Origin of the sequence: Coleofasciculus sp. H7-2, from assembly GCF_042747725.1 — a bacterium.
Lineage (GTDB): Bacteria > Cyanobacteriota > Cyanobacteriia > Cyanobacteriales > FACHB-T130 > FACHB-T130.
On sequence record NZ_JBHZGO010000110.1, the window covers coordinates 112,815 to 170,252 of the forward strand.

A 57,438-nucleotide genomic window follows, 5' to 3' on the forward strand; every position below is an offset into this window, starting at 1 on the left:
TCGAGGAACTTAAGCCAAAATTCCGTAGGCTGGGTTGAGGAACGAAACCCAGCAAACCCTATACGGCGTTAGGTAACACTCTCGTTCAACCCAACAACCGACAGTTTAAGACAAATCAAAGGTTTTGAAACCCGCGCAGGCAGGTAAAGTCTCGTGTAGACGCGGTTTCAACCGCCCAGTTAAGAATGCTATAGCTTTGCTTTAGCCTTCGACCAAAAGCCGTGTTCGTCTTGTTCAAATTGCTCAGAAACGACATCCCAGGCATGATGTTCGGCTTTTGATTCATCGCCAGATTCTTCTAGCGCTTTGTTGTAATTGGCGATAAATGTCCTTTGAGCATCCTCTGAGAGGTGAGAACGAACTTCCGGGGACAAATCGCCAGGAGTTTCCAGTTTCCCAGCGCGTTTGCGGGGTAATGTGGTTTCGCTGGTATGGACTTCTTCGCCACCAGCACTTTCTAGCAGCAGCTGAATTTCACCGGATTGATTGGCTGGGACTTCCACAACTACCAGAAAATCTCCAGCTTCGATGCGAGTTTGATAAACGGCGGCTTTGTCTTCTGGCATTCCCAAAGCGACCAAAGCGGAGACTAAACCAGCGCCCGCTGCACCCGCTAAAGCGCCACTTGCTGCACCCAGCAACGCCGCACCAATCGGTCCAGCCGCCACGACTGACCCCACAAAAGGAATGAACAGCACTCCCACGCCAGTCAGCAAACCAAGGGCTGAACCAAATAAGGAACCAAAGATGCCTCCGCTTCTCAGCCCGCCTAAAATCACATCTTTTTTGGTGATGAATCCAGCGATGCGGGTTTCAGAATGAAAGTTTTTGCCGATTACTGAAATATCGTCGCGGGGAATACCGCGATCGAGCAAGCGGTGAATCACGTTCTCAATTTGTTCGCGATCTTTGAAAACGGCTGATATACTGCGTTCTACGGTGGAAACACTAGGCTGTGTAGTTGGGTTTGTCGCGGTCATGCACTGCTCCTGAAATTTGTTTTTAAATTTTTGTTAATTCCTTTTGGAGAATACCGAACATGACAATTCCAGCGAATCGCCCCCAGGGTTGAGATTAAATGTATTTAAAGATACTTAACGACTAAACAAAGTTTGAAAGACAAAGCAATTATCGTCGAGTGCGCTGAACGCCGTAAGCAATCCCAGTGGCAATTGAAAGCAAAATTAATATCCAGATAACGCCGCCAGGGATGAAAGTGAGAATTCCAAATCCTCTCAACAGATACACTGCAATTGTCAGCCCTACAACACTGGCAAAAATAGAAGAAATCAGGGTTTCGGGGTTAGGAGTTTGGCTCACAGACTCGACCAAATAAATAGTTAAAACAGAATATTGCGATCGCCTCGGCTACGTCCGCCCAAGCTGGAAATTGCCGCCGAGGATACCAGCACCCAAGGTCAAGAAAACTCATACCATTTCACCTGGTCATTATTGTTACATACTGAGTCGCCCAAACAGCGATGGAGGATCAAATTAGGAGATTAGCCAACCATCTTTCGTTTCAAGTCCGAGCAACCTGTGTTAGCTTGACATCGAATTACTATTGATCGAGGAGTAGCTGAGTTAGCATGAGTATACTTTTTCCGTCGGACTCGATGGATGCCGCCTCAGACTTGTCGCTGAGAAAGAGATACTCAACGGCGCTTTTGCAAGGTGAGATTTTGATAGAAACGCAGATGCGCTCAACTTGGGGGGGTGCTGTTACTGCCCAAATGTACTTGCCAATCGAGCGATCGCGCGTTTGGCAGCAAGTGACAGACTATCCCCGTTGGGTGCAATATTTCCCAGATGTCATTCACTCTGAGGTACTCCACCCCAACGTCTCCTTGCCCGTTGGCTTACCGGAAGCAAGGAGGGACAAGTGTGTTTACCAAGTTGCTACCAAAACTTTCCTGTTTCTCAGTCTTCAGGTTGAGGCTTACCTGAGGGTATCTGAGATCGTGCAGCAGCAAATTCATTTTCGCTTGGAAAAAGGTACTTTTACCGATTTCTGTGCTGACTTAAGTTTGCAAGATTACGAGAATGGGACTTTGCTCACCTATACGGTAAAAGCAACGCCCAATATCCCAGTGCCGTCAATTTTTATCGAACAGGCAATGCAACTGGAATTGCCTGTGAATATGCGAACCATGCGCCAGGTTATGTGCGGCAGTTAAAAGGGGCGAAAAACCCGTTTAATTCCTAATACACATGGATTATCGGGTGATAACGACACCTTGTAGCATCGTTCCTCGGATATCCGCCTGGTATAGATTAGCATTGTTAAAGTCAGCCCCAAGCAAGTTGGCATTTCTCAGCTTGGCACCTGTCAAGTTAGCAAATCTCAAAGTCGCTTTTTGCAGGTCAGCACCTTCTAAATTGGCACCCGTTAAGCGAGTAAATCTCAGGAAGGCATTTTGTAAGTTAGCGTTTTTGAGCTGGGCGCGATCTAAGTCAGCTACGTATAAGTTAGCACTAGCCAGATTGGCTCCGGTTAGGTTGGCTTTCCTCAAGTTAGCCCGTTGCAGGTTCGCTTCTCTCAAGTCGGCACCGCTTAAATCGGCACCGGCAAGGTCGCACCCTACGCATTCTTTCGTTTCCAGCAATCGTTTGACGTGTCCCAAATTTGCCGCTTGTACGGGCGTCGCTAGCCATAGCGGCACCGATAAAGCGGCGGCAACCAGTATTGTGAGTTTCATGACGTTTATCGCCTCCTAAGCTTATTATCCAGCGAGGCGTTGTCTATGAGGAGAAAGAGAACCGCCACGTCTGTCTATCCGGTTTGGTTAGTCTAATCGTGTTTCATAACGCCTCTTCCTAAAGTCGTCCGAGGCGATGAGAAACGGTTCCGGCAAGTTTTAATTAACTTACTTGGCAATGCAGTCAAGTTTACAGAAATTGGCGTTATAACTTTCAAAGTAGGCTATCAGGCGGAGAAAACCCGGTTTCAGGTGGAAGATACAGGCATTGGTATTGCACCGGAGCAATTAGAAGCAATATTTCTGCCATTCCAGCAGGTGGGCGAGAAGAGCCGCGAGACTGAAGGAACGGGATTAGGACTGACAATTAGCCGTCAATTAGTTCAACTGATGGGTGCTGAAGGTCAAGAGTACCCTCCGCCTGCTGAGGAAATCGCAGTCTTGCTCGATCTAGGCAAGGAAAGGCGATCTCAGAGGCATCATAGAGCGATCTGCTTACCTTGAGGCGTTGGATCGGCAATGAATACCGTTTCCCACCCATTTTTGTCAACTCGCCAAAGGTTTTAAAGGGAAATAAGTCCTGAAGTTTATTAAAGAATTTAAGAGGGATGAATGAGTGTTGATACGGTCGAAAAAGGAGCCATCTTTTACGTTTAATAATATTCGTCGGCTTGATATCCTGGTGAATCACCTGATGTTCGTGGACAAATTGCAGGACGGGCAACAAATCATTTAATAAGTCTCGAAGTTGTTCTTCACTGAATGCTTCCTGCCGTTCCAAGTTTTGACCTAATTCCTGCCCTTCGATATATTGCTGCACCAGATACAGGCGTTTATCTTGCTCGAAATAGGCAAATAAACTGGGAATTTGTGGATGTTGTTCTCCCAGTTGCAGTAACTGCCTCCCTTCTTGCTCAAATAGCTGAGTTGCCTTCTGCATTGCCGCTGAATTGCCTTGAATTTCTGGGACTGGCAAAAATTGCTTGATTACACAAGCAGCTTTTAGCCTGTCTGCATCTTCAGCCAAGAAAGTTCTGCCAAATCCACCCTCACCCAGAGGCGCGATCGCACGATATCGATCCTTGAGCAGTAACTTGGTTCCGCAACTTGTACAAAAATTTGTGTCAACAGGGTTTTGAGGCTTGTTGCAAGCTGAATTCAGGCAATAGCTCATACAAAGATCGGCAAATTGACTCTATGATAAAGCTTTTTGTGGGGCGGACATCTCTCTCCTTGTTACCAGCTAAGGTAGAGACAGAAAAATCGCTGCCTTGGATTGCGTCGCGCGATCGCTAACTTACCCAAAGTCAAAATTTATCTTTAAATCTTTCTCTTGATAATAGTTTTTAAAGCTAAACTTGCAAATTATATAACTTGGGCGAATATATAATTAATCATAATTTTTAGAAAAACCAAACATCTACTCAACTCATTATTTTATGGAATCCGCACCTTTTTTGCTCGTGAATGACCAGCCGATTTCCCTTGAACAGGCTTTAAAATATCTGCAATCTTCTGGTAAACTTACTTCTTTTATCGGAGAGATTCTCCGCCATTATGTTATAGAACAACAACTACAAACAGTCAAGTTAGATATTAGCTTGGCGGCAATTGAGCAAGCAGTGATTGATTTTCGGTTGCAGCGAAATCTAGCAGATGCCAAGAGTTTTCAAGAATGGCTGGCTCGTAACAGAATCGACTACGAAACATTCCACCATCAGGTGAAATCTGGCTTTCAGTTAACAAAGCTTAAAGATCAGATTGCAGAGCCGAAACTGCAAGAATATTTCATTGAACGCAAGCTATTTTTGGATCGAGTTGTACTCTCTCGTCTTGTGGTAGCTGAACAAGAATTAGCTGAGGAATTATATACCCAAATTGGGGAGGGAGCCAGCTTTGAGCAATTAGCTCAAGAGTATTCTCTCACAGATGATCGAATTGTAAATGGCATGATGGGACCTGTCAGCCGAGGAACGCTCCCAGATCAAATCCGAGCCGTGATTGATACCGCGAGTCCAGGGCGATTAGTGGGACCATTAAAACTTGAAGAACGTTGGACTTTGTTTCGAGTTGAGCAATTCCTTCCAGCCTCGTTAGAAGATAGTCAGCTAAAGGAAGCACTACAAAATGAACTTTTTGAGCAATGGCTAGCACAGAAAATTCAAAATTTAACGGTCAAACTGCAAATCAGTTGAGTAGTGTTGAACTCGCTAAAATTTTACCTCGGAATATTCCACCTCTGAGCTTGCTGACACCCGAACGGCAAGCGAAATTCCAAACGCAAGCCGAAATCCGCTACTACAGGTTGGGGGAAAAAATTTGGTCTACAGATCGTCCAGGCGACCAGTTTTTAATTGTGTCTGGAAAGGTGCGTTTGCGGGAAGAAGGAGTGGCGAAACCGCTAACAACTTTAGAGGAGGGAGATTGGTTCGGTGACTTGCAGCAACTCCTGGGACAATTCAAAGCGGTAGCCTCTAGCAAAGAAGTTGTGGTAGTGCGCTGGGATACTGCGTTATGGAATGAAGCTTCATCACCAGAACTGGATAGCTTCTGGAACCAATCTAGCGGCGTGAAATCTAGCGGCGAAAAGGCAAAGATAGAAGCCGAACCCAGGATACCTGTAAGTAATTATCCGTTTGTTTCTAGCCCTAACTCAGCGGCTGCCTGCTTAGCGATGGTGGCGCAACATCTACAAAATCCAGCTTCTCTAGAGTGGATAAAACGTCAGCTGCGGGGACAACGCCCCAGACATCTTGTGGAAGCCGGTGAGAAATTAGGGCTACAGATGCGACGCTTGGTAGTATCCGGGCGCGAATTGCCGCAGCTATCTTTTCCCGCTTTGTTGCATTGGAACGAGGAACATTGGGTGGTGGTGTACGAAGTAAAAGGCGATCGCGCGATCGTCGCTAACCCCCTCAACCCCAGTCAAACTTGCGAAAGTATTCCTCTTCCCTCACTTGAAGCTGCTTGGGATGGGCAACTGTGGCAAGTTGAAGCAATTCAGCGACAAGACAAATTTAACCTCAGTTGGTTCTTACCGGCAGTTTGGCGTTACCGGAGTTTACTGGGAGAAGTGCTGGTTGCGTCTTTCACGTTGCAGCTGTTGGGTTTAGCGACGCCAATCATCACTCAGGTGATTATTGACAAGGTGATGGTGCAGGAGAGTCTGCCGACTTTGGATGTGATGGCGATCGCGCTTTTGGGCGTTGCTATCTTTGAAGCGATTCTGGGCATCTTGCGGCTATTCATATTTACTCACACTGCAAGACGCCTAGACCTCAGTTTATCCGCTCAATTGTTTCGCCACTTGATGCGGCTACCTCTGGCTTATTTTGAGTCTCGCCGCGTCGGAGATACTGTAGCGCGAGTACAAGAACTGGAAAATATTCGCCAGTTTCTCACCGGCACGGCGTTAACTGTCATCTTAGATAGCGTCTTTGCCGTTGTCTACCTGGCGCTGATGTTTTACTACAATGTCAAGCTTACCTTCGTTGCCTTGGCAGTGATTCCGCTATTTGCAATCTTGACATTAGTAGCGACGCCGATTCTCCGGAACTGGCTGAATGAAACCTTTAACCGCAGTGCGGATAGTCAATCGTTTCTGGTAGAGACAGTGACGGGAATTCATGCAGTGAAGGCTCATGCAGCCGAAAGAACCGCACGCGATCGCTGGGAAGGTTTATTTGCCCGCTTTATTCGCACCGGCTTTAAAGCTTCTACCACCTCCAACATCAGTAACAATATCGGTGACTTTCTCACTAATCTTTCCAACTTACTCATTCTCTGGTTTGGAGCCGCGCTAGTCATTGACCATAAGCTCACAATTGGTCAGCTAGTCGCTTTTCAAATGCTGGCTGGAAGAATGACCGGGCCACTTTTACGCTTAGTGCAATTGTGGCAAAATCTCCAACAAGTTTTACTTTCTGTAGACCGCATTGGAGATATTCTCAATGTAGCCCCCGAAGCCGAACCCGGATCTGGTCTAGTTCTTCCGACTCTAAAAGGTGAAGTTACCTTCGATCGGGTTTTCTTCCGCTATCAACCCCATCAAGAACCAATCCTGCGAGGAATTACCTTCACCGTTCAACCGGGAATGTTTGTCGGCATTGTTGGGCGAAGTGGCTCTGGTAAAAGTACCCTTTCTAAGCTTTTGCAACGACTTTATCCAATTGAATCTGGTCGCATTTTCATTGATGGGTTTGATATTAAAAATGCTGATTTAGCATCTGTCCGCCAACAAATTAGTGTGGTTCTCCAAGAAGACTTTCTCTTTAACGGTTCTATCTTGGAAAATATTACTTTAGGCAATTCAGATATTACCACCGAACAAGTTGTAGAAGCCGCACGATTAGCTGTCGCCAATGACTTTATCAGCGAATTAACCCACGGTTACGAGAATAATGTCGGAGAACGAGGCACTGCTTTATCTGGCGGTCAGCGTCAGCGAATTGCCTTAGCTCGTTTATTCTTATCTCAAGCTCCTATTTTAATTCTCGACGAAGCGACAAGTGCCTTAGATAGCGAAACAGAGCAGCAAGTTTTACAAAATTTACAAGCAATTTCCCAAAACCGTACAGTTTTTATGATTGCCCACAGATTTGAGCCACTCAAGCGGGCAGATTTGATTTTGGTGCTGGAGAAAGGGGTACTAATGGAACAAGGAACTCATCTAGAATTGATGCAAAAAAAAGGGCTGTATTGGTTGCTTTACCAACGTCAGCAGCCATCCGTTTAAAGACTGCTTAAAATCATTTCCCTTTCAAGCAATCCCCGCAGTAGGCAGACTAAACGAGTGCCATGCTAAGGCAAACAAAATTGCAGCGATCGCGCCAATGAATGTATTTATAAAATTCACTACTTCGTTGGTAAGCCAACTATAGCGAGATTGCAGCGTAGCACCGATGACACTTTCCAAATTGGTGGCAATAAACGCTGCCAGTACGCACCAAACCACCCCGATGAGATCGATCGTACCAACGCCCCAGCCAACAAAAGCGATCGCAACAGATGCCACCACTCCAGCCATTGTCCCTTCTAAAGAAACCGCCCCTTCTGTTCCCCTGGCTACGGGTTGTAAGGTAGTAATCAAAAACGTCCGTTTACCATAAGCTTTCCCGACTTCACTGGCGCAGGTATCCGAAAGTTTAGTGCTAAAACTGGCTACGTAGCCTAGCACTAAGAAAGGCACCCATTGGGGTTGCCCTAAATAACTCACCAGTAGCGTTCCTAAGGCGCATAGAGTGCCCGTGAGCGCGGAACCCCAGACATTCTCCGGCCCCCGCGCCCCAGAGCGTTTCTCGGCAATTCCCTCGGCTTCTTTTTGAGCCATGCCGATGCGCGTGACGGCAGAGCCTACGAGAAAATAGAACATGACGACTAAATATCCCTGCCAACCGAGGGTACCCCAGATAATGACGCCCAGCGCCCAAGCGTGGAGGAATCCGGCGGGAGTGAGTAACTTTTTAGGGGCAAAATAAGCGATCGCTAACAAAACTGTATTCAATCCCACTCCAACTAACCAGGGATTGAAAGAATTAATTGTAGAGAGCATCTGTAAAAATCTTGAATTCATAACACTCTTTCAGAATACTCTCGCCCGTGACAGAGGCGCAAAAAGGAACCGCAGGTGAAGGATTAGTAAAGCACAGCACTCAGATATTACCGATGAACCCAACAATCTTTCATCTTGCTTTTCCCATCTCCGATGTTGCCCAAGCCAAAGCGTACTACGCCGATGGACTCGGCTGTATAGTAGGGCGTGAAACCCGCGATGCCTTAGTTCTGAATCTCTACGGTCATCAGCTTGTAGGTCACGTTAGCAAAGAACCGATTACCCCGCAACGAGGGATTTATCCCAGGCACTTTGGGCTGGTTTTTACATCAATTGCTGATTGGGAAAGCTTGCTAGAACGGGCACAACAGCGATTGCACTTTTATCAGCAGCCGAAACATCGCTTTCCCGGTCAACTCACCGAACATCGCACCTTCTTCCTCGAAGATCCGTTTTATAACCTGATGGAGTTTAAATACTACTCTCATGCCGAGGCAATTTTCGGGGTTCGGGAGTATGCCGAGATTGGCGATTCTCATTAGGAGACGCTACACTCTTGCGCTTCAGCGGTTCTAAAAGTGCCTTTTCCACAGCCTTAACCCCTTTGGCATCTGTAATCATCCACGGGTGCAGCAGTACCGGCACCTGTAGGTTTTGACCTACGGGCATTTGCGAACTATTTGGTGGCAGAATGATTAAATCAAAAGGCGTCCAGATCGAGGTAAAATTCAGCTGCTCCAGCATAGCCACATCCCGATTCAAATCCTGTAGAAAAGCGCTATCAGGGCGCATCTGAACGCAGCCAAGCCCATTGTGAAAGTAGCCCGCCCAAGTTCCGTGGTTTGGCGCTGATATAGTAATGAAGCGCTGCACCCGGTTAATGCCCCCTAGTCGCTGCACGTAGTAGCGGCTAACGATGCCTCCCATACTGAAGCCGACCAAATCAAATGGTTGGTCGGGTGCAAAGGTCTTGGCAACGTAATCAGCAACCTGCTGTGCCAGAGAATCCAGACCCATCTCACCATTATTGGGGAGGAGACTGAGGTCGTATACAGACCAGCCTTGCTGTGCCAGGTAAGGAGCCATTTTATGGAATACAGCCGCTGTGTCGTTGATACCGTGAATTAGCAATACGGGATTGCGCTTATGGGCACTGTTCATTTTGCCAGGAATTAATCTCATATAGTTCCAGCTTAGACATGAGCGATCGCTGCTGGGGTTGGTTTAGGACAGCCTGCCGAGTGGCTGTGGCTCCAAATCTGAGATCAATGTAAATTCTTGCAACAAAAGAGCGTTTTCCAGGGAGAATCGGCTGGGTAACTGTACTTAGCGAAACAAAATTTGTAAATTTTTGTGAATAACTATCTGGGAATCTTGCGTTTGTCCGCCGTAAAACTTCATAATTCGATCTGGATTGCAATGGTAGAAACGCTTTATCCATATTGTAGAGCGGCTGCTTTCTGAGCTGAGCAGTTGGGTTTATCCTTGGCGATACCAGTCTTGCATCAAAATTAGAATAGCTTGCTCCAATGTTTCGGTAATCAGTCAACGTCCTCATTTAAATGTCAGGAGTAATAGTAAATGTTTGGTTTTATCAAAAAATTGTTGGGCGGCATTGCCGCTTTCTTCGGTGGAATTTTTCGCTCCAAGAAATCTGAGGAAAATGAAGCTGGCGCTGCTCTACCTCGTAAAAAGTCTGGCGGATACTACATGGAGATAGACGAGTCTAAAGACACAAAACCAGATGCCGAAAAGAATCAGAAGAAGCCAGAATCAGTCAAAGCTCTAGCCTCTGAAGGAGTGCAGAAGATTCAATCAGCCACAGCCGAACTTTCGGAACTACCGAAGGCAGCACTAGCTACAATCGCTGCACCTTTTTCTGATGATAAATCTGATGATAAAAAGGATTCATCAAAGCCTCAAGAAAGCTCAAAATCTGTAGCGGCTGCATCAAAGAAAACATCAAGGAAGGCATCAAAGCCTCAAGAAACCTCAGAATCTAAAGAGGCTCAACGACCCCCAGTAGAGCTAATTCAAACAGCTGAAGGTGTTGAGGCAGTGCCTGCTGAGAAATCAGCAACGCCTATCAACGGCAAGGTTCAAAGCCAACCCGATACCACGTTTGCTCCGAAATATTTGAATCCAATTTCCAGCTCTAATAGTCGTCGGCGTCCCGGTCCCAGCATGAGCAACTTCATGGACATGGCGCGTCAGGTGAAAAAATAATCAAAAACTAAAAATTAAAAATTAGCAGGCTTGTTGTCTAATTTTTAATTTTGCGTTTTTAATTCTTTGACCCTCTGAGGAAAACCAGCCCACTGTACAGTTGGAAAGTTGGGTCCCAGAGGGTTTCTTCGCGCCGAAATAAGTCGATATGAGACTTGAGACTTTTTAGCATTTCTGTGCGATCTAGCGCAGTTTGAGCAAAATCTGTAAAATCTGCCCAAATCGGCGTCTGAGCCAAATGTTGTTCTAGAAAATGGAGTAAATTGTTCCAGTTACTGCGGTTGGTAGCCTGATTGGCTTGAGTCGGCTGCTGTGGATTGAAGGAAATCCCCTGCCCAAACTGGTAGTTGCTATCGCAAAGGCGAAGAATACTGCGTCTGGAAGGAAGATGCAGGTCGATCAATTGGGCATAGTCTTGGGTTTGAGTTTTCCATTGCAGTTGGCGACGGGCATCTTGGTCGATGACTTCTCCAAAGATTGGTAAGAGTCCTTGCACTTGTTGTCTGACTTCTGACCAGTTGAAGGTCAGAGAACCTATCTGACCGTGTTCGTTTTGGCAAACGACGCTAGCTTGTGGGGAAGCAGAGAGGAAATGGCTGACGCGAAAGACGTTAAGTTTCCGAACATCCGCAAGGCTTGCCCAGAAGTTGGGAATTTCAGCTTGCTGCATCTGTTGACTGTAGAATCGCAGTTCTCCTACCGGACCAGTACGGTACAACCGCCAGCCGCGACTGGGAAGTTGTAGCCGTGCGGTGTAGGGGTCTAGCTGCACGATTCGAGCCAACTGTTGGGCGGCTACTGGTTTCTTTTCGGCGCTGACGGCTTCTAAGACTAAAACGCCTGCTTCTGTGTCTTCTGGGGAGGCGGTGGCTTGAGCGATCGCGTCTCGTCTTTTTTGTTGGGCGATCGCTTCTAAACGCCCCAATCCTTGACGAGTTTGAGTCATAATCTTGGGATTGGTGGTTTCCCGTAGCAGCTGCCGATAGGCATTTTCTGCCGCCTCTAACTTGCCCGTTTCTTCGTACAGCCGTCCTACATAAAACTGTACTAAGGGATTTTGCGGCATCTGTTTTACCAGATGGTTGAGTAACCAGGCAGCGGTTTTATAGTCTTTGCGCTCGAAAGCTTCCGCAAGTTGTTCAAGCATTACAGTAATTAAAAATTAACAATTAAAAATTAAAAATCGAAGCATCCTTCATTTCTAATTGTGCATTGAGCGGTACCTTAAATCTCTCTGATTTCTGATTCCCATGCCGCAGCTACTATGGACAAGGCGACCATTGGAGCGGTGATGGCTCGCAGGACACGACGCCCTAAGGAAACGGGTTGGAAGTCAGCAGCGATCGCTTGTTCGACTTCTGCTGGTGTCCAGCCTCCCTCTGGCCCGATGGCGATGACAATCGTTCCTTGTCCTGTGTTCTTCAGCTCATCTGTTGCACCTGAACAACCTAACCCCCCAGCCCCCTTCCCTAAAAGGGAAGGGGGAGTCGGACTCCCCTCCCCTTTTAGGGGAGGGGTTGGGGGAGAGGTCTCTTGCGGCAAGATATGAATCAAGCAATCGAGTAAATGGGGAGAATCTCCACGAGCAACGCAGATATAATTCTTGTCTCTTATCGAAGAAGAATTACTCTTGAGTGAAGACAAAGCAGCAGAAAAGGAAACGGGTTCTAAAATTGTCGGGACGATTTGACGTTCTGATTGCTCAGCTGCTTCTTGGGCAATTCGCCGCCAGCGTTCGAGTTTCTGGGGACTGGGATTGAGCAGAGTGCGATCGCTCATGACGGGCGCAATGGCTACCACCCCTAGCTCGGTACTGTAGCGCACCACTTCATCAAAGCCGTTTTTTGGCAACGCCACCATCAGCGTCATTGAGCAGGGTAACTCGGTTTGGACGGAAATCGGCTCTAGAAGCTGCCCCTGATTCGCCTCCAGCTTAGCCAGCCACCAGTGACCCCGTCCATCCATTGCAATAAAGCGATCGCCCTCCCGCAACCGCAACACCCGACTGAGGTAATGCTGTTGTTCGGCAGTCAGGATAATTTGCTGGTTTTGAAATTGAGAGGGAGCGATCGCTAATCGTTGCAACTGAGCCAATCTATTTTCCCACTGAGAGCAGACTTTCTGATTTTATCGGAAGGAACCTTCTTGGGCTTTAATTTCCACTTGGTGAACGTCTACTGCTTTGGTGCCATCTACTTTGGCAGCAACCGCTTCGACATGACTCAAAATTGATCGATTAGGTACAGAACCCGTGAGGATAATCGTGCCACCGTCTTGAGCGATTTCCAGAGTCTCAATATGTTTGATGTTCGGATCTTTATCAAATGCAGCAGCAACGCGCTTGGCTAATCCGTTGGCATCATATTCCCCCTCAAATCCCATGTATTCTGGCAATGTCGGAGGTTTATGCATTCCAGCCTTCTCGCGCAACTCCCAGTCATACTCACCCGTAAGTCCTGGACTCATTTGTTCCTCGACAGCCTGAGCGTCATGCTTGCTGTCTTCTTCTTTGCTAGTATTTTTTTGTCCAAACTGCCTTTCTAACCAAGTCATAATTATTGTTCGTCTCCTAACGGAGTTTTATATTTTCTATTACACATTTATCCTAGTTCTAATTACATCTCTCATCAGGAATCAGCCATCGGATATAGGATAAATTACTGTTTATTATCTAAAAATTAGCCGGAATTTACGTGCATTTGTCAACTATTTTTTTAAAATTTAATATATAGCGGTTGGCAATTGGGTGAGGTACACCTGTAAGGGCTTTCGCATTCTTGCAGATAAATCGGTTAATCCAATATTTTTAAACAAGAATGGGAAAGCCCCTACGCACTCACAAGCCTAATTGTTGTATTTCATCCAAATGAGAAACGCTATAACTACGAATTCAAAAAAAATATTAATTGATCGAGTGTTGGCAAAAAACAAGCCAAATAAGCACAACAGAGGGACTGCGCCAGTAATCCCGATAACATTGATGAAAGATTAAGATATCTACAATACATACCATCTTAATTACATTACCAAGCCAGTAGACGCGGATTGATTCCTAAAAATTGTCAAATTAACCTTTGAAGTTTTAGCTCATAAAGATGGTAATGCTGCCTAAAGAGAGGGGAAATGCTGGAAAAAGACCCTCCAGTAAAAGAATGGAGTGCAACCCATGCAGACTGAACCGATCACCGTATTGCTTGTGGAGGATAACCCTGGCGATGCCCGTCTGGTGCGGGAACTGCTGCGGGAAGTGAATGCTCCCCAGATAAAGCTGCTCCACGTTCAAAAGCTCACAGAAGCCCTGGATTGCCTTGTCAGTTCAAAAGGGTTGAACGTTCAAAAGTTGAAGATTGAAGGGTTTAATCAACCTACTAACCAGCAACCTTCCGAGCCTCTCGGCTCTAGCCTCTCACCATCTATAGGGGTGATTTTGTTAGATTTATCGCTGCCGGATGGTCAGGGTTTAGAAACCGTGAGGCGAGTCCGCAATGCTGTACCAGAAGTGCCGATTGTGGTGATGTCAGGACTAGCCGATGAAGCGATCGCTCTTTGTGCCGTGCAAGAAGGAGCGCAAGACTATCTCGTCAAAGGTCATGCCGACAGCCATCTGCTGATCCGCACCGTGCTATATGCGATTGAGCGTCAGCGGATGCAGATACGACTCCAACAAACCCAGCAAGCCTTGCAGCAACAACTGGAGCGAGAAGCCTTGGTAAACCGCATCACTACCGCCTTGAATTCCAATCTCGATCCAAAATCAGTCGTTGATGAAATTGTCCGACAGACGGCAGTCCCGATGAGCTGCGATTTCTGCATGGTAATCCGGGACTTGTCGGAATCAAACCAAATTTACATTGAAGCTGAGTATTGGCCCCATTTGTCAGATGCCGTAAAGCCGATTTATCAATCACCTCTACAAGGGACAACCCTGCCCTTAGAAGGCTGGGAAACGGTGCGAAGCGAGTTACTCCAAAACCGCCCGGTAGCCATTGCAAACACTACTGACTTTTGGTTTACCCCAGCCTACCAAGAGCTTTGCCCGGAAACTAGACCGAGTGCGATGCTCCTGGCTCCCATCTTCGTCAGGGAGCAATTCTACGGCTATCTGGTCGTCGGCTCGGTCAAGCCGCGATCGCCGTTCTTAGAATGGGAAATCCAACTGCTGCAACAGTTGGCTGGACAGACAGCGATCGCTCTCTACAATGCCCAAGAACTTGAACAGCTTGAAAGCCTGGTTCAGGAGCGCACTCAGCAACTCGCTCAGGAAAAAACACTGCTGGAAGCCATTCTTAATTCCATTCAAGAGGGAATTACTGTCACCCAACCCGACGGTCAAATCGTGCTGTTAAATCAGGCGGCATTGCAGATATATGGTCTTGTCGGGAATGGTGTTACACCTACCTCCGCACCAGGCTCTGTGCCTCATGTCAAGAATTTTTTAACTAAATTAAAAGTCCGTAACCCAGATGGTTCCCGTCCTCGTCGGTCAGAGCTACCTCTCACGAGGGCACTTCAAGGGGAAGTTTTTACCGATCAGGAACTGGTGGTACACAGTCTCAATGGAGAGCGCAAGTGGGTGAGTATCAATGGGGCGGCAATCTGCAATGAAGCGGGGAAAGTCTTGCTGGCGGTCAATACGACGCGAGACATTACCGAGCGCAAACAAGTAGAAAAGGCACTGCGGGAATCGGAAACCAAATTCCGGACGCTCTATGAATCAACCAGCGCGGCGGTGATGCTGTTGGATGAACAAGGATTTCTTGATTGCAATAGTGCAACCCTACAGCTATTTGGCTGTAATGACTTGGAGGAGTTTTGCGGGAAACATCCCAGCAAATTATCGCCGCCAACTCAGCCCGATGGTCAAGATTCCCTGAGTTTGGCTTGCGATCGCATTACCACCGCCCTAACAGAAGGCAACTGTCGCTTTGATTGGATTCATCGGAAGTGGGATGGCACAGATTTCCCGGCGGAGGTGATGCTAACGGCAATCGAGTTGGGCAACCGAAAAGTGCTGCAAGCGGTTGTGTATGACATTAGCGATCGCATGAACAAAGAAATCGAACTGCGTGAAGCGAAAGAAGCGGCAGAAGCGGGAAGTCGAGCAAAAAGTGAATTCCTTGCCACCATGAGCCACGAACTCCGAACGCCCCTCAATGCCATCTTGGGACTCTCCCACATTATGCGGCAAGAACTTTTTGGCACGCTCAATGACAAACAGAAAGAATATGTCACCTGCATTAACAACAGTGGCGAACATCTTCTATCGCTAATTAACGATATTCTTGACCTTTCTAAAGTCGAAGCAGGCAAAGAGCAACTCTGTCCGATGCCAATCATCGTGCCCAATTTGTGCGAATACGTCATCACGATTATGCGGGAGCAAGCCTACGAACGGGGGCTACAACTCACCAGTAAAATTGACCCAGAAGTTGATGTTTGTGTCGCCGATGAACGGCGTCTGAAGCAGATGTTATTGAATCTGCTATCGAATGCAATTAAGTTCACACCATCGGGTAAAGTTTCCCTGATTGTGCAAAAGCAGCCTGGAGGCATTGCGTTTACTGTAGCGGATACGGGCATTGGCATTGCCCCAGAGAAGCTGCCATTGTTATTTGAGCCATTTCGCCAATTGGACAGCGGACTGAACCGACAGTTCGCTGGCACTGGTTTGGGGTTGTCACTGACTCGCAGTTTAGCCCGACTTCATGATGGAGATGTGACGGTTGCCTCAACGCTAGGAAAAGGCAGTGAATTTACCTTATATCTGCCCGATGTGAGCGATGAATCAGCCTCCATCTACCAGCTTCCAGGCGAGAGGGACGATTTTTCAGTCTCTTCTGGACTGAACAATGGCGAGTTAAGAGTCGCCGCTAACCCTTTTTCTGTACCTGGCAAAGGACGAATTCTAATTGTGGAAGACGATGAAACTAGCGGGTTGCTGTTGCAGGACTATCTACAAATTGTGGGTCACTGTGTCGAGTATTTGCTCGATGGTACGGATTTCCTCCAGCGAGTGCGAACCTTTAAGCCTCATCTGATTTTATTGGATGTAAATTTAACAGGTGGCTACAGTGGGTTAGATTTACTGAAAGACTTGAGGCAGCAGCCGGAACTGGAAAAACTGCCAGTGGTAATGGTGACGGCACAGGCAATGCTGGATGACCGAGAGTGTTGTTTAGATGCTGGTGCCAATGATTATCTAAGCAAGCCGATAGGCATTCCTCAGTTGGAGTTAATCTTGATGAGATATCTCAATTAAAAATTACAAATTACAAATTACAAATTACAAAACATTGAAGGTTGAGTTATGGGTTAGATTTCTGGGTAGAAACGATAATTGGGCCAATAATCCTTGTCAGTTCTTCAACTTCGGTTTGGAGTGGCAAAAGTGCTGCTTGAGATAGAACTTCTGTGACAATCAGCAGCCGCAACCAATAATGAGTTTCGCGGGCTTCCTTGAGTGCGATCGCCATCTTACTCAAAAAATCAGCCCTACTTTGCCCCGCCCGTGCTTCTTGAACATTAGCCCCAATGGATGTTCCCGACCTCAACAGCTGATTGCTAAGAGTCCTTCTTACACCTGGTTTCTCATCTAAGTGCTGACACAATCTCACCTAGTCTAGGCAGGATGCCCGCACTGTAATCTCTGATTCAGTGGCGGGAGGAATGCCGCGTAGATTGCAGCGCGATAGGTGAACCATGTTTGACGCGAGAATCTATCAGCGCTGCAATCTACAAACTCTTATGCTGCAAACCGACTATTTCTCGTCGGATTGTCTATGATATTCACAAGTGAGCTTTTAGGACTCATGGAATCAACGATTACGCTAGTTTGCTTCCTCAACCCAACGCCAGAGCAGGCAGATAAAATTGATGCTCTGTTACAAGCGTTTGCGGATGGCTGCAACTATACGAATCAAGAAGTGGATTCCAAGATTACCAACAAAGCAACGATTCAAACGTTGGTCTATCGTGACTTACGGGCTAAGTTTGGGCTAAGTTCCAATCAAGCGGTTCGAGTTTGCGCCAGAGTTGGAGCAAATCGTAAAACCGCAAAGTCGAAAGGGGCTATCGTAGAAGCGTTTTCTCCGACCAGTGCTGATTACGATGCTCGGATCTTCTCGTTTCGCGAGAAAGACTGGACGGCATCATTAACGCTTTTGGGCGTAAGAGAACGGTTCAAGTTGATGATTGGCAACTACCAGCGAGGCAAACTCAAAGGTAAGAATCCAACATCAGCAACCCTTTGCAAGCACCGCGACAGCAAATATTATCTGCATATCTGCGTCGATATCCTTAGCGATGATCCATTGCCATCAGGAAAGGTCATCGGTGTTGATTTAGGCAGGCGCGATATCGCTGTAATGTCTACGGGTCAGAGTTTTTCAGGCAAGCCAATAACGGAGGTTAGAGATCGGCATTCCAGGGTGAGAGCTTCTCTGCAACAGAAACGCTCGAAGGGCACAAGAACCACGCGCCGTAGGGTGAATGGGATCTTGCAACGGCTATCGGGTCGCGAGAAGCGATTTCAAGCTTGGGTCAACCACAGCATCAGCAAAAAGATTGTGTCTGAAGCTGTTCAAACCGCGTCGAGTATTGCACTGGAAGACTTAACCGGAATTCGGGAACGCACCAATGAGCAGCCCAGAAACAAAACAGAGCGACGACGCTCTAACTCATGGGCGTTCCACCAGTTGCGAACTTTTATCCAATACAAAGCGGTGATTGCTGGCGTGAAGGTTGATCTGATTCCGCCTGCTTATACGTCTCAAACGTGCGCGAAATGCCTGCATATCGGGCTAAGAAGCGGCAAGACGTTTAAGTGTAGGCATTGCGGCAACCACGATGATGCTGATGCAAATGGCGCAAAAATGATTGAACTTTGGGGCTGTGCTGTAAACCAGCCTAGAGGCTCGGAGATTCTAAGCTGTCGCTTGGATGAACCAGGGCTACTGAAAGCCTACACCATACCCGCTTAGGGTTGGTGTAGGTAGTTTACTATCCGAACTGCAAACGCAAATGTACGCTCGCAAATGTCTTTCTTCATCTTTCTTGTGACATTTTTATTTTTGATTCTGCCTTTTAATCCTCTTAATTTTTAATTTTTAATTTTTAATTTTTAATTCTTCCCACGTCTGCCAAGCTTTTACGAGATTGCCTTGCATGAGCATTGCCACACCATTAAGGGCTTGAAGTTCAGATAAGTTAGGGTTGATGGCAAGGGCTGGTTTCAAAGCTTTTTGGGCGTCTGCGGGATGCCAATCGTAAAGATGGACAAAGGCGAGATAGGCATAAGCATAGGGATTTTGGGAGTCGAGCTGAACGACTCGTTCTAAGGCAGCGATCGCACCTTTTACTTGTCGCTTCAGAGCCTTTGACAGAGCCAGCGCGTATGCCCAATCCCGGTTTTGCGGTTCCTGTTGCAGCCGATATTCCAAGGCGGTTAAGCTCTGATTGAGATAGTCTTGAATGGGATCGTACTGGTTGATGCGCCCAGTTTCTTCAAATACCGACTCTAGAGCGTCTGTTCCTTGGGGTAAGGTAGCGGCTAGAGTCCGCAGATGTGTGAGCAAATCCAATTCAGGCGCGGGTGTGGCGGCTGCTAGGGGTTCAATCTTTAGTGTCACGGGTGGCACCTGGATTGGGTACGTTTCACCCGTTTGTCGGTTCAGATAAGTCGCCTCCAGAGTGTAAATTCCAGCCGATATATTTGCTGGAGGCAGCATCGCCATCTTTTCTATCACTCGAAAACCATCAGCAGAACGCCCAGATGGAAGAACTTCTGGATACAATGCTCCCATGCCAATCCCGTGATCGTGCAGCCAGCGATAATCTGGACTCGTAGGCGAGGTTTGAAGACTCGCAGGCGAGGTTTGAAGACTCACAGGCGAGGTTTGAGAACTGACGATTGAGGATTGAAGACTCACGGGCGAGGATTGAAGACTCACGGGCGAGGATTGAAAACTCACGGGCGAGGATTGAGAACTGACGATTGAGGATTGAAGACTCACGGGCGAGGATTGAAGACTCGCGGGCGAGGATTGAGAACTGACGATTGAGGATTGAAGACTCACGGGCAAGGTTTGAAGACTCACGGGCAAGGTTTGAAGACTCACGGGCGAGGATTGATCGCTCATTCGCCAAGTCAGCAGCACTAAACCGGATTGCAACTGTTCCCAAGAACCAGACCATTCGTAGGTGACAGGTACGGGAATCCCTGGTGGAGCATTGTCAGGTACTGTCAACCGTTCTAGACTGACTTGAGTATGGGGTTCTGATAATAGTGGTTGTACCTGGATGGGCGGCGTTTTGCGATGATAGAGTTTCAGAACACTGTCATCGGGTAAATCCCAAGTCTTGTGCAACTGGAAATCCGAACCTTGTTCTACAGTTTGGACGATGATTGCTTGCGCGTCTGGAATCGATCCTTGCTTGCCAGTTTTCGTGAGGAACCAAGAAAGCGATCGCGCATCTTGAGCGACAAACTTCTTTCTGGTTCCCACCTGACGCCCATACACCTGAAAATTTTCTAAAGCACCGTAGTAATTGAAATTGTGCTGGTTAATTTTTGCGGTTGAGGGTAATACTCCCAGTGTCGAACGCAGATAAGGTTCGGTTTGAATAATTTGTGCGATCGCTTGTTGGTGAGGCCATTTTTCTCCCAGATAAACTGGATGCTGAGCGTAGGGACTGAGGACTTGCCTTAAATTGGAAAACATCCCTCCCACCGGAAACAAGTTCAGAAACATCAGCAGCACCGCCAAACCAACCGTTCCCCAACGGATGTGATGTTTCCAGCGCCCTGTCTGGCGTGTCAAACCATAAGCTAAAAATAGCGCCACCACCGGCAAGTAAGGCAAGACATAGCGAGAATCCTTATTGATATTCAGCGAACAAAGCAAATAAGCTCCCACCCAAAACACCGCCAGCCAAGCAATTGAATTAAAAGTTAAAAATGAACAATTAAAAATTGAAGAATTCTCATTTTGAGTTTTTAATTTTTTAATTGAATAGATCAGCAATCCCACAATCGGAATGAGTAACAAAGGCCAGGATACATGGTAAGGGAGAATTTTCCAGTAGTAAGTCCAGGCGTCTAGAGTATTGAGGGCGGGATCTCCCTCAGCGATCGCTGAATCCACTGTCGCCCGTTTTCCAGCCGTCAGCATCAGCAGCCAATTGGTGCGATACCAAGGACCAAATACCAAAACCGACAGCAGCAACCCAGTAACCAGCTGCGCCAAACGTCCCCATGCCCGGTGCCGAATCGTACCAAACCCCACCCACAAAATCGGCGTCAACAAAAAGAACAGCGCTGTCTGCTTTACCATTAGCGCCAGCCCCAAAGAAAGCCCAAACGCCGCCGCCCAAACCCATTCTCTTCTCTGCGCCCTCTGCGCCTCTGCGCCTCGACAATTCCGCCAAACCGTCAAGCAAAAGAAACTCAACGTCACAACAGCTGTCAGCGGATAATCCAGCAAAAAATCCAGACGATATTGATAGATGCCCGGTAACAATTGGCACAGCCCAGCCGCCCATAAACCGACTTCAATGCTAAATAGCTGGACGCCCAAACCATAAACAGAACCCAAAAGCATCGCACTGAATAGCAACTGAACCAGCGTGGCTTGATCCGCCCCCGTACCAAAGAGATGCTGGACGATAGCAGTCGCAATGTAGGTCAAAGGCGGCACTTTGGATGTCAAAAGCCAAAAACTTGTCCACCACTCGCCTGAAAACCACTGGGGTTGTTGCAAAGCCCTCCAGTAGTTCAACGATCCAGTCAAGTAATCCGCCTGATCCCAAGCTGGCACCGAATGGTCAAGAGTAAACCAAATGCGATCGCTTACTGCCCCCACCAGCCAAATGATCCCTAGAACTAGCAGACTTTTATTTTTAAACTTAGTGATTTTATCTTTATCGGTCACAAAATCCAGATGGGTTCTCCTAACTTCTTTCTCATCTTGACATGAGGAATCCCTGCTTCCTCTAATCTTTTTCCCATTTACTCCAATCCATTTTTTATATAAAAGTTACCCCTACCCTTGAGCAGAAAACATTTTTTTGTTTTATTGATGGAGTATAGAAACCCTTTTCTATAAAGCTATCACTCTCTAAAAAACTATGACATCTAACTAAGGCACACATTAATTTTTCACTACTTTCCAAAGCTTTCGTTTGTAAATAGGCTTTATTGTGTCGTTATGGTTTATCTGTAGCCCTGATAGCAATGTCTTAGAAGGGCTGAATAAAAATGTATCGCTAAAACCATCTACAATTTTTGGTATCTTTGGTTCAATTACTAGCTGGAAACGCACTTTATTATCCAACAAATGACTCAGAGAAAGGATATCACCATGAGAAGAATCACTAATCACCAGCGGAGAATCAGCTTGGTTAATCATCCGAGCAATTTGAGCATTTTGCGAGTTATGAAACTTATTCCACCAACCTTCTGCTTGAGAACTGGTCGCACATGATAGAACTCCACATGAAAATAATAAAATTATTGCAACCCTCCCTATTTTTCTTTGTTTATTATTAACATAAAATTTTATCTTATTAGCCAATAGATAAACAACAGCTATCTGAATACCTAAATAAAACGGGGTTAGATATCGAGCAACACTTGACCAACGCCCTCCCTTTATTATATCTGGTAGTAATAAGGCTAGGGCTGTTACTCCCATTAAAGTGAATATAAAAACAAAAGCCTGCTTTGTAGCGTTGCGATAGAGGAAATAAATGGAATAGCCTACCAAAATTAAAATAAAAGGAATTAAATATGTAAGTGGATTGTTTAAATTAAATTTAATATCTAGGAAAACATGAATTAGGTTAAGTACCCAAATTTTAACCATATCTAACCAGGAGATTTTTTCTGCTGTCCAACTCATTGAACTATGATGAGCGAGGATAAAAAAAAACCAAGGCGTAAAAATTACAACTCCTACAACAGATGCAAACAAATAAGAAAGAGTTGTTTTATTCAATCGCCAGCTTGCAGTTATAGCTACATAGAGTCCATGTCCAATTAAAACTAATGCAGAAAACAAATAAGTATAGAGACTAACTACTACAGTTACCGCATAGATTACCCAACCAATTTTGGTTTTTAGCCGTATAGCTTGCAGCAGAGCCGCGCTTGATAGTAGAATTGTCACTATCCACAAACTATACTCTCGTGCTTCCTGTGCGTACAGGACGTGAAAGGGTGAGACAGCTATCAGTGCGATCGCGATCCATCCTACTAAAGGTGACTCAAATAATTCTAGACACAGCCAGTAAATGCAAGGGAACGCTAGCAAGCTAATGACAGCAGACAAACTTCTCGTCACTGCCACTGAATTGCCAAAAAGCTGCACCCAAAACCGCGCCATTATGAAATAGAATGGTGGATGCTCTGGGGAATCTAACGATAAAGAACTAACAGTATCAATTAAGCCTTTTTCAGGATTGGGGTACTGATACTTTAATAAATCTTCGACGCCAACTTCACTACCATTGAAGACTTGTTGATATAACTCGTCTTTAGTAAAGCCAGAAATTGTTAGTGAGGTAAGAGTCTCATCGTACCAGTAAACTTTTTTATCAAGATTGACGAATCGAAAAAATACACCCAGCACTAACAGAACGATGATTAAGAACCGTAACCAAGTCGGAGGAAGTGCCCAAGTCAACTTTAGTTGGTTGTCCATATATCAAAATTATTTAATTTTTAAGAATCAAAAGTTGCTAAAATCCTAAATATTCAACCTAATCTACTGGATAGTTTCGGTTAATAGTTAGTCGTTTAGGTAGGTCTGCAATTAACGTACAGATGCGTTAATAGTAGCTGCACCAACCAACAAAAAACGACTCATCATTCTGTGCAAGTTAGATGCAGACAATCTTATAATTCAAAGCCAATCTTTACTAGATTTGTCAAAGTTTTAGTATAGAATTGCAAAAAACTGGCAATTTTTTAGGAAAATTTAATAAATATGCCCGTGAGAGTGAGGGAAAAGTCAGTCAAAAAAAATAAGGGCATCACCGAGTATGCGATCGCCCTTATCACCATATTTCAGGATGTTGAACAGATGAGCAGAGAATTAACCACTTTGGAGGCTGGTTTCTCTAGCGACTAGAATGATGCTCTAATCGACTCCTTCAATAGGAGCAAATCCTTGGCGTTGGATATTTTCTGTCACCACGCGGGGTTCGAGGAATTGTAGCAAGTAATCTGGGCCACCTGCTTTAGAACCGACACCGGAGAGTTTGAAACCACCAAAGGGCTGCCTTGCTACAATTGCGCCAGTGATGCCACGATTGATGTAAAGATTGCCCACTTCAAATTCGCTTTCAGCTTGTTGAATGTGGGAAGGTGTGCGCGAATATAGACCGCCGGTAAGAGCGAAGTTGGTGTTATTAGCAACCGCGATCGCTTCCTCAAAATTCTTCACCCGCATGACTGCTAGAACCGGACCAAAAATTTCTTCTTGGACAATTGTCGCCTCTGGCGGGACTTCTGAGAAAATCGTCGGACCGACAAAATAGCCGTTGTTGGGTGCGGACATTTCCAGCGCCACTTTGGCTTCCTGACGCCCTTTCTCGATATATCCCAAAATGCGATCGCGTGCGGTTGCATCAATCACGGGGCCAACTTGGGTGCTGGGTGCCTCCGCAGGGCCAACATTGAGCGATCGCGTCGCTTCCACCAAACGCTCCACAAAGGCATCATAGATGGGTTCTAGAACAATTACCCGCGAACAAGCCGAACACTTCTGTCCGCTGTAACCAAAGGCGGAATGCACCACACCTTGCACAGCTTGGTCGAGATCGGCACTTTCATCGACAATAATGGCATTCTTGCCACCCATTTCGGCAATTACCCGCTTTAGGTGTTTTTGCCCTGGTTGTAAAATCGCCGCATCGGCGTAAATCCGACAGCCGACTTCCTGAGAACCCGTGAAAGTAATCATCTGGACATCGGGATGCTTCACCATATAAGCACCCACCGTTGAACCCTTTCCGGGTACGTATTGAAACACCCCACTAGGAATGCCTGCTTCTACCAGAATTTCACTGAGTTTCGCTGTAATCACCGATGAAACTTCAGCCGGTTTGAGAAGCGTACAATTTCCCGCCACCAGCGACGCCACTGTCATGCCGGTGGGAATCGCCAAGGGAAAATTCCAAGGGGAAATAATCAGAGAAATCCCTCGTGGCTGGTAGTTATAGCGGTTGGTTTCCCCCGCGATGTCATAATTGTGCCCAGCATCCAGCCGTTCCATTTCGTCGGCGTAGTAACGGCAGAAGTCTATCGCCTCGGAAACTTCACCATCGCATTCCCGCACTGGCTTACCAACTTCTAATACCATGCACGCGGATAATTCGGCGCGGCGTTTTTCCATCAAATCTGCTGCTTTACGCAACACTCCAGCCCGTTCTGGCACCGGAGTCCGCCGCCAACTGGTAAATGCTGCTTTTGCGGCTTGGATAGCCTGTTCTGCCTGTTCTACGCTAATCAATCCGATTTTGCCAACCACCTCACTGGGGTTGGAAGGATTCACTGAATCGACGATTTGGGAAGTGTTTACATATTCACCGTCGATTAGAGGTAAATAGGTTTTACCCAACTGTTCGCGCATAGTTTGCAAGGCTTGTTGCGATCGCTTCCTTTCCTCCGCCTCAGCATAATCCGTATCCGCCGCATTCGGGAATTGTCCCTGCTTTTTAAGGGGGGGTTTGGGAGAATTTACCACTGGCGGTGCTAACAATTCCTCAATCGGGCGCTCTTCCAAATTTTGCCGCAAGAATGAACTATTGGCAGTATTTTCCAGCAACCGGCGAATCAAATAAGCCATTCCCGGTAGCAAATCCCCATAAGGACAATACACCCGCACCCGATAACCTTTATCGACGAGAGCTTTTGCCAGCTTATCGCCCATGCCGTACAAAACTTGCATCTCAAAGCGACGGCGGGGAATTTTCAAACTTTCAGCAATCGCGATCGCCCGCGCTTGCGATCGCACATTATGACTGCCAATTGCCGCGTACAAATACTCATGATTTTCCAGCAACAGCTGGGTCATCTTCTCAAAATTGGCATCGGTTGCAGTTTTGTCGTTGTAAACTGGCACTTGCCAATCTTTCTGCATCGCCTTGATAGTTTCTTGATCCCAGTACGCCCCTTTTACCAAGCGCACTGTCAGGGGATAGCCACGCTGTTTCGCCCAGTCAATCAAGCCGCGCAAATCTTGTTCGCTGTCGCGCAGATAAGCTTGCAGCGTTATCCCTAGATCCGTGCGACTCCGGAACTCCTCTTCCATCAACAACTGTTTCAGGATCGAGAGCGTCAAATCTTTGTAGGCATACTGTTCCATATCAAAGTGAACGGCAGCCCCCAACGCTTGGGCGCGACGTAATAGAAGCCGGATGCGATCGCTCACTCGCTCCTCACTCCCCTTGGCATCCAACGGATCGAACTGCGAATAAAACGCTGTTAACTTGACAGATACCTGAACTTGTGGTAACTCTTCTCCATCTGCTTGGTCAATTGTCGGCACCCGCGTCCACGTCTTCGCCGCTTCCGTCAGCTGCTGCATCAATTCCAAATATCTGTCTAAATACGACTGCGCCTCAGCTTCCGTAATCACCGCCTCCCCCAACAGGTCGATGGTGAAAGCCATTTTCTCCTTACGCAATCGCTCAACCGTCTTAATAACCTGTTTAATGCTTTCCCCAGCGATATATTTATGCGCTAAGGTTTCAACTGCTGTATTCACTGTTGTCGCTGCTACCTGACCGGGCATCGAGTCTGGAGAAGCAAAGTTGAGCATCCCTTTCAGATTCGCCGGTAATTCAACCGACTCATCCGCCAGGTATTCTTGCAAGTGACGAGCAACTTCCGGTTTGCTATGCAGCGCAGGCAGACAGTCAATGAAGCGAAACAGCTGCACCCGCAAACCAGGGTTGCTCATTGCCCAGGCAAGTAATTTATCATCCCAGCGCATTTGGTCGCGCATTTGGGCAAACAAGGAGCGATTTTCTCTCGTTGCTGCCAACAGCTGTTTGGCAATTTCTTGGGTCTTGACTTCGTAGGTGCTATCAGATATTTGTACAACCACAGCTGGCAGACTCCTAATTCAGGATAAAGGCAACAATGCTGGGAACCCTCTATCTTCTATTTTCTCGATTTCCCACGCGATCGGCATCAACTTTACTTCCCAACAGCCGCTGTTGACTGTAGCGGATTCAACACACGACCGAGAAACAAAATGCTACCCGATCGATTGTCCCGAATCAGGAACACAAATGGGCGATTGGCTCGAAACTCTTTGTTTGGGCCCCTAGTCATCCCAAGCGCTGTAGACGCAGCTGCCTCAGTGCCCTCCTCATTCACCTCCACAAAGGCTTTGTGGATCACCTCAGAGATGAACAAACCTTTCTTGCCGGTCATCGCCGAGAAGTCAGCTTGAAGACTGAAAGCATCGGGCATCCCCATATTTGCCAGTAACTTGCTTAGCTCGAACTCTGAAGTGAGGTTGAACTTAGGCAGCCAAACTGCAACCATCTGTTCGTATTTGAGGGACGATAACCACCGTTCCAAGTTTTTCGGCGTCAGCTGCTGCTCCATATTAGCCAGCCCATCCACTTGCTTGGGCAAGAGAATGACCATCGATAATTCCTCGGATATCTCCTCTCCTTGACCGTAGGGCAGCTCTAGCACTTGCAAGCTATCGAAATCTGCCCAGCCGTATTGATCCGTCTTGGACATCATCGGCACGCTAATCTGCTGCGTTGGAGTGACATTAAACGGCTGATCTTTGGTTTTTTCCCGATCGAACGGGCTGAACCAGGCACCTTTAAAGTAAATGGCATTTGTCAGCACCAGCGTCGTCTTGGCAGAGAGAATCCCTGGAGCAATCAGGTCTTGAATCTTGTCCTCAGTTTTTTGAGCGACCCAGTTGTTGATCGTGCGGCGAGCCTCTTCAGTCGCACTGGCAAAGTCTACCTCCTGTAGTCCCCCGCCGTAGTCGTTCTGAGTGGTTTTCAAGAAGCGATCGCTGAAGGCATAGCCCTTTTGACCCCAAAGCCGATTCGCAACTGCAATTTGATATCCCTGTTGTTTGCTGGCGTTTAGCTCTGCCATGAGCGCAGCAAAAGTCGGATGCAGACGTTCTTGCTCTAAGGTGAAGTGGAGAACTTTCGCCATCTCGGTCGCCGTTTGTCCGCCAGCTCCAGCGTAGGTCATGGCGAGTGCCGTCGAAATGCTGTAAGGGGAGAAAAATAGGTTCCCTTCTTGTTTCCGCAGACGGCTATAGAGATCGAGGGCGAACGAGCTGTTGCCCTTCACCACCGTGTCTAAGAGCGCCGAAATTTCCTCTGCTGGTTGTTTTGGACTGGAGGACGCGGTTTGGCTGGTTAGTATCGGCGGTGGAGGCAAAATCGCATCTGCTTTGCCTGAAAACGAGGTGTGATTCCTGAAATAGATACCAGGTTCACGAGCCATAGCGGAACCAACCGAAGCGATCGCCAAACCTACTAAAGCGGCGGTAAAACCCGCGATAAAATGTCTCATGCTGCTTTCATGCAAAATCACATAGCCGTGGTTTCTGAATGTAGCAGATGCCTCTGGTAAGCCCAGCCTAACCTATCTTTTATTCCAAATAAAAGATTGCTTCAGGAGTATTAAACTCCTGAAACAAGCTGGTATCGTATCCGAATCAAAATTTTGAATGATGATATAAAACTCAAAATTTATTTAAAGCTGCTTCACTTCAGCAACTAGCTTCGACACCACATCCCGCGCACTACCAAATAGCATCATTGTTTTGTCTTTGTAGAAAAGCTCGTTATCCACACCGGCAAAACCCGCACTCATGCCGCGTTTAATCACAATCGTGTGTTTTGCCTTATCTACTTCCAGAATCGGCATCCCGTAAATCGGGCTAGCAGAATCGTGACGCGCCGCTGGATTCACGACATCATTCGCCCCAATCACCAGCGCCACATCCGTCTGCTCTAACTGCGGATTGATATCATCCATGTCGTATAGCTGCGGATAAGGCACATTCGCCTCAGCTAGCAATACGTTCATGTGTCCTGGCATCCGTCCCGCGACTGGGTGAATGGCATATTTCACCTCAACACCTAGTTTTTCTAGCCCGTCAGCCAATTCGCGGACAGCGTGTTGTGCTTGAGCCACCGCCATGCCATAGCCGGGAACAATCACGACAGAACGAGCATATCCCAACATCATCGCGCCTTCTTCTACATCGATGCTGTGGACATTTTTATCGCCCCCATCTGCACCACCAGCACCACCAGATGCCCCAGCTTTCCCGAAGGCACCGAACAGCACGCTGGCAAGGGAACGGTTCATCGCCTTACACATGATTTCGGTCAAGATTAAGCCAGACGCGCCCACCAAGGCACCGGCGATGATCAGCATATTGTTCATGACCACGAAACCAGCCGCCGCCGCAGCGACCCCAGAGAGCGAGTTCAGCAGCGAAATCACGACGGGCATATCGCCGCCGCCAATCGGAATTACGAACAGCACGCCTAGGAGTAAGGAGATCCCTACCATTGCCAAAAATACGGGTAAGTTGTCTGGCACGACGAGCAGATAGGCACTCGCTACCGCAAAACTTACCAATAGGAGGGCATTGATGGGTTGCTGCAAGGGAAACGTGATGGGGGAACCACTAATGAGTCCTTGCAATTTGGCAAAGGCAATCATACTGCCAGTGAAGGTGACGCCGCCGATAAATACGCTACTGATAATCGAGAGGTTGGCGTCGAAGGGGATTGCTTGCTGCGTGCCCAAGAGCCGCCAAAATTCTCCTACGGCGACGAGAGCAGAGGCTAAGCCTCCCAAACCGTTGAGCAAACCCACCATTTGAGGCATGGCAGTCATTTCTACTTTATAGGCAGCGATCGCTCCCAACACTGAACCAATCAGCAAACCCACCAAAATCATTTCGTAGTTCAACACCTGCCTATCTAGCAGTGTTGCTACGATAGCCAGTAGCATCCCTACAGCTGCCCACTGATTGCCTGTGCGAGCTGTCGCCGGTGAACCCAGCTTCTTCAATCCCAGAATAAATAAACACGCTGCTACTAAGTAAGTCAGCTGTATCCCAGTTGGCAGAAATTCGGTCATATCACTTGTTAGTCGGTAATTGGTGATTGGTAATCAGAAGAGTTTTGAGTGTTCGGGTTTGAATTTTGAGTGGGAAATTTCTTCTATTCAAAATTCAAAACTTACCTTTACCCTTACCCGCTTACCTTTTTCTTAAACATTTGCAACATCCGATCCGTCACCAAGAAACCACCTACCACGTTGATGGTTGCCAGCACCACGGCAATCAAGCCCAAAATAACGCTGAGATTTGACTCGCGCGGCCCACAGACAATCAGCGCTCCAATCACGGCAATTCCAGAAATCGCATTTGCCCCAGACATTAGGGGAGTATGGAGTGTCGGCGGTACTTTGTTAATTACTTCAAATCCGATAAAAGACGCTAGGACAAATACAAACAAAGCACCAATTAAGGTTTCTGTCATTCAGTTCGCTACTCCTTCTTGATTCAGCGGTCAAGGTGGACAATGCCCACCGGCAATCTTCAAATTTGAGCTTACTTATTTGATAGCAAAGAAACCCGCTTTCCAGAGAGAAAATGGGTTTCTTACACCGTTTTTCTAGGCGTTAATCGTTACCTGAGTCAAACCCTCCCGTACTCGTTGATTGAGAATCTCACCGTTATTGGTGACGCAGGTACTGCTAATGATGTCATCCTCAAAATTCAGATGCAACGCGCTATCTTTAATCAGGTATTGCACCAAAGTCAAAACATTCTTGGCATACATTTGACTGGCGTGAACCGGGATAGACGCAGGTAAATTCATCGGGCCAATAATCGTGACTCCGTTGCTCTGTACATCCTTGCCTGGTTCCGTGCAGGCGCAGTTTCCGCCTTGCTCAGCTGCCAAATCGACAATGACCGAACCCGGTTTCATCTGGGCTACCATTTCCTCAGTCACCAGGATGGGCGCTTTCCTGCCCGGAACCTGAGCCGTGGTAATGACTACGTCGGCTTGCTTGACGTGTTCTGTGAGGACTTCCTGGGTGCGTTGCTTCGAGGCTTCAGAAACTTCTTTCGCGTAGCCACCCACCGCCACGGTTTCTTCATTTAGCTGCACTTCGACAAATTTCGCCCCTAGGCTTTGCACCTCTTCCTTCACGGCGGGACGAATATCAAAAGCTTCTACGACAGCGCCCAGGCGTCTAGCGGTGGCGATCGCTTGCAGTCCCGCCACCCCTGCACCCATGATAAACACTTTCGCCGGTGCTATTGTCCCCGCCGCTGTCGTCAACATCGGGAAAAACTTCGGCACAGCCGCCGCCGCAATCAGTACCGCCTTATATCCAGCCACTCCCGCCTGAGAAGACAAAGCATCCATACTCTGCGCTCGACTGGTGCGGGGGATCAACTCCATACTGAAGGCTGTGACTCTGCGCTCGGCTAAACGCTGGATTAGGTTTGGATTTCCCAGAGGATTTAGAAACCCAATAAACACGCCACCTTCCTTCAGTTGCTGAATTTCATGCTCTTTCGGCGGATTGACTTTTAATAGAACATCCGCTTCGCGCCACAAAGCACCTGTATCCGAGACAATAGTTGCACCGGCTGCTTTATAGGCGTCATCAAAGAAAAACGCTTGCTCACCAGCACCCGCCTCTACCCACACTTCTAGACCCTGTTTTACTAACCTGCCTACAGTGTCAGGCACCAGCGCCACACGACGTTCGCCAACTTCAATTTCCTTTGCAACCGCAATTCTCATGAACTCTCCCAATCAATACTACGAGACCCTTCTGCATCCTATCCTTTTGCATCCTAGGTGGATTTCTAAATTCCGATCCATATCTTTAACTTTGTTTTATGAATTTAGAATTTCCACACTCACGCGCGTCCGTAAGACAATATCACCTAGAACCCGTTTTCAAAGCTTCAACCGATGATAAAAAGCTTTCTCTTAAACCCTCTGGTGCCTATTATCTCTGGCGTCAATTCAGATTAATTGAAGGGGTTGTTTCCGGTTGATTTTTTCAAATTTATTAAATAAATAACCAAAAAAATACATAATGATATACATTAGTACATAAAAAAATGACGTTAAGCGCGATCGCTGAATCAGTAGCTAGTTTAAAATCAACTGTCCTTATTAGCTGCTCTGGTTCCATTACCCTAACCTAAGCGATCGCTCGACTCAAAAGCTCACCATGCTTGCCTCTGGGGGCACTTTCTTCCGGCTTCCCGCGTCACGGGGGAGGATTCATTCGGTGCGGCTACATACCCGCTTGAGTCAAAAATAGTAAAGTTTAGTAACGAAGCCCACTCTCAACTGTTGAGGTACAAGAGCCTATGTTGTCAACAAAATCCTCTAAGCGACGCCTAATTTCTGCCCTAGCAGCGACGGGTTGCGTGCTAACCGGGTTTGCCAGCCTCACCCAAGCACAGAGTCTACCCGGTTTAACCATTTTTAGCGGTGTTGAGCGGCAAAATCAGCTGAGTTATCGGTTAGATTTTGGCGGTCAAGCGGATAATTGGGATCGCTACCGGCTCAAGATTCCCGCTAAAAGAATGGAATTAGGGGCAGCTCAGTTTGTCGTCACTTATCCGGATTACTATAAGGGCAAGTTTGACACGAAAAACGTTGAAGTCCGTGTCAAAGGGAAAAATGTGCCCATCAAAGAGGTTGTCTGGGACAAAGAAAATTACAAGCTTCTGATTTATATGCAGGAGCCGGTGGCTGCCGGTAACAGCGTAGACTTAATCTTCTCTAACGTGAAAAACCCGCCTTTTGGTGGAACTTATTATTTCACGGGTGCGATTCTCACTCCCGGCGATGTACCGTTACCCCGTTATCTCGGTACCTGGATTCTGAGTATTAATTAAGGCGCAGTCCACGTCCGCTTCTGTGCCGCCAAGAGGCGCTGGCAAAAGCAGCGCCATGTGATGCTATGCTAGAGAATTGTGACTTTTTCTATAGCAGCGATTCCTAAATCTGGAGTAAAAACCGATGACTCAGCGCACTCTGGGCGGCACTAACCGTAAGCAAAAAAGAACGTCTGGTTTTCGGGCGCGGATGCGTACCAAAAATGGTCAGGCTGTCATCAAAGCTCGCCGAAAAAAGGGACGTTATCGCCTTTGCGTTTAGAAACACAAGTAAGGATGAAGGATGAATTTATTTCGCCTTCAGCCTTCTTTTAAGCCACGCAGTAGGGTGGAGTTTCCAGTGGCATTACCCAGAGCGAATCGACTCAGGCACCGGCAAGATTTCACGGCTGTGTACCAGAGTGGTCTGCGTCGCAATGCCCCTCACTTGGCTTTACGAGCTTTGAGGCACTCAAGCGGCGCGACGGTCATGAAAACTGCTGAAGTGATGCCAACCCGCATCGGCATCTCCATCAGCCAAAAAGTCAGCAAGCGGGCAGTCATCCGGAACCGGATCAAGCGACAGATTCGGGCAGCTATCCGTCAGATGTTACCCCGCATTGCACCAGGCTGGCGGTTGGTAGTCGTTGTGCGACCGATAGCAGTGGAGTGCGATTATGGTCAAATTTTGCGAGAATTAGAGCAGTTGTTGGCAGAAGCAGAGGTACTCAATGGGCATAAAAGAGGAAACCTTCTATGAAGGGGGTCCCCACATAGGTGATTTGATTATTAATATCCTGCTGGGATTTACAGTCATCTGTATACCTCTGACCGTAGGGGCGATTGTGAGAGCGCTTTGGTTGCGCTACCGGATTACCACTCGCCGCATCTCGGTAACAGGTGGTTGGATGGGACGCGATCGCACCGACATTATCTACTCAGAAATTGTCAATGTCGTTAAGGTTGCCCGTGGGATCGGTCTCTGGGGCGATATGGTAGTCACTCTTAGAGATGGCAGTCGCCTGGAACTCAGAGCCTTACCTCGATTCCGGGAAATTTATGACTACATCAATGAGAAAGTGGCAGCCAGAACCGGCAAACCGGCGGGTGGTTCCCCAAATCGATAAGATCGCCTCAAAAGCCCAGGAATTTTAGATGCTCGAATTGAATTGTCAATTGCTTATCTAAAATTCCCAAGTGACTCTGCCATTGCTTTTGTGTGTTTTATAACCCAAAAATCACAAACATTAGATAACTTAGATTAAGATTCATCCCAAGCTACTAGCGCCCCCTCTAACTCAGAACGAATGGACTTTGGTATCGGGTTTCTCTCCAATAACGTCATGCTGCCAATCCTGGATTTCTTCTACGGGATTGTGCCAAGCTATGGTCTCGCCATCGTGGCGCTGACACTTGTGATTCGCTTTGCTCTCTATCCCCTGAGTGCTGGCTCCATTCGCAATATGCGGCGGATGAAAGTTTCCCAACCGCTGATGAAAAAGCGACAAGAAGAAATTCAGAAGCTTTACAAGGACGAACCGGCAAAACAGCAGGAGGAAATGAGCAAGCTGTTCAAAGAATTCGGCAACCCCTTAGCCGGGTGCTTCCCCGTGTTGCTACAAATGCCGGTTCTCTTTGCATTGTTTGCTACCTTGCGGGGATCGCCGTTCTCGGATGTGAACTACACGCTCAATTTGCAAATCTTTCCTCAAGAACAAATTGAACAGATTCAGCCGCAAGCTTTCGTGACAACGCCACAAAACATTTACTTTTCAGATGGCGTTCATGCCCCCATTGCGGCGCTGCTGCCGGGAGGAAACCGCCTGACGATTGGGGAAAAGACTAAAATTGAATTTCAAACCGTGGAGGGCAAACCCCTTCGGGAACTCCTCGCCGCCTATCCTGAAACCAAGCTGATTCCCCACTGGAAGGTCACTAAAGGCGAAGAACGGGTACAGTTGAATGAAGATGGCACCCTGGAAGCTCTTCAGCCTGGGGAAGTCACAGTTCAGGGAATAGTTCCAGGACTAGCGGCAGATAAAGGATTTCTCTTCATTGATGCCTTAGGTCGTGTGGGCGCTTTTGATGAAGACGGAACCATCCATTGGGATATTATCGGCATGGTGCTATTCTTTGGCATCAGTTTGTATCTCAACCAAGTTCTCTCCGGACAGAACGATATGAGCGATGCAAACGCGCAGCAGGCTACGGTCAACAAACTTACCCCAATCCTATTTTCTGGGATGTTTTTGTTCTTCCCGCTGCCAGCTGGAGTGCTGATGTACATGGTTATTGCTAACATTTTCCAAACTGCTCAGACGTTTATTTTGTCGCGAGAACCCCTGCCAGAAAACCTTCAGAAAATGGTAGAAGTTCAAGAAAAAGAAACGAAAGCTAAGGAAAGAGAAGCACTTCCCTTTGAACCGGGTCGTTCTAAGAAAAAGGCTTCGAGTTAGCTATGAGCGATCGCAAAATGCAGCGGGGTCAGCAGTGGCTAGAGCAACTCCTGCAACTAGCCAAATTTCCTACTGGCATCAAAGAAACCGCAATCCAAACGATTCCACAAAGCAGCGACTCCTCCCAAACAGAATTAGAAACTTACTGGTTGACGATCGACGAAACCAAACTAACATCCGCACAAATTCAAGCCTTGATTGGTTCTGAAGGTGCGACTCTCGATGCCATCCAGTATCTTGCTAATGCCATTTTGAACTTGGGTCAAGAACGGGAGGAGCAGACAGCTTACACCATTGAACTTGATGGCTATCGCACTCGGCGTCAAGCGGAACTCCAGGAACTTGCTGAGTATGCCGCTCAGCAAGTTCGCTCCTCTGGTCAAGAATTTGAAATGCAATCCTTGTCTTCAGCGGAGCGGCGTCAAGTTCATACTTTTTTTCAAGAGTGCGACGATTTAGAAACCTATAGTCGGGGTCAAGAGCCAGACCGGCGTCTGGTTGTGCGATTAAGAAATTAAGAATTAAAAAAGGAAAATGAGAAAAAAAATCATTTTTCATTTTCCTTTTTTAATCGGGTTGGAAGGATGGCTGAAGCATTATGAAGGCGATTTATATTCCTGGGCTGCTGAAAGCGCCAGAGCGCACAGAAGTCATTGAAATTGATGAGTTTTTACCAGAGCTGGAAACTTTGACGCCCGTGCGCGGACAGATAAAAGTTTCCCATCAAGGAAATTACCTAGATGTTTCTGTTAAGGCAGAAGCAATTGTCACTCTAACTTGCCATCGCTGCTTGCAACAGTATAATCACCGGCTAGCTATCAATACATCAGAAATGATTTGGTTAGATGAAGCGGCTGAGCAACCAGATACCGGGCCAATAGAACGAGAAATACCACTCGAAGATTTGTTGGAAATGCTGCCGCCACAGGGTCATTTTCAGCCTGATATTTGGCTATACGAACAAATGTGTTTGACGATTCCCCCAAGGCAGCTTTGTGACAAAGACTGTTCGGGTATTCAACCAGCGAATCTTGATGGATCGGACAGTTTATCTGACCGACGATGGGAGGCTCTGGAAGCACTCAAAAAACAATTTCCTAAATAGTCAGTGGTTAGCGGTCAGTGGCAAGAAACAAGTATACGGGCACAAGCATAGCCCTTCCGGATACCAACTGACCTTTAAGGTGAGATGCTTTTTCTGGGTTTCTACAGCTAGCTGGCAACTAACAAGCAACAATGACTGTACGGGCGGGTTTAATAGAGACAGTTGTGGGTTGCCAAGATTTTTGTTCGCGCCCTTACCAACTGACCTGGAGACGCGATAACCGCAAGTCTTCTACCAACTGACATCCTATAACAGCTATGAGCTTCAGTGAAGAGTTTGAACTGCTGCTACGCGCCCGATATCCATTAATTTATATTCCGACTCCAGAAGAGGAGCGGGTGGAAGCAGCGATCGCGCAGGTGGCTCAACGGTTGGGCGATCGCCCAGTCTATATCTGGGATTTTGTCGATGGCTACCAGGGCAACCCCAACGATGCTGGTTTTGGACGCCGCAATCCGGTTCAAGCATTAGAATTTGTGGAAAAAGTGGCAGCATCTGCCCCAGGAATCTTTATTTTGCGGGATTTTTCCCGTTTTTTAGAAGATATATCAGTTTATCGCCAACTGAGGAATCTGTCACGGCGTCTGAAATCCCAGCCGAAAAATATTGTCATCGTCGCACCGCAAATTGCCATTCCCAGCGACTTGAGTGAAGTCTTAACCATTCTGGAGTTTCCGTTGCCAGCGCCAGCAGAGATCAAGACGGAAGTGGAACGCTTACTAGGTGCCACAGGTAAATCCCTCACTAGCAAAATTTTGGATGAACTGGTGCGTTCCTGCCAAGGTCTATCGATGGAACGGATTCGTCGCGTCTTGGCACGAGCGATCGCTACCCACGGCGAACTGCGCCCCGAAGACGTGGAACTGGTGCTGGAAGAAAAGCGTCAAACCATTCGCCAGACGCAAATATTAGAGTTTTATTCGACTAGCGAGAGAATTTCTGATATTGGCGGCTTAGATAACCTAAAAGACTGGCTGCTGCGGCGCGGCAGTGCCTTTTCAGAACGAGCGAGGCAATATGGTCTACCTTATCCCAGAGGGTTACTCCTGGTGGGAATTCAGGGGACTGGAAAATCGCTGACGGCAAAAGCGATCGCCCATCACTGGCACTTACCTTTATTACGCTTAGATGTGGGGCGTCTTTTTGGAGGATTGGTGGGAGAATCGGAATCTCGCACCCGGCAAATGATTCAGCTGGCGGAAGCTTTAGCTCCTTGCGTGCTATGGATCGATGAAATTGACAAAGCTTTCTCTGGAGTTGATGGGAAAGGCGACGCCGGAACCACCAGTCGCGTCTTTGGCACCTTTATTACTTGGCTGGCAGAAAAAACTTCACCCGTATTCGTTGTGGCGACTGCTAACAATATTCAAGCTTTACCTCCGGAAATGCTCCGCAAAGGTAGATTTGATGAAATCTTTTTTGTAGGTTTGCCCGAACAAGAGGAACGTCGCGCCATTTTTGCGGTACACTTATCCAGGCTGCGACCTCACAACTTGAGTAGCTACGCTCTCGATCGGCTAGCATACGAAACTCCCGATTTTTCTGGGGCAGAAATTGAGCAAACCTTGATAGAAGCGATGCACATTGGCTTTAGCCAGAACCGAGACTTCACCACCGATGATATTTTAGAAGCCGCCAGTCAGATTGTGCCCCTAGCTCGGACTGCCCAAGAGCAAATCCAGTTTTTGCAAGATTGGGCAGCCGCCGGTAAAGCCCGTATGGCATCGAGACACAGCCCTTTGAGTAGTCGCTTTCATCAGCTGCAACAACCGGAATCACAAGCATGAGTTGGTCGGGTTTAGTAAAATTTTTAATTGGTTTTTTTCTAGCGATCGCCCTCCTAGTCGTGGCTGGTGGTGCCACCGCCTATTACTTCCTAACTAAACTCTCAACGCCTCCGCCTAAGCCGGTTTATGCAAATGATAAACCAGCGCTAAAAGCCAAGGCTTCTCCTGGCGCTTCCAAGCCAACATCGGCGTCCTCCGCTCAACCCAACCCGACGCCGACACCCAGCGAGGCTGCTTCGGAAGTGCTAGAACCCGGAGCCTACAAAGCTCGCGTTACCTGGCGCGAAGGTTTAAGCCTACGGGAGGCACCAACTCTGGATGCCAATCGTGTTGGTGGGGTTGGATACAATCAGCGCCTTGTGGTCATCAAAGAAAGCGATGATAAAAGATGGCAACAGGTACGTCTGGAAGATGGCGAACAACAGGGTTGGATCAAAGCCGGTAACATTGAGCGAGTTGATACAGAACAACAGCAATAGGCGGAATCGGACAGAAATTTGAGTGCGGGGGATTTCAGTACAGCATCGAAATCTCCCGTTTCTGCAACCCTGGGACGTGTTAAGAAAATTAGCTTAATTTAAATCTTAATTGCAATATTCCGGCAACTTTTCAACCTAGTAAAGTCTGGTGGTAGGTTATAAAACTGTAAGTCACAGCTATTTTTAACTTGACAGCTGGATCGCAACGATGTTCAATAAAAACTCTCATCAAGATTTACTGGGATCTGCCGTTATAGCGGCATTGGGTGCTGGTATCGTTACTTCTTTTGCCGTTAGTCAAGGTCAACATCCGCTTCTAGCTTTAGGAATTACTGGTGTAGCGGTGATAGTTGCCTTAATTTTTGATGCCAGGGTTTAGTTTAATGGCTGAAAATGTATAGAGTTTCTCAAAAACCAGACCGGAAATCATCTACCTTAAAGAATTCTATCTTGAGTTAGTAAACAAAAAACGTGAAAATAACGTAAAATAAGCCAAAAATAGCAGTTCAAACCTCATTGAGCGGATTAGCTGCTGAAAGTTTTGCAGGACAATAATGGAGACGCTTGCCTATCTTTATGTAGCAGTAGCTTACGAGGAAACGACAGACCCTGGAGCTTTTCCGGTTCTAGAGAAGTTAGAACTTTTTAAGGATCTCAATCGGCAAAAGCTTTCTAGCACAGCGAGTAGGTATCTGCTATCGCTGGCGCTAAATCTAGCTCTCCTCAGTTTGCTCAACAGTGCTAGCGCAATACAGATAGAGGATAGGGGTGCTGAAGTGAGGGCTTTGCAAACAAACTTGATAGCAGCCAACTACTATAAGGGACCTGTCACTGGATACTACGGCAAGTTGACAGAGGCGGCGGTGAGGCGCTTCCAAGCAACCAGTGACTTAGACGCTGACGGCATTGCGGGTTCGGAGACTCTAGCAGCATTAAAGCAATATCTGGACAAAAGTAAGAAGTTAGACAACAGTCCGCAGTCGAGTGCAATGAGCGTTGGTAAGCGCGGGTTGCGACTTGGCGATCGCGGCTCGGAAGTCATCGAAGCTCAGGAAAGGCTGAAAGCGGCTGGTTTCGACCCCGGTTCCATTGATGGCAAATATGGCTGGCAAACCAAGCAAGCTGTGAAGCGTTTTCAAGTGGCGAGGGGCTTACAGGTTGACGGCATTATCGGTCGGGAAACCTGGTTTGCAGCTGGGTATCTGGCGACTTCAAATTCTCCTTACTCGGTGATCGTAATGGCTGAGAGTGCCGAGACGCTGCGCCAAGTGCGCCAGTATGTGCCTGATGCTTATGTGGACAATTCCAGTAGCAGTTTAAATATTCAGGCAGGGGCATTTGCTAATGAATATGGAGCCGAACGCCAGTCAGAGAGGTTGCGATCGCAAGGACTGAATGCACGAGTAGTATACCGCCGATAAAGAGTGCGATTTGATGCAATCAATCGGCTAGACTGGCGTTAAAATCTATACTGTAAAAAGTAATGGAAACCCTTGCCTATCTTCATCTAGCCTTAGTCTACGAAACACCTGTACAAAAAGCTGGTGTTTCTCCTGTATGGGAAAACCAGGAATTTCTGACCGGATTGAATTGGAAAAAGCTTTCTGTTCAAGCAACGATTCATTTTCTATCGATTGCTGTTACCTTAGCAATGCTAGGGATAGCTTCTCAGGCGTTGGCACAAAGAGCGCTCAAGCAAGGCGATCGCGGCTCTGAGGTACGCGAACTACAGGAGCGTTTACAGGAGCGAGGTTTTAGTGTACCCGCCACTGGCAATTTTGGCTCGCAAACTAGAAATGCGGTGATTCGATTCCAGCAAGCAAATCGACTCACGCCTGATGGTATTGTAGGTCGAGGAACCAGGGCAGAATTATTTAATGAAGTTAGACCGACTGTAAGCCAAAGCTTCAACAATAACCCGTTTACGACGCTGCCGCCTCCAGATAGGACTCTGGACAATGCTCCGGACAACCCCACCCTCTATGCTCCAAACCCCCCTATACTGAGGGCAGAAAATACCTATTCAGAAAATACCTATTCAGAAAATACCTATTCAGACATCAGGCTTGTCCAGCAACAGTTAGCGCAGGCAGGTTTCAACCCCGGTTCTATTGATGGAAAATTTGGTCAAAAAACGGCGCAAGCGCTCAGGAAGTTCCAGGAAAGTGTAGGTTTATACCCTAGCGGTACGATTACTTCAGAAACGCTGCGCGCACTAGAGGACTACGTTGCCGGTCGTCCAAGTCCACGACTGAGCGACTACAGCAACCGGAACGACAGGAGTAGTAGAAGTCTCCAACCCGGCGATCGCGGTTCCGAAGTCGAAGACCTCCAACGGCGATTGAAAGACCAAGGCTTCGATCCTGGTGGTATAGATGGGATTTATGGTTCCAATACCCAGCGAGCTGTCAGGCGGTTCCAGCAAGCTCGGCGTTTATACCCAGACGGCGTTGCAGATGCGCGAACCCTACGGGAATTAGGAATTGATTTTGCCGAGAATCGCTACGTGGTAGTCGTACCTGGGAATTACGCAACGTTGAATAAAGTCCTCCGCTATGTACCGAATGCGGATCTGGGGCCGAAATCGAAACGAGGTTCCTATGTAAATGCAGGGGCATTTTCCAATCGACATCTTGCCGAAAGCCGCTCCGAGCTACTGCGATCGCGCGGACTAGATGCACGGGTGGTATATCGCCCCTAGGCACTGATATGGTATAGCTAGTTGATGAAATTGACCTTCTTAAACTGTCTATCAAGAGTTTGCCAGTAAAATTATGGAAACCCTTGCCTACCTGCATCTTGCCCTGGTCTACGAAGCATCTACAAACAGCGAGTTTCCTCTAGTCTGGAATAGCCAAAAAATTTTTGAAGGACTAAACCGCCAAAAGCTTTCTAGTAGAGCGAGTTTGTCTCTGCTATCGCTTTTTGTCTCACTGAGCCTCTTGGGAATGTCTCAAGCTTTAGCAATGCTTGAGCCAGGAAACACCGGCTCGGAGGTAGCCACTCTCCAGCAGCGCTTGCAGCAGCTAGGCTATTTCAAAGCAGGGATCACAGGCAATTTTGGTCCGATTACAACGGAAGCTGTGATCCAATTCCAGAAGGCTAATGGGCTGGAACCGGATGGCATTGTGGGACCGCGAACCGAAGCCGCCTTACAGAAGAAGCGAGGCAAGCCAATCCAGGCGCAGACCAGCCAACGTCGGCAGGTCAGACAGGTCAGCCAACGTTTCCAGTCTTTCAGGCAACGTCCGCAGTCTGTCAGCAAGCCTTCCCAGGTCAGCCAACGTCCGAGGAGTGGCGTCCTGCGGGAAGGAGACAGCGGCTCGGAGGTAGCAGCCCTCCAGCAGCGTTTGCAAAAACAAGGCTATTTTCAGGCAAAGGTCACTGGCTATTATGGCCCGATCACTAAAGCAGCCGTCAACCGATTTCAGCAAGTGGCGGGAATGCCAGCGGATGGGATTGCCGGTTCGGATACCCAGGCAGCTTTGCTGGGAGTGGGAGGCGCAGAAGATCGGACTCCGCCTAAAAATACAGTTTCTAGTGGTAGTTCTAGTGGGTCGTTCCTACAGTTAGGCAGTAACAATCGGGAGGTGGTAGAACTCCAGCGACGGTTGCGGCAGCTGGGAATTTTGCAAGGTGCCATGACTGGTTACTTCGATCAAGACACCAAAGACGCCGTGATTAAGTTTCAACAAGCGCAAGGTTTAACAGCTGATGGAGTCGCTGGACCAAGTACTGTATTGGCGGTGAAAAAGACAAGCGATCGCTTTAATGTAGTGTCCTTACAAAAGCGTCTGAAAGAAAACGGCTTTTATCGCGGCCCGTTAAATGGAGTTTTCGAGGCACAAACCAAAGCCGCCGTCGAAGCTGCCCAGCGTGCTTATGGTCTCAGTGCTGATGACATCGTGAAGGGACGTTTTTAACCATAGCCATTAGCGATTAGCTAATGGCTAGCTATCGGCTGAGTTGGGAAGTGGTGCATCCCGCCCTACCCCTACTTGATTCGCTTTTTAAATGGGTAGTAACGCCCGCTGGCAAGTCGGACAGATAGCGTGAATCGTCATCTGACAGTCAAGCAGGTGGTACCCCTCTTTTCTGGCTGTTCGGGTGCCGGTTTTTAAAATCGAGTCATTCTTGAATTCAATCGTCTTGTTACACCGAACACAGATCAAATGGTGATGGTGATGCGGGTAAGGTTGATTGAGTTCGTAATGCTTATGTCCTTCCGCCAGTTCAAGTTCGCGCAAAATGCCCAGCCGAGCCATCAACTTTAAGGTTCGGTAAATGGTGGATAAGCTTATGTCGTCACCTTCACTGTGCAACAACTCGTGGAGGTCTTCAGCACTAAGATGCTGACCTCTGGGAAGATGTTGAAAGACATTCAGGATCGTTTCCCGTTGGGGAGTTAAACGCCAGCCCCGCTCGTTGAGTTCAGCCTTGAGTGAGGTTGCTGTGTAGAAAGACATGTTGACCTTCTCAAGAAAGTAGCCCTATTGAGAAGAATAGCGAATTCCCAGAATATTTGCAACAATCGAAGCTTATTGAGAATAATATTTAATAAGAAACCGGGTTAGGAGGCAGGGAAAGTAAAAGGAAAAAGGAAACAAGAAAAGTAAAGAATTATATCTTTTGCTTTTTTCCTTTTTCCTTTTGAACAATGCTGTGCGTGTCAGTTATCAGTTGTGGGATCTAGTTTGATGCGTTGTCCCTGCTGAGTGCAGTATTTACCGCTCTTCGCCGCTCCCTAACTTTCATTCCCACTTATCAAAAAAATTGCTACTTTAATTTTTGACTTGTTTATACCCATTCACTTTACTGGCGCTAGACTGGCGATTTTCTCTTTGTCCCCTAGAGAAAGGGTATTAGAACATTTCTCTATTGCAAGACTATATTTGAAGTCACCAAACCCCCCTTAAAAAAGGGGGGTTTTGAGAAATTAGTATTGGGCAGTTGTGAAAATGGGATTACTACCTCTTTAGCCCAAGGACTCTAGATAGTCGCGCACACGGTTGCGACGCTTGGGTTGCCGCAACTTTTGTAAGGCTTTGGCTTCAATTTGACGAACTCGTTCTCTAGATAAATCGAGAGCGCGACCAATTTCTGCCAAGGAATAAGGATGATCATCTCCCAAGCCAAACCGCATCCGAATGACATCTCGCTCGCGGCTGGTGAGATCGGCAAGCAGATGCTGCAAATCTCGGTGTAAAGCTTCTCGCATCAACACTTCTTCGGGAGATATGCTGTCTGTTTCCAGCAAGTCGCCTAGTTCCGTGTCTTTCTCCTTACCTACCTTAATTTCTAAGGAGACAGAGCGAGGCACCCGGAGTAAAACTTCCCGTACCTGCTCCGGTGTCATTTCTAACTCAACGCCGATATCCTCGATGCTTGCCGTGCGACCTTTTTCTTGAGAAATTTTGCGCTGAGCTTTCTTAATTTTGTTGAGCTTTTCGGTGATGTGAACCGGCAGGCGGATGGTGCGACTTTGAGTTGCGATCGCTCTAGTAATTCCTTGACGAATCCACCAGTAAGCATAGGTGCTAAACCGATAACCTTTTGTCGGATCGAACTTCTCAACCGCCCGTTCTAATCCGAGGGTTCCTTCCTGGACTAAATCCAACAATTCCAGTCCGCGATTTTGATACTTCTTCGCCACAGAAACCACTAGGCGCAGGTTGGCCTTGATCATGTGTTCTTTGGCGCGAATGCCATTAGCCTGAATCCGCTCTAGCTCTTCAACTGCCAGATCCGCTACTTCTGCCCAGCGACGCTTCCCAGCAGCCAATGTCGGCTTCAGGTTGCTCAGCTCAATACCCGCATCGGTCGCCCACCGTTCCAAAGCAGGACGGTGCCCCAGCTGAGATGCTAGGCGATCGTGTACTTCAATCAGATGCACATAGGGCTGAATCACTGGATCTGCCTGGTTGGCAGTATTATTTCTCAGCTCCAGCAACCGCATATGACGCTGGACTTTTTGAGCTTCCGAGACTTCCTCATCTCGCCCCAGTAACCGAACCCGACCAATTTCCTGAAGATATAACCGAACCAGATCGGTAGTACGACGGCTAGCAGTTGCCCGTAGAGATGCCTCGCCAAGTCGCCCGTACTCTGTATCTAGACCTTCCATCTCAGGGCTATCGAGATCATCCACCGGGGGTCGAGCATCGTCGTTCAACACGGTAGACCCAAAGTTGTAGTCTGGCAACTCGGAGTCAAATTCTGTATCTGTATCTGCATAAAAAGGAGTGGCTGGCATAGGGATCTCTCAATTGCGTCCGGAATAGTCTTTCAGTTAATCACTTCACTACTTATTGTTAGAATTCCCACCCTCCAGGACGAAACAGCGAATGCTTACCTTTCTGTTACTTTCTGTTACATCTAGCTGCATGACACTTGCTGAATTCATCGCTATCGATGGCTATGCAGGCAGGGACGACGTGACCTTCAGAAAAACCTGTCTCTAGTAGGATTCAGATTTCTATCTTTGGGTAGTATAAGCAGCGCTCAATCTTAGAGTAGTGATTTGGGTCAAAGGCCAAATTAATCTACATCACAGATCGAAGGATTTCCTGAAAAATCCCTAAGGTTAAGAAAGAATATTGGCTCAGAGAGTTCCCTATAGATGCTTTTAGGGGCTAAAACTTAGCTATATTCAGGCTTGCTGTCTCTGAGCATCAGTGCTTCAACCGCTGAAATCGGGGTGACTTCCCCTTTGAGCAAGCGATAGACTTGGTAAGAAATAGGAACTGAAATTTCTTCTCGATCCGCTCGTTGAATCAGCACAGAAGCGGTGTTGACGCCTTCAGCGGTTCCTTCCAGCTCGGTTAAAATTTCAGGAAGAGTCTTGCCTTGAGCCAACCTGTAACCAACCTGATAATTGCGGCTGAGGCTGCTGTTGCAGGTAGCAAGTAAGTCACCAAGTCCTGACAATCCATAAAACGTTTCGGGTTGTGCCCCCCAGCAGTTGCCGATGCGGATGATTTCAGCTAAGCCACGGGTTAATAAAGCGGCTTTGGCATTGGTTCCCAGTTGCAACCCGTCACAAGTACCGGCAGCGATCGCCATCACGTTTTTTAGCGTTCCCCCCAGTTCCACTCCCAAAGGGTCAGCATTGGTATAAACCCGAAAACTGGGAGAAGAAAACACCGCTTGCACCGACGAGGCAGCGGCAGCGTCCCGGCTGGCTACCACAGTAGCGGCTGGCAATCCTTGTTGAATTTCTTTAGCAAGATTTGGTCCCGATAGAACTACCACTGGGCGAGTCGGAAATGTCGCCTGCCAAATCTGAGAAGGGGTGCAGGTGGTGACGGGATCTAACCCTTTGGTAGCGGTGACGAAAATTGGCTGAGAAGAGACAGCTTTTTGTACATTCGCCGCTACCTCGCCGACACCTTTCATTGAGATGGCTGATAAAACAATTTCAGCATCCTCTAGAACCGCCTCCAAGCTCATGGAAGATTGACGCGACCACACGTGGACGTGATGACCGTTCTGGGAGGCGAGAGAGGCAAGGGTTGTACCCCAAGCACCCGATCCAAGAATTGCTATAGTGAGTTTTGAGTTTTGACCCTTCGCTTCGCTCAAGGGGATGGTTTTGAGTTTTGAGTTAGAGGAATTCCGGTCACTCATAACTCTGGAATCGAGGATAGCGTTCCATCAATTCCCGCACCTGTTCGGCATGATAAGAACTTCGAGTCAGGGGAGAGGAGACGATTTGTAGGAAACCCAGCGACTCGCCGAACTGTTTCCACGCATCAAACTGCGCGGGTGTTATAAAGCTATCGACTTTCAAATGCTTTTGGGAGGGTTGGAGATATTGCCCGATAGTCAAAATATCGCAATCGACATCTCGTAAATCTTGCATTACCTGGCGGATTTCGGCGTCAGTTTCTCCTAGCCCTACCATCAAACCAGATTTTGTGTAGACCCAAGGAGCTAACTCGCGGGTTCGGTGTAGTAGTTTGAGCGATCGCTGATAATTTCCTTGAGGACGCACCCGCCGGTAAAGGCTGGGAACCGTTTCTGTATTGTGGTTTAGCACTTCTGGGGCTGCCTGGAGGAGCGTTTCGAGTGCCTCCCAGTTGCCGCACAAGTCAGGAATCAATACCTCAATTGTCGTCTTCGGTGAGGTGGCGCGAACCGCTTGAATGCAGCGGACAAACTGAGACGCACCGCCATCCGGCAAATCATCCCGGTTCACTGAGGTAATTACGACATGATTCAGTCGGAGTCTTCTAACTGCCTCCGCCAAGTTTTCTGGTTCCGTGGGGTCAAGCGCTTTAGGCTTTTTCTCAAAGTCGATATCGCAATAGGGACAAGCCCGCGTGCAGGCTGGTCCCATAATTAAAAATGTCGCTGTACCGGCTTGGAAACACTCGCCAATGTTGGGGCAAGAGGCTTCCTCACAAACGGTATTCAGCCCCAAATCCCGCAGAATTTCTTTAACACTACCGACCCGCTCCCACTGAGGCGCTTTGACGCGCAACCAATCTGGTTTAACAGCCACAACCCACTCTTTCCACTCTCAGTCATACAGAGTTAATAATATCAAGCATTCCTACTGCTTGTAATTAATTTCCTTTGACGTGAGTTTGTGAAAAGGGATAGAGCGTGATATCGTGGATGAAGATTGCCTTTATGGTAACGGGATGTGGCGCAGTTTGGTAGCGCACTTCGTTCGGGACGAAGGGGCCGCTGGTTCGAATCCAGTCATCCCGATTTTTATTTTGTGAATGACACTTGCGATGTCACCCTGAGGTGCGTCCAATAATTCTCATTTGACGATCGACAATGTTAGCCCTCGACTCCTCAACAGAGGTATCGGGAACAGGTTCATCAACGTTGTCATAATCATGACTTGCGTCATTCATACAGCACTTTTGAAGCTAGTGAGGTACGAGGATCGCCTAAAACCTTTGATTTTGGAAGCTTGACTGTACCTCATCCAGAAAGAAAACGCTGTATCTGCTTCATCAGAATAATCGGCGCGTGCGGTATCGGGGCCAGCATCCGGGGCAAGAAAACCGCTGCCACTCTTGTCAGCACCTACGGCATCAACGTGCTTTGGTTGATTTGAAGACATTGTTTTTCCTCCTGGTATAAGGCACAAATGATATTTCATAACTACAGGTTTTTGGCTCTTCATTACTTGGTATGCTAAAAAGTTGATTCCAAAACTTGAAAGGCTTACCTAGCAAGGTATAACGATTTTGGACTGTATTTTCTATTTAATAAACGCTAAATTGGCTTAAATTCATGGCTAGTATAGCTTGTGGCGCTTCTTGACTATAAATTTAGCATACCAACTACGGAAGAGCCAGGTTTTTTCTGTCAGTTATGCCGCAAGTGTTGAAATTTTATTGCAGCTATACATCAGCCTGAAGGCTTAGACTTAGTTGAGAGCGATCGCACTTTGGTGATGTAGTGAGATGGGATGCGATCGCGTCTTCATTTCGCCGTCAGCCAGTAATTTTGCTACCGCTAAATGTGATTTTTCAGCAGTCGGTGAGAAGAATAAATCAGGGAAGCGATCGCATACCCTTCCTAAAGTAGAATTAGGAAAGCCCGTGTTTGCTTGGTTCGCACAATATTGTAGGCTTATGCCAGCCTAGAAATTACTTGGTTGTAAGGCTAGAGGTAATATAGGCGATCGCATCCTTTCCCCTTCCTACACAAAAAACCGCGCCACAGTGCAGGTAAAATCGGGCAAAAGAGGCGAACTTAACTCATCATTATTTAGTAGCGTTGCTATCAATTTCAGCGTCGCATTTTCGCGGCGGTAGACTTCAACTTGTTGCAAGCGCCAATCAGCAATCCAATACTCTTGTACTCCCCGCGAGGCGTAAAGCTTGAGTTTAGCTTCTCTATCTCGGCGTTCATTCTCTACACCAGGCGACAACACCTCCACCACTAATTCTGGTGCGCCTGTCAGATGTCCCGCCTCGTCTAGCAAAACGGCTAATCGTTCGTTGCTAGCCCATACCACATCTGGTATAACGTTATCTGATTCGCTGAATAGCACCCCAGGGGTAATACTCGCCTCCCCCAAACCACTAGACACAGACCAAGCATCGACTTCTCGACAGATGTTAAAGCAGGTGCGTTGATGCTTCCAATGGGGCGCTCTGGTCATAAACAACTCTCCATCAATAATCTCATAGCGCGTACCTTCGTTTTCAGGTAAGAGGTTTATGTCTGTAGTAGTCCAACGCACTCCATCAGTTACCGTAGACTGCATAGGAGAACTCCTTTTCATTAGTTGTATATATAGTATCGCTATTAAAGAACCCGATTTCTCTCTTGAAACCGGGTTCTTTAATGATTTATAGCAGCAGTTACTAGCTAACGGCTACCTGCACTTTATCTTCAACGATTCTAACGGGAAAAGTAGGAATGCTTACGGTTTCGTCATCTAAGCATTGTCCGGTGAGCAAGTTAAAATTTTGCTTGTAGATGGGTGAAGCAACTTTGGGGATGCCATTGCGATCGCCTACAATTCCCCGCGACAAGACAAACGCTTTACTAAAGGGATCGTAATTGCCTAGAGCAAATACATCAGTTTCTTGTCCGACACGGAAAATCGCCACTTGTTGATTTTCAACTAAAGCACAGACTCCTGTGTTGGGCGCGATCGCTGACAGCGGACAAATATCAACCCATGTAGCAATTGTCTGACGAATCGGTAATGCTTGAACCATTTTCTTTTCCTATTGATTAAGGGTTTGACTGTAGCAAAAGCTAGAAAAAATTCAACACATTGCAGTTCAAACTAACTCAATAACTCGATATTTTGTTATTTGAACCGTACTGTATACTTCGCTTGATGTATGTTCCAAATACAGCACGGCTGCAATGTTCTTTCTGCCTGATTCCTGCTGCTTCCGCCTAATTTCTTCCGGGTCTACGGAATGTTTCTTGACACGAAACATTCCCATATACTTCCACCTAGCTCGATGTAGTTTGAGGAACACTGGAATAGCGCCTCCTTGTTGGCAGAGCATCTCAGCTTTCTGTTTCACTTTTGGTGAATCTTCTACCAGAACTTCATCAGGAGCTTTTGAGTCTAGGGTAGGCTTAAAACATCCACACACAATCTTTCCAGCACGCTGAGGAAGATAAGTTTGAAGTTCTCCACCCAATGCAGAATGAATTTGATAGCGCGTGTATGTTTTTCCTACTTCAAATAACATCAGTTTTTTTTGAACTGTAGGTAATGCACCAGAGCAGCAGTCAGCTTATTCTGAAATACTAACCAAAACCTTCTCGTGGTCATAAGCTGGACGTTTTTGCCCCCGTTCCTCTACATGAACTAAACTGGGATCGGACTGGTCGGAATTGACAAAGTGACGGAATCGCTTCACTTTTTCTGGATCTTCAATTGTGGCTTTCCACTCACACTGATAGGTGTTGACAAGGTGCTGCATTTCTGATTCTAATTCAGCACCAATACCCAAGGAATCTTCAATAACTACCTGCTTCAGGTACTCGATTCCCCCTTCCAGTTTATTGAACCAAGTTGCCGTGCGTTCTAGTCGATTCGCGGTGCGAATATAGAACATCAAGAACCGATCCAAATATTTAATCAGCGTTTCCTTGTCAATATCTGCTGCTAACAAAACTGCGTGTTGTGGCTTCATCCCACCATTGCCACACACATACAAATTCCAGCCATTTTCAGTGGCGATAATGCCAAAATCCTTGCTTTGAGCTTCGGCACACTCGCGGGTACAACCCGATACTGCTGATTTTAATTTGTGGGGCGATCGCAAGCCTCGATATCGCAGTTCGATCTCAATGGCAAAACTGGTAGAATCCTGCACTCCAAAGCGGCACCAGGTGCTACCCACACAAGATTTGACTGTGCGGAGTGCCTTACCATAAGCGTGTCCCGATTCAAATCCAGCATCTATCAGTCGCTGCCAAATTTGAGGTAATTGATCTACCCGCGCACCTAATAAATCGATCCGCTGTCCGCCAGTAATTTTGGTGTAAAGTCCAAAATCTTTGGCAACTTCTCCCAACACAATCAGCTGATCTGGCGTTAGTTCACCACCGGGAACTCTGGGGATTACTGAATAAGTTCCATCCTTCTGAATGTTTGCCAAGTAATAATCATTAGTATCCTGCAACCCGACGTGAGGCATTTCCAAAATATACTCGTTCCAAGTAGAAGCGAGAATAGAGGCGACAGCAGGCTTACAAATTTCACAACCCTTACCTTTCCCGTATTTTTGAATTAAATCTTCAAAAGTCAGGATTTTTTGAGAACGCACCAAGTGATAAAGTTCCTGACGGGAATAGGCGAAGTGTTCGCAGAGATGATTTTTTACTTCTATCCCCGCTTTCTTCATTTCAGACTTGAGGATATCTGTCACCAGTGGCACGCAACCGCCGCAACCTGTCCCGGCTTGAGTGCATTTCTTGACACTGGCAATCTCAGTGAGTTTTCCTTCTTGGATAGCGCTACAAATTTGCTCTTTGCTGACATTATTGCAAGAGCAAATTTGGGCAGTATCGGGTAAACTCTCCACACCCATGCCTACTGTAGTAGACTTGCCTTCGCGGGGTGGCATCAGCAAATCTTCTGGATGAGGCGGGAGCGCGATCGCATTCTGCACAAATTGCAGCAGCGTACCGTAAGCTGAAGCATCTCCTACTAAAATTCCGCCTAAAAGATGGCTACCATCTTCATTTAAAACCAGTTTTTTGTAAACACCCTGGATGGTATCAGTAATGGCAATTTCTTTAGCGCCGGGAGATTTGGCAAAGGCATCCCCGAAACTGGCAACATCCACTCCCAACAGTTTGAGTTTGGTGGACATATCCGCGCCGATAAAGCTGCTCGTCGCCGTTTTGCTCAGGATATCTGCCGCTACGCTTGCCATTGTATAGCCAGGAGCGACTAAGCCGTAGATACGATTTTGATAGAGGGCGCATTCTCCAATGGCATAAATATTTGGATCGGAAGTTTGGCAAGAATCGTTGATAATAATACCGCCGCGATCGCCTACTGCTAATCCACATCCTCTAGCGATTTCATCGCGAGGGCGAATTCCCGCAGAAAAGACAATCATATCTGTTTCTAACTCCTCACCATCAGCAAAGGTCATTTTGGCAACCTTGCCATCAATGCTGACAATTTCTGTTGTAGATTTATTGGTATGAATTGAAACCCCAATTTCTTCTATCTTGTTGCGAAGGATATTGCCACCGACATCATCAATTTGTAGCGGCATTAATCTGGGGGCAAACTCAACAACATGGGTTTTTAAGCCCATATTTTTGAGAGCATTCGCACATTCCAAACCTAATAAACCACCCCCAACGACGACACCAGTTTGGCAATTTTTAGCGTAGGCAGACATTGCCTCAAGGTCATCTATTGTCCGGTAGACAAAATTACCTTTAGCATCATTTCCTTTAATCGGCGGCACAAAAGGATAGGAACCTGTTGCTAGAACAATTTTGTCATAGGTAATGGTTATACCATTCGCTGATGTAACTGTTTTTTCTTCCCGATTAATCGCAACTGCCTTATCACCGATATGAATCTCAATTCCATTTTCTTGGTACAAACCCGGTTGAACTAATGATAAATCTGCCGCAGTTTTGCCTGAAAAGAAGCCACTCAAATTAACCCGATCGTAAGCAACACGAGGCTCTTCGCAAAAGGCGATCAAGTTCCATTCCTGTGCCGCTCCTTTGGCGATCATCAGTTCTAAAAACTTGTGCCCTACCATACCGTTGCCGATAACAATAAGATTCTTTTTGCCTGTCATGCAGTTTGATAACGCCTATTTTTACAATCTTCTTAATTATTCCTATAAAATATTTCCAAGTCAGTTTGTAAAAATTGTTACAGTAACCTGTTTGGCTATGCAGCGTGCGAATGATCCCGATTGTGTTTTTGCATGAGGAGTTAAAACTTTATACAAATGTGGGTCAACCGAGCAGCGATACTCATTTCAAATTGTTTGTACTACGCATTCAGCATAAAACTATAGGGGCAATGCATACATTGCCCCTACACCAAGAAACTTAAATTTGATTTGTAAGAAGTACACCCAAGAAATTCGATCTAGCAGCAAAGCGGCTGGAGCAATTACCTCTTCCCCGATTTAAGGCAAAAATTTCATCAATGTAGCCTCTAACTGAAGCAGGGTGGGCATTGCCCACCCTGCTTAACGAAAATGTGACTAAAGTTTTATTCTTCTTTTGGGCCAAAAATCATTTGTAGAAGCATCGGCTGACCGTCGGCGCGGTGATATTTATCTGCCCAATCCCGGATGACCAGATCCAGTTCTTGCATGGCTGCCTCAATTTGATCCGGTGGAATATCTAGTTCCTCTAGTATCCGCATCACATTCAGCTGTCGGTCTGCCCAATCTTTCATGAGTCGGAAGTACCGGGCGGTATCCTCAATCATGATATAGGTGCGTTCTTCGTCCTCGGCGGGTGAGTAGGAAGCGCGGGTGAGGGCGTAGAAGGGCAATCCCCAAGGAGAATCAATTCGCGTTACCGTGCCGGAATAGATTAAGCGCCGCTTGATATGTTCGGCAAACGCTTCGCTCAAAGGGATGCGGCGTTCTTCTGGCAAGTCTTCCTGAGACCGGCTGTGGAGAAATTCAATTAATTCCAGAAACTGAAAGGCGTTGATTAGCTGGGCATCCGGCAGATTATTTGGCAGTTTTTCCTCAAGGTATCGCTTTTCGTCAGCGGTAAGGCTGGTGCTATAGATGCGCGATCGCCCCGGTTGCCACGGAAACTGCTCCATCCAAACATAGGGAAACTGAATTAAATACCGAGGTTCTTGGGAACCCAGCATCTTCAGCAGTTTTCCTTCAGTCAGAGCTTGCCGAACTTCCTCTACGATGACTTTGACTCGCTTCGGCTCAATGTGGTGCAGGTGCCCCGTCATCCGGATATTTTGACCCTGCTCCAAATAAGTCATGTAAATCGCACACTTTGCCGCTGTGGCAGCAGCATCCAGAAAGGCTCCGTGTCGGTGCCCGCCGGTTCTCATCGCACTGAAGGCCAGATAAAACATGATCTGATCCATCGCACCGGGGCTGAGGCTTTTGATCAGATCCAGGTCGTTGCTCATATCAGGGGTGATCGCATCGCAAGGGTACAAAACTCTGGTTCCTTGGTGAAAATGGTGAAAACCTTATGGTTCCACATTCGCAGTGAGTTCAATTCACTCGCTGAAACTATTGAACTCCAGGCACCCCGATAGCATAAATGTAAATAATCTCTAATTATAGAAAAGGACGGCATAATATATAGCTTTTGTCAGGGAATAAATTTCCCGCGACAGGCAAACTTGGAAAAATAGTGCCTCAAGGACACCGACACAAACCCGCTAGGAATTGGTTTGCTGCCTTGAGATAAACTTTCATCGCCCTCAGTCGCCAGGTGAAAAGCCGATCTATGACTTGTTCAGATTTGGCTAAATAGAGGATAATTTTAGACGGGAGCGATATATTTGGGCGCAAACGCATCTCGGCGTCCGGTTCCTTTATCCGGAGACGGTTCATTCGTAGGTTTCATCAATACGGCTAGATCGGAAGATGTGGATGGCAGTAGCTTGGCGGAGGCGGAGGCAGACTCGATCTCCAAAAAATTACCTGAAGAGATTGATAGTAAGCTCAACAACATGATAGAGGTGTAAGGGCGCATAGCAGATGTCCGTGTCAGGGTTATAGTCCCTGATACGGTGTTCTTGATCGTCAACCAGGAAAAATTTCGATCGGAGCTTAGTCGGTTCCGATCGAATTCTGCTTTGCCTTAGGGTTAGAGGTACGATGCTTAAGGCTCAAAAACGGGTGCTGTAGCTGCGGCGGCGATAATCTTTTCCACAACCAACCATTTGCCCGATTGATTGAGATAGCCCCACACACAGAGCATCTGCCGATCGAGGCAGGTTTGGAGTTCCCGGTTTACTTCTGGGCGCAAGGCGATCGCTATCCAGGTTTGCTCTCCCCCAGCAGCTGTCTCCTCTAAAGTGAAGGTGTAATCTTGCTCGGCATGGCGATGGAAGATGCCACGAAAGAGTGCTGATTCCCCATCTCTCTGTTTCGTAAACGGTGGGGGATCGTCCATGTATTTTGAATCCTGAGGCGTCTGGGGTTCGAGGTAAGGGCAGTTGCCATCGCAGGGATAGGTGTCAGGGTGATCTAAGTAATCCCGTTGCCTGTGCAGCCAGTCGGCGCGATCGCGCGGTAAATTGAACAGAGGGATAATCGCTGCTGGCGATCGCTCATCTTCCAACAATGCTGCTTGCAGCACTCGGACGGGTAAATCTCTGGGTTGACAACTTCGCTGCACGCAAAGCGCCGCCGCCATCCCCGCTGCCTGACCAATATTCATGACGATGGGCTGTAACCGGGTGGCACCGTTGGCAATATGGGAGACGGAGATATTTTTTTCGCAAACCAGCAGTCCATCCACTGACTCTGGAATTAGGCAAGTGTAGGGAAGGGTGAAAGGAGTGCCAGTCCAGCGTCCACCCCAGCGAATTGATTTTGGTTTAAGAATAAAATTGTAGTTGGGGTAATGGTGGTCGTTGGGGTAGTTGCCAAGCGCGATCGCATTCACCTCCCCAGCAGCATCCACAGGCATTGGTGCGACCCTTCCTCCCGCCACTGGCAAGATATCCTGCTCTCGCACGGTAGCGAGTCCTACAAGGCGTCTGCTTTCCCGATAGTAAGGGTGCAGCGCATAAGCACCCCCACCTAGAGAGTTTTGAGTTTTGGATTCGGGAGTCAGGAGTGAGGGGAAGATTTGAGTCGCTAAGCCGTAACGCCGCCCCAGCTTAGTTTGAATAAAGCGGACAAAGCTTTGAGTGTGCCACAGACTCTCTTGAAGAAATTGATGCCGCGCCGCCTCCGACTCTACCAGACGCCCCACTCCTTCACCATAGTCATTGCCGCACAGAGGCCAGTTGATCATCAACAGATTCCCCGGTAAACGTCCATAATTGAGAAACTGCTCCCAACCGTGGTCCCAGGTACCTTGGAAGGATGGAGGAAGGATAAAAGATGAAGGAGTAAGTTGAATTTCAGACGCGATCGCTTCCTCACCGAAATCTTGCATAATCGCCACCCAAGTAGGAGCCTGCACTGGGTATCGCTGAGTCAATTCATTGGGAAAAAGAGGGGCGCTGGGTTCGCCAAACTCCGATTGCAATTCCCATCCCCAGCGGTACGGCACAGATGCCAGAGGCAGCAAGTCTCCTAGTTCTGTGCCATCTAGGGCGATTTTGGATTGAACGGTGAAATCGGCAAATCGAACGCCAATGATGCGATCGCCTTTTCGCAAAACCTCTAAGGGCAGTCGCCCCGCAATCCAGTGTAGATTTGGCAATTCTCGTACCCAATCTGCAAATACCTGGGCACCAATACGCGGATCGTAACTAAACAAACTCACCCAACTATTGTTTAAACCCCCCATCTGCCGAGAACGCAATTCCCCCAGAAACTCACCCCAAAGCCCCGTCTGAAAGGCAGCAAGTTCATTGCCATCCGGGGCAGAAACCCCCGCTGAGGTTAGCATCCCCCCCAGCCAAGTAAATTCACTCACCAGCATTGTCTTGGCACCGCGACGGGCAGCTTGTATAGCGGCTGCGGTTCCTCCCGTCCCACCTCCCACAACCAAGACATCAGCTGTAAATGTTTGATTTACCATTTGTAAATTTTTCTACACGCGAAAAGATAATTTATTTATTAAATTTTTCGGATATTTCGTTTATGTAGTATGTATTATAGTATTGCGAGGGGACAAGCTATATCATCATTATCCGGGAGAAGCACCATGTTAAAGCACATTGTGCCTGTGGATTCAGTCATGAATTCCCAACAAGAGGTGAACTACATTAAGCAACTAGAGCGCATACTAAACCTTGAAAAGTCCCAAGCAAAACTGGTAGCAGGCAACGGAGAAGAATTTTACATTCCGGAATCAGTTCATCAAGTTCTGCGTGAAGTCGTCCATGCAATGTCATTGGGTCAGGCTATATCCATAGTCCCCCACGAGCGCGAATTAACAACACAAGAAGCAGCTGATATTCTCAACGTCTCACGCCCCCATCTAATCAAGTTATTAGAGCAGGCGGAAATTCCTTACATTACAGTGGGAACGCATCGACGTATTCGCTCTGAAGATTTGATGAAATACAAAGAGCAGCGGGACAATAAGCGCGGTCAGCTTTTGGATAAGCTTATCGAGATGACCGAGGAAGCTGGCTTATACGAGGACGACGAATAATTCAAGCATTAAATGGCTAAGCTTAGCGTTCTCTTAGATGCCTGCGTGGTGTTCCCTATGTACCTGCGTGACACTCTGCTTTCTATTGCAGAAGCTGGTCTGTATATACCATATTGGTCGCAGAAAATTCTTGATGAGGCAACTCACAAGCTTGTGACTAAAGGCATAAAAACGGTAGAGCAAGCACGAGATTTTGAGGCAATAATCAAGGAAGCCTTTCCTGAAGCAATGGTTGAAGTCCCTGTCTGGCTAGTGGACACAATGACAAATGACCCTAAAGACCGTCATGTCCTTGCTGCTGGTGTAACGGCTAAGGTTGATGTAATTGTTACCAATAATCTAAGGGACTTTAAAGCACAAGATTTACCACTTGGGTTGAAAGCAAAATCACCAGATGACTTTCTGAGCGATCTATTCGACGACTACCCAGATGAAATGGTTCAAATAGTTCGGCAACAGTCTAATAAGTACAAAAAACGAAAATTGACTTTTGCGGAACTACTTGATTTTTTGGGAGAAAAAGCGGAAGTAAAGAAATTCGCCAGCAAGGTTTTATTCTATGAGTACAGCCGGGATGTTGTGCAAATTGCCAAAAAAGTCTTGGCGAGTAAGTTTGCAAGGAGAGCGGCAGAGGGTGGTCGGTGCTTAGAAGGCGATAGGTATCGACTCTGGCAGCAAGGAGGAATTTTAACGATTACCGCCAAAGACCACCGAGGCGAAATTCTGCGGGTTCAAGATGGGCAGATTCAGGGCAATTTGACATCTGAGGATATCAAAATTTTCCAAATGTTTGACCAAAGTTTGGAGCAAAATCTAGCAACTCCTACTGGTCAGCAATCTGAGTTAGATGGTTCACCGTTGGAGGCAGAATAAACTGCTGGACTGTTACAGCATCTCGTGGAGTGCGCTTTGTGGTATCCCTACATGAGATGCCAAATGCCTACT

Annotated in this window: 53 protein-coding genes, 1 tRNA gene and 1 pseudogene; 25 read left to right on the forward strand and 30 right to left on the reverse strand. The window is 47.3% G+C overall.

Going from position 1 to position 57,438, the window contains the following annotated elements:
* Positions 1-188: 188 nt before the first annotated feature.
* Together ACFW2W_RS25035 and ACFW2W_RS25040 are read right to left on the reverse strand one after the other, a co-directional pair.
* Positions 189-980, reverse strand: a complete 792-nt coding sequence (locus ACFW2W_RS25035) for a ChaB family protein (RefSeq protein WP_378184483.1) — start codon at positions 978-980, stop codon at positions 189-191.
* Between the two features lie 148 nt (positions 981-1,128).
* Positions 1,129-1,320: a hypothetical protein gene (locus tag ACFW2W_RS25040; RefSeq protein WP_378184484.1), complete on the reverse strand. Its 192-nt coding sequence runs from the start codon at positions 1,318-1,320 to the stop codon at positions 1,129-1,131.
* A gap of 269 nt (positions 1,321-1,589) precedes the next feature.
* Between ACFW2W_RS25040 and ACFW2W_RS25045 the strand changes: the two genes are divergently transcribed.
* Positions 1,590-2,177 carry an SRPBCC family protein gene (locus ACFW2W_RS25045; RefSeq protein ID WP_378184485.1) on the forward strand — a complete coding sequence of 196 codons (588 nt, stop codon included), beginning with the start codon at positions 1,590-1,592 and terminating at the stop codon, positions 2,175-2,177.
* Between the two features lie 39 nt (positions 2,178-2,216).
* On the opposite strand, the gene ACFW2W_RS25050 is transcribed toward ACFW2W_RS25045, so the two are convergent.
* Positions 2,217-2,699, reverse strand: a complete 483-nt coding sequence (locus ACFW2W_RS25050; protein WP_378184486.1) for a pentapeptide repeat-containing protein — start codon at positions 2,697-2,699, stop codon at positions 2,217-2,219.
* A gap of 105 nt (positions 2,700-2,804) precedes the next feature.
* Between ACFW2W_RS25050 and ACFW2W_RS25055 the strand changes: the two are divergent.
* Positions 2,805-3,101: pseudogene (locus tag ACFW2W_RS25055) on the forward strand (ATP-binding protein); the annotation flags it as partial.
* On the opposite strand, the gene ACFW2W_RS25060 reads toward ACFW2W_RS25055, so the two are convergent.
* Complete coding sequence (locus ACFW2W_RS25060) at positions 3,067-3,873, reverse strand: protein kinase (protein WP_378184487.1); 807 nt, start codon at positions 3,871-3,873, stop codon at positions 3,067-3,069. The pseudogene ACFW2W_RS25055 and the gene ACFW2W_RS25060 overlap by 35 nt on opposite strands.
* 265 nt (positions 3,874-4,138) lie before the next feature.
* Here ACFW2W_RS25060 and ACFW2W_RS25065 point away from each other — a divergent pair, with 265 nt between their 5' ends.
* Complete coding sequence (locus ACFW2W_RS25065; protein ID WP_378184488.1) at positions 4,139-4,894, forward strand: peptidylprolyl isomerase; 756 nt, start codon at positions 4,139-4,141, stop codon at positions 4,892-4,894.
* Positions 4,843-7,434 carry a type I secretion system permease/ATPase gene (locus ACFW2W_RS25070; protein ID WP_378184489.1) on the forward strand — a complete coding sequence of 864 codons (2,592 nt, stop codon included), beginning with the start codon at positions 4,843-4,845 and terminating at the stop codon, positions 7,432-7,434. The genes ACFW2W_RS25065 and ACFW2W_RS25070 overlap by 52 nt, the downstream gene beginning before the upstream one ends.
* 24 nt (positions 7,435-7,458) lie before the next feature.
* On the opposite strand, the gene ACFW2W_RS25075 is transcribed toward ACFW2W_RS25070, so the two are convergent.
* Complete coding sequence (locus ACFW2W_RS25075; RefSeq protein WP_378184667.1) at positions 7,459-8,250, reverse strand: TIGR00297 family protein; 792 nt, start codon at positions 8,248-8,250, stop codon at positions 7,459-7,461.
* Positions 8,251-8,363: 113 nt separating this feature from the next.
* Between ACFW2W_RS25075 and ACFW2W_RS25080 the strand changes: the two genes are divergently transcribed.
* Positions 8,364-8,792 (forward strand): VOC family protein, encoded by a 429-nt coding sequence (locus ACFW2W_RS25080; protein ID WP_378184669.1) that lies wholly within the window; start codon positions 8,364-8,366, stop codon positions 8,790-8,792.
* Here the strand turns inward: ACFW2W_RS25080 and ACFW2W_RS25085 are convergent.
* Positions 8,722-9,432 carry an esterase/lipase family protein gene (locus ACFW2W_RS25085; RefSeq protein ID WP_378184490.1) on the reverse strand — a complete coding sequence of 237 codons (711 nt, stop codon included), beginning with the start codon at positions 9,430-9,432 and terminating at the stop codon, positions 8,722-8,724. The two genes, ACFW2W_RS25080 and ACFW2W_RS25085, sit on opposite strands and share 71 nt — an antisense overlap.
* Positions 9,433-9,831: 399 nt before the next feature.
* On the opposite strand from ACFW2W_RS25085, the gene ACFW2W_RS25090 reads away from it, so the two are divergent.
* A complete protein-coding gene (locus tag ACFW2W_RS25090; RefSeq protein WP_378184491.1) occupies positions 9,832-10,476 on the forward strand; it encodes a hypothetical protein in 645 nt (214 codons plus the stop codon).
* Positions 10,477-10,534: 58 nt separating this feature from the next.
* On the opposite strand, the gene ACFW2W_RS25095 is transcribed toward ACFW2W_RS25090, so the two are convergent.
* The 3 genes from ACFW2W_RS25095 to ACFW2W_RS25105 form a co-directional block, all read right to left on the reverse strand.
* Positions 10,535-11,623 (reverse strand): tetratricopeptide repeat protein, encoded by a 1,089-nt coding sequence (locus ACFW2W_RS25095; RefSeq protein WP_378184492.1) that lies wholly within the window; start codon positions 11,621-11,623, stop codon positions 10,535-10,537.
* Between the two features lie 77 nt (positions 11,624-11,700).
* Positions 11,701-12,570 (reverse strand): RsmE family RNA methyltransferase, encoded by an 870-nt coding sequence (locus tag ACFW2W_RS25100; RefSeq protein ID WP_378184493.1) that lies wholly within the window; start codon positions 12,568-12,570, stop codon positions 11,701-11,703.
* Positions 12,571-12,603: 33 nt separating this feature from the next.
* Entirely contained in the window at positions 12,604-13,029 is a 426-nt protein-coding gene (locus ACFW2W_RS25105) for a BON domain-containing protein (RefSeq protein ID WP_378184494.1), read from the reverse strand.
* 613 nt (positions 13,030-13,642) lie between these two features.
* On the opposite strand from ACFW2W_RS25105, the gene ACFW2W_RS25110 reads away from it, so the two are divergent.
* Positions 13,643-16,735: a response regulator gene (locus ACFW2W_RS25110; protein ID WP_378184495.1), complete on the forward strand. Its 3,093-nt coding sequence runs from the start codon at positions 13,643-13,645 to the stop codon at positions 16,733-16,735.
* Positions 16,736-16,781: 46 nt separating this feature from the next.
* On the opposite strand, the gene ACFW2W_RS25115 is transcribed toward ACFW2W_RS25110, so the two are convergent.
* The gene (locus tag ACFW2W_RS25115) at positions 16,782-17,090 is read right to left on the reverse strand and encodes a four helix bundle protein (RefSeq protein WP_378184496.1); all 309 of its coding nucleotides are present in this window, start codon (positions 17,088-17,090) and stop codon (positions 16,782-16,784) included.
* Positions 17,091-17,285: 195 nt separating this feature from the next.
* Here ACFW2W_RS25115 and ACFW2W_RS25120 point away from each other — a divergent pair, with 195 nt between their 5' ends.
* Positions 17,286-18,455: an RNA-guided endonuclease InsQ/TnpB family protein gene (locus tag ACFW2W_RS25120; protein ID WP_378184497.1), complete on the forward strand. Its 1,170-nt coding sequence runs from the start codon at positions 17,286-17,288 to the stop codon at positions 18,453-18,455.
* A 126-nt stretch (positions 18,456-18,581) separates the two neighbouring features.
* Here the strand turns inward: ACFW2W_RS25120 and ACFW2W_RS25125 are convergent, their stop codons facing one another.
* Positions 18,582-21,404 carry a glycosyltransferase family 39 protein gene (locus ACFW2W_RS25125; RefSeq protein WP_378184498.1) on the reverse strand — a complete coding sequence of 941 codons (2,823 nt, stop codon included), beginning with the start codon at positions 21,402-21,404 and terminating at the stop codon, positions 18,582-18,584.
* 219 nt (positions 21,405-21,623) lie between these two features.
* A complete protein-coding gene (locus ACFW2W_RS25130; protein WP_378184499.1) occupies positions 21,624-23,174 on the reverse strand; it encodes a glycosyltransferase family 39 protein in 1,551 nt (516 codons plus the stop codon).
* A gap of 285 nt (positions 23,175-23,459) precedes the next feature.
* Here ACFW2W_RS25130 and ACFW2W_RS25135 point away from each other — a divergent pair, with 285 nt between their 5' ends.
* The gene (locus tag ACFW2W_RS25135; RefSeq protein ID WP_378184500.1) at positions 23,460-23,603 is read left to right on the forward strand and encodes a hypothetical protein; all 144 of its coding nucleotides are present in this window, start codon (positions 23,460-23,462) and stop codon (positions 23,601-23,603) included.
* Between the two features lie 9 nt (positions 23,604-23,612).
* Here ACFW2W_RS25135 and pruA read toward each other — a convergent pair whose 3' ends face one another.
* The 5 genes from pruA to ACFW2W_RS25160 all read right to left on the reverse strand — a co-directional run bounded on the left by pruA (position 23,613) and on the right by ACFW2W_RS25160 (position 31,311).
* Positions 23,613-26,585 (reverse strand): L-glutamate gamma-semialdehyde dehydrogenase, encoded by a 2,973-nt coding sequence (pruA, locus tag ACFW2W_RS25140; RefSeq protein ID WP_378184501.1) that lies wholly within the window; start codon positions 26,583-26,585, stop codon positions 23,613-23,615.
* Between the two features lie 92 nt (positions 26,586-26,677).
* Positions 26,678-28,039 carry a serpin family protein gene (locus ACFW2W_RS25145; protein ID WP_378184502.1) on the reverse strand — a complete coding sequence of 454 codons (1,362 nt, stop codon included), beginning with the start codon at positions 28,037-28,039 and terminating at the stop codon, positions 26,678-26,680.
* A 183-nt stretch (positions 28,040-28,222) separates the two neighbouring features.
* Positions 28,223-29,626, reverse strand: a complete 1,404-nt coding sequence (locus ACFW2W_RS25150) for an NAD(P)(+) transhydrogenase (Re/Si-specific) subunit beta (RefSeq protein ID WP_378184503.1) — start codon at positions 29,624-29,626, stop codon at positions 28,223-28,225.
* A gap of 113 nt (positions 29,627-29,739) precedes the next feature.
* Complete coding sequence (locus tag ACFW2W_RS25155) at positions 29,740-30,030, reverse strand: NAD(P) transhydrogenase subunit alpha (protein ID WP_190412730.1); 291 nt, start codon at positions 30,028-30,030, stop codon at positions 29,740-29,742.
* 135 nt (positions 30,031-30,165) lie between these two features.
* Entirely contained in the window at positions 30,166-31,311 is a 1,146-nt protein-coding gene (locus ACFW2W_RS25160) for a Re/Si-specific NAD(P)(+) transhydrogenase subunit alpha (protein ID WP_378184504.1), read from the reverse strand.
* Positions 31,312-31,892: 581 nt separating this feature from the next.
* On the opposite strand from ACFW2W_RS25160, the gene ACFW2W_RS25165 reads away from it, so the two are divergent.
* The 13 genes from ACFW2W_RS25165 to ACFW2W_RS25225 all read left to right on the forward strand — a co-directional run bounded on the left by ACFW2W_RS25165 (position 31,893) and on the right by ACFW2W_RS25225 (position 42,155).
* Positions 31,893-32,426: a DUF2808 domain-containing protein gene (locus tag ACFW2W_RS25165; protein ID WP_378184505.1), complete on the forward strand. Its 534-nt coding sequence runs from the start codon at positions 31,893-31,895 to the stop codon at positions 32,424-32,426.
* Between the two features lie 124 nt (positions 32,427-32,550).
* The gene (gene rpmH / locus ACFW2W_RS25170) at positions 32,551-32,688 is read left to right on the forward strand and encodes a 50S ribosomal protein L34 (RefSeq protein ID WP_378184506.1); all 138 of its coding nucleotides are present in this window, start codon (positions 32,551-32,553) and stop codon (positions 32,686-32,688) included.
* Between the two features lie 21 nt (positions 32,689-32,709).
* A complete protein-coding gene (gene rnpA / locus ACFW2W_RS25175) occupies positions 32,710-33,165 on the forward strand; it encodes a ribonuclease P protein component (RefSeq protein ID WP_378184507.1) in 456 nt (151 codons plus the stop codon).
* Positions 33,137-33,532: a PH domain-containing protein gene (locus tag ACFW2W_RS25180; protein ID WP_378184508.1), complete on the forward strand. Its 396-nt coding sequence runs from the start codon at positions 33,137-33,139 to the stop codon at positions 33,530-33,532. Before rnpA ends, ACFW2W_RS25180 begins: the two co-directional genes overlap by 29 nt.
* A 180-nt stretch (positions 33,533-33,712) precedes the next feature.
* Positions 33,713-34,861 (forward strand): membrane protein insertase YidC, encoded by a 1,149-nt coding sequence (gene yidC / locus ACFW2W_RS25185; RefSeq protein ID WP_378184509.1) that lies wholly within the window; start codon positions 33,713-33,715, stop codon positions 34,859-34,861.
* A gap of 2 nt (positions 34,862-34,863) precedes the next feature.
* On the forward strand, positions 34,864-35,379 hold the full coding sequence (locus ACFW2W_RS25190; RefSeq protein WP_378184510.1) for a protein jag: 516 nt from the start codon (positions 34,864-34,866) through the stop codon (positions 35,377-35,379).
* Between the two features lie 80 nt (positions 35,380-35,459).
* Positions 35,460-35,966 (forward strand): YceD family protein, encoded by a 507-nt coding sequence (locus tag ACFW2W_RS25195; protein WP_378184511.1) that lies wholly within the window; start codon positions 35,460-35,462, stop codon positions 35,964-35,966.
* 257 nt (positions 35,967-36,223) lie between these two features.
* Complete coding sequence (locus ACFW2W_RS25200; RefSeq protein ID WP_378184512.1) at positions 36,224-37,753, forward strand: AAA family ATPase; 1,530 nt, start codon at positions 36,224-36,226, stop codon at positions 37,751-37,753.
* The gene (locus tag ACFW2W_RS25205) at positions 37,750-38,232 is read left to right on the forward strand and encodes an SH3 domain-containing protein (protein WP_378184513.1); all 483 of its coding nucleotides are present in this window, start codon (positions 37,750-37,752) and stop codon (positions 38,230-38,232) included. Before ACFW2W_RS25200 ends, ACFW2W_RS25205 begins: the two co-directional genes overlap by 4 nt.
* A 208-nt stretch (positions 38,233-38,440) precedes the next feature.
* The gene (locus ACFW2W_RS25210) at positions 38,441-38,611 is read left to right on the forward strand and encodes a hypothetical protein (RefSeq protein WP_378184514.1); all 171 of its coding nucleotides are present in this window, start codon (positions 38,441-38,443) and stop codon (positions 38,609-38,611) included.
* A gap of 175 nt (positions 38,612-38,786) precedes the next feature.
* Entirely contained in the window at positions 38,787-39,653 is an 867-nt protein-coding gene (locus ACFW2W_RS25215) for a peptidoglycan-binding protein (RefSeq protein WP_378184515.1), read from the forward strand.
* Positions 39,654-39,715: 62 nt separating this feature from the next.
* Positions 39,716-40,933, forward strand: coding sequence for a peptidoglycan-binding protein (locus ACFW2W_RS25220; RefSeq protein ID WP_378184516.1), 1,218 nt, complete (start codon positions 39,716-39,718; stop codon positions 40,931-40,933).
* 73 nt (positions 40,934-41,006) lie between these two features.
* On the forward strand, positions 41,007-42,155 hold the full coding sequence (locus tag ACFW2W_RS25225; protein WP_378184517.1) for a peptidoglycan-binding protein: 1,149 nt from the start codon (positions 41,007-41,009) through the stop codon (positions 42,153-42,155).
* A gap of 87 nt (positions 42,156-42,242) precedes the next feature.
* On the opposite strand, the gene ACFW2W_RS25230 is transcribed toward ACFW2W_RS25225, so the two are convergent.
* From ACFW2W_RS25230 to lipA, 4 genes are all read right to left on the reverse strand, one after another.
* Positions 42,243-42,698 carry a Fur family transcriptional regulator gene (locus tag ACFW2W_RS25230; RefSeq protein WP_378184518.1) on the reverse strand — a complete coding sequence of 152 codons (456 nt, stop codon included), beginning with the start codon at positions 42,696-42,698 and terminating at the stop codon, positions 42,243-42,245.
* Between the two features lie 509 nt (positions 42,699-43,207).
* Entirely contained in the window at positions 43,208-44,485 is a 1,278-nt protein-coding gene (gene sigC, locus ACFW2W_RS25235) for an RNA polymerase sigma factor SigC (RefSeq protein ID WP_378184519.1), read from the reverse strand.
* Between the two features lie 386 nt (positions 44,486-44,871).
* The gene (locus ACFW2W_RS25240; RefSeq protein WP_378184520.1) at positions 44,872-45,858 is read right to left on the reverse strand and encodes an NAD(P)H-dependent glycerol-3-phosphate dehydrogenase; all 987 of its coding nucleotides are present in this window, start codon (positions 45,856-45,858) and stop codon (positions 44,872-44,874) included.
* Complete coding sequence (gene lipA, locus ACFW2W_RS25245) at positions 45,851-46,735, reverse strand: lipoyl synthase (protein ID WP_378184521.1); 885 nt, start codon at positions 46,733-46,735, stop codon at positions 45,851-45,853. Before lipA ends, ACFW2W_RS25240 begins: the two co-directional genes overlap by 8 nt.
* A gap of 138 nt (positions 46,736-46,873) precedes the next feature.
* Here lipA and ACFW2W_RS25250 point away from each other — a divergent pair.
* Positions 46,874-46,947: transfer RNA gene (locus ACFW2W_RS25250), tRNA-Pro, on the forward strand.
* Positions 46,948-46,976: 29 nt separating this feature from the next.
* On the opposite strand, the gene ACFW2W_RS25255 is transcribed toward ACFW2W_RS25250, so the two are convergent.
* The 9 genes from ACFW2W_RS25255 to ACFW2W_RS25295 all read right to left on the reverse strand — a co-directional run bounded on the left by ACFW2W_RS25255 (position 46,977) and on the right by ACFW2W_RS25295 (position 55,914).
* Positions 46,977-47,099 carry a hypothetical protein gene (locus ACFW2W_RS25255; protein WP_378184522.1) on the reverse strand — a complete coding sequence of 41 codons (123 nt, stop codon included), beginning with the start codon at positions 47,097-47,099 and terminating at the stop codon, positions 46,977-46,979.
* Positions 47,096-47,311: a hypothetical protein gene (locus tag ACFW2W_RS25260; protein ID WP_378184523.1), complete on the reverse strand. Its 216-nt coding sequence runs from the start codon at positions 47,309-47,311 to the stop codon at positions 47,096-47,098. Before ACFW2W_RS25260 ends, ACFW2W_RS25255 begins: the two co-directional genes overlap by 4 nt.
* Before the next feature lie 585 nt (positions 47,312-47,896).
* Entirely contained in the window at positions 47,897-48,466 is a 570-nt protein-coding gene (locus ACFW2W_RS25265; protein ID WP_378184524.1) for a Uma2 family endonuclease, read from the reverse strand.
* A gap of 100 nt (positions 48,467-48,566) precedes the next feature.
* Positions 48,567-48,926: a nitrite reductase small subunit NirD gene (gene nirD / locus ACFW2W_RS25270; RefSeq protein ID WP_378184525.1), complete on the reverse strand. Its 360-nt coding sequence runs from the start codon at positions 48,924-48,926 to the stop codon at positions 48,567-48,569.
* Positions 48,927-48,992: 66 nt separating this feature from the next.
* Positions 48,993-49,418 (reverse strand): hypothetical protein, encoded by a 426-nt coding sequence (locus tag ACFW2W_RS25275; RefSeq protein WP_378184526.1) that lies wholly within the window; start codon positions 49,416-49,418, stop codon positions 48,993-48,995.
* A gap of 45 nt (positions 49,419-49,463) precedes the next feature.
* The gene (gene nirB / locus ACFW2W_RS25280; RefSeq protein ID WP_378184527.1) at positions 49,464-52,007 is read right to left on the reverse strand and encodes a nitrite reductase large subunit NirB; all 2,544 of its coding nucleotides are present in this window, start codon (positions 52,005-52,007) and stop codon (positions 49,464-49,466) included.
* Between the two features lie 425 nt (positions 52,008-52,432).
* Positions 52,433-53,332, reverse strand: a complete 900-nt coding sequence (gene hetR / locus ACFW2W_RS25285) for a heterocyst differentiation master regulator HetR (RefSeq protein WP_378184671.1) — start codon at positions 53,330-53,332, stop codon at positions 52,433-52,435.
* Positions 53,333-53,694: 362 nt separating this feature from the next.
* Positions 53,695-53,847 carry a hypothetical protein gene (locus ACFW2W_RS25290; RefSeq protein ID WP_378184528.1) on the reverse strand — a complete coding sequence of 51 codons (153 nt, stop codon included), beginning with the start codon at positions 53,845-53,847 and terminating at the stop codon, positions 53,695-53,697.
* A gap of 189 nt (positions 53,848-54,036) precedes the next feature.
* Positions 54,037-55,914: an FAD-dependent oxidoreductase gene (locus tag ACFW2W_RS25295; RefSeq protein WP_378184529.1), complete on the reverse strand. Its 1,878-nt coding sequence runs from the start codon at positions 55,912-55,914 to the stop codon at positions 54,037-54,039.
* Positions 55,915-56,040: 126 nt separating this feature from the next.
* Here ACFW2W_RS25295 and ACFW2W_RS25300 point away from each other — a divergent pair, with 126 nt between their 5' ends.
* Both ACFW2W_RS25300 and ACFW2W_RS25305 read left to right on the forward strand, forming a co-directional pair.
* Complete coding sequence (locus ACFW2W_RS25300; RefSeq protein ID WP_378184530.1) at positions 56,041-56,493, forward strand: helix-turn-helix domain-containing protein; 453 nt, start codon at positions 56,041-56,043, stop codon at positions 56,491-56,493.
* 12 nt (positions 56,494-56,505) lie between these two features.
* Positions 56,506-57,366, forward strand: coding sequence for a PIN domain-containing protein (locus tag ACFW2W_RS25305; protein WP_378184531.1), 861 nt, complete (start codon positions 56,506-56,508; stop codon positions 57,364-57,366).
* The last annotated feature ends 72 nt before the right edge of the window (positions 57,367-57,438 follow it).

Excerpts from the sequence above, each read along its gene's own strand:
- ACFW2W_RS25035 (WP_378184483.1), bottom strand. The coding sequence starts at position 980 with ATGACCGCGACAAACCCAACTACACAGCCTAGTGTTTCCACCGTAGAA.
- ACFW2W_RS25045 (WP_378184485.1), top strand. The coding sequence starts at position 1,590 with ATGAGTATACTTTTTCCGTCGGACTCGATGGATGCCGCCTCAGACTTG.
- ACFW2W_RS25050 (WP_378184486.1), bottom strand. The coding sequence starts at position 2,699 with ATGAAACTCACAATACTGGTTGCCGCCGCTTTATCGGTGCCGCTATGG.
- ACFW2W_RS25060 (WP_378184487.1), bottom strand. The coding sequence starts at position 3,873 with ATGAGCTATTGCCTGAATTCAGCTTGCAACAAGCCTCAAAACCCTGTT.
- ACFW2W_RS25065 (WP_378184488.1), top strand. The coding sequence starts at position 4,139 with ATGGAATCCGCACCTTTTTTGCTCGTGAATGACCAGCCGATTTCCCTT.
- ACFW2W_RS25070 (WP_378184489.1), top strand. The coding sequence starts at position 4,843 with ATGGCTAGCACAGAAAATTCAAAATTTAACGGTCAAACTGCAAATCAG.
- ACFW2W_RS25075 (WP_378184667.1), bottom strand. The coding sequence starts at position 8,250 with ATGCTCTCTACAATTAATTCTTTCAATCCCTGGTTAGTTGGAGTGGGA.
- ACFW2W_RS25080 (WP_378184669.1), top strand. The coding sequence starts at position 8,364 with ATGAACCCAACAATCTTTCATCTTGCTTTTCCCATCTCCGATGTTGCC.
- ACFW2W_RS25085 (WP_378184490.1), bottom strand. The coding sequence starts at position 9,432 with ATGAGATTAATTCCTGGCAAAATGAACAGTGCCCATAAGCGCAATCCC.
- ACFW2W_RS25090 (WP_378184491.1), top strand. The coding sequence starts at position 9,832 with ATGTTTGGTTTTATCAAAAAATTGTTGGGCGGCATTGCCGCTTTCTTC.
- ACFW2W_RS25095 (WP_378184492.1), bottom strand. The coding sequence starts at position 11,623 with ATGCTTGAACAACTTGCGGAAGCTTTCGAGCGCAAAGACTATAAAACC.
- ACFW2W_RS25105 (WP_378184494.1), bottom strand. The coding sequence starts at position 13,029 with ATGACTTGGTTAGAAAGGCAGTTTGGACAAAAAAATACTAGCAAAGAA.
- ACFW2W_RS25110 (WP_378184495.1), top strand. The coding sequence starts at position 13,643 with ATGCAGACTGAACCGATCACCGTATTGCTTGTGGAGGATAACCCTGGC.
- ACFW2W_RS25120 (WP_378184497.1), top strand. The coding sequence starts at position 17,286 with ATGGAATCAACGATTACGCTAGTTTGCTTCCTCAACCCAACGCCAGAG.
- ACFW2W_RS25130 (WP_378184499.1), bottom strand. The coding sequence starts at position 23,174 with ATGGACAACCAACTAAAGTTGACTTGGGCACTTCCTCCGACTTGGTTA.
- ACFW2W_RS25135 (WP_378184500.1), top strand. The coding sequence starts at position 23,460 with ATGCCCGTGAGAGTGAGGGAAAAGTCAGTCAAAAAAAATAAGGGCATC.
- ACFW2W_RS25145 (WP_378184502.1), bottom strand. The coding sequence starts at position 28,039 with ATGAGACATTTTATCGCGGGTTTTACCGCCGCTTTAGTAGGTTTGGCG.
- ACFW2W_RS25150 (WP_378184503.1), bottom strand. The coding sequence starts at position 29,626 with ATGACCGAATTTCTGCCAACTGGGATACAGCTGACTTACTTAGTAGCA.
- ACFW2W_RS25155 (WP_190412730.1), bottom strand. The coding sequence starts at position 30,030 with ATGACAGAAACCTTAATTGGTGCTTTGTTTGTATTTGTCCTAGCGTCT.
- ACFW2W_RS25160 (WP_378184504.1), bottom strand. The coding sequence starts at position 31,311 with ATGAGAATTGCGGTTGCAAAGGAAATTGAAGTTGGCGAACGTCGTGTG.
- ACFW2W_RS25165 (WP_378184505.1), top strand. The coding sequence starts at position 31,893 with ATGTTGTCAACAAAATCCTCTAAGCGACGCCTAATTTCTGCCCTAGCA.
- rpmH (WP_378184506.1), top strand. The coding sequence starts at position 32,551 with ATGACTCAGCGCACTCTGGGCGGCACTAACCGTAAGCAAAAAAGAACG.
- rnpA (WP_378184507.1), top strand. The coding sequence starts at position 32,710 with ATGAATTTATTTCGCCTTCAGCCTTCTTTTAAGCCACGCAGTAGGGTG.
- ACFW2W_RS25180 (WP_378184508.1), top strand. The coding sequence starts at position 33,137 with ATGGGCATAAAAGAGGAAACCTTCTATGAAGGGGGTCCCCACATAGGT.
- yidC (WP_378184509.1), top strand. The coding sequence starts at position 33,713 with ATGGACTTTGGTATCGGGTTTCTCTCCAATAACGTCATGCTGCCAATC.
- ACFW2W_RS25190 (WP_378184510.1), top strand. The coding sequence starts at position 34,864 with ATGAGCGATCGCAAAATGCAGCGGGGTCAGCAGTGGCTAGAGCAACTC.
- ACFW2W_RS25195 (WP_378184511.1), top strand. The coding sequence starts at position 35,460 with ATGAAGGCGATTTATATTCCTGGGCTGCTGAAAGCGCCAGAGCGCACA.
- ACFW2W_RS25200 (WP_378184512.1), top strand. The coding sequence starts at position 36,224 with ATGAGCTTCAGTGAAGAGTTTGAACTGCTGCTACGCGCCCGATATCCA.
- ACFW2W_RS25205 (WP_378184513.1), top strand. The coding sequence starts at position 37,750 with ATGAGTTGGTCGGGTTTAGTAAAATTTTTAATTGGTTTTTTTCTAGCG.
- ACFW2W_RS25210 (WP_378184514.1), top strand. The coding sequence starts at position 38,441 with ATGTTCAATAAAAACTCTCATCAAGATTTACTGGGATCTGCCGTTATA.
- ACFW2W_RS25215 (WP_378184515.1), top strand. The coding sequence starts at position 38,787 with ATGGAGACGCTTGCCTATCTTTATGTAGCAGTAGCTTACGAGGAAACG.
- ACFW2W_RS25220 (WP_378184516.1), top strand. The coding sequence starts at position 39,716 with ATGGAAACCCTTGCCTATCTTCATCTAGCCTTAGTCTACGAAACACCT.
- ACFW2W_RS25225 (WP_378184517.1), top strand. The coding sequence starts at position 41,007 with ATGGAAACCCTTGCCTACCTGCATCTTGCCCTGGTCTACGAAGCATCT.
- ACFW2W_RS25230 (WP_378184518.1), bottom strand. The coding sequence starts at position 42,698 with ATGTCTTTCTACACAGCAACCTCACTCAAGGCTGAACTCAACGAGCGG.
- sigC (WP_378184519.1), bottom strand. The coding sequence starts at position 44,485 with ATGCCAGCCACTCCTTTTTATGCAGATACAGATACAGAATTTGACTCC.
- ACFW2W_RS25240 (WP_378184520.1), bottom strand. The coding sequence starts at position 45,858 with ATGAGTGACCGGAATTCCTCTAACTCAAAACTCAAAACCATCCCCTTG.
- ACFW2W_RS25255 (WP_378184522.1), bottom strand. The coding sequence starts at position 47,099 with ATGAATGACGCAAGTCATGATTATGACAACGTTGATGAACCTGTTCCC.
- ACFW2W_RS25260 (WP_378184523.1), bottom strand. The coding sequence starts at position 47,311 with ATGTCTTCAAATCAACCAAAGCACGTTGATGCCGTAGGTGCTGACAAG.
- ACFW2W_RS25265 (WP_378184524.1), bottom strand. The coding sequence starts at position 48,466 with ATGCAGTCTACGGTAACTGATGGAGTGCGTTGGACTACTACAGACATA.
- nirD (WP_378184525.1), bottom strand. The coding sequence starts at position 48,926 with ATGGTTCAAGCATTACCGATTCGTCAGACAATTGCTACATGGGTTGAT.
- ACFW2W_RS25275 (WP_378184526.1), bottom strand. The coding sequence starts at position 49,418 with ATGTTATTTGAAGTAGGAAAAACATACACGCGCTATCAAATTCATTCT.
- nirB (WP_378184527.1), bottom strand. The coding sequence starts at position 52,007 with ATGACAGGCAAAAAGAATCTTATTGTTATCGGCAACGGTATGGTAGGG.
- hetR (WP_378184671.1), bottom strand. The coding sequence starts at position 53,332 with ATGAGCAACGACCTGGATCTGATCAAAAGCCTCAGCCCCGGTGCGATG.
- ACFW2W_RS25295 (WP_378184529.1), bottom strand. The coding sequence starts at position 55,914 with ATGGTAAATCAAACATTTACAGCTGATGTCTTGGTTGTGGGAGGTGGG.
- ACFW2W_RS25300 (WP_378184530.1), top strand. The coding sequence starts at position 56,041 with ATGTTAAAGCACATTGTGCCTGTGGATTCAGTCATGAATTCCCAACAA.
- ACFW2W_RS25305 (WP_378184531.1), top strand. The coding sequence starts at position 56,506 with ATGGCTAAGCTTAGCGTTCTCTTAGATGCCTGCGTGGTGTTCCCTATG.